The 43176-nt window shown below is 63.2% G+C and carries 33 protein-coding genes; 20 read left to right on the top strand and 13 right to left on the bottom strand.

Annotation, left to right across the window (positions count from 1 at the left end; genetic code table 11):
- Window positions 1–182: hypothetical protein (locus RMO51_RS03605; RefSeq protein WP_310392074.1), on the top strand; the 182-nt coding region annotated here is incomplete at its 5' end.
- On the opposite strand, the gene RMO51_RS03600 is transcribed toward RMO51_RS03605, so the two are convergent.
- From RMO51_RS03600 to RMO51_RS03580, 5 genes are all read right to left on the bottom strand, one after another.
- On the bottom strand, window positions 179–847 hold the full coding sequence (locus tag RMO51_RS03600; RefSeq protein ID WP_310392072.1) for a hypothetical protein: 669 nt from the start codon (window positions 845–847) through the stop codon (window positions 179–181). The genes RMO51_RS03605 and RMO51_RS03600 overlap by 4 nt on opposite strands.
- 307 nt (window positions 848–1154) lie before the next feature.
- Complete coding sequence (locus tag RMO51_RS03595) at window positions 1155–1469, bottom strand: OmpA family protein (protein ID WP_310392076.1); 315 nt, start codon at window positions 1467–1469, stop codon at window positions 1155–1157.
- A gap of 19 nt (window positions 1470–1488) precedes the next feature.
- A complete protein-coding gene (locus RMO51_RS03590; RefSeq protein WP_310392070.1) occupies window positions 1489–2211 on the bottom strand; it encodes a hypothetical protein in 723 nt (240 codons plus the stop codon).
- 215 nt (window positions 2212–2426) lie between these two features.
- Window positions 2427–2765 (bottom strand): OmpA family protein, encoded by a 339-nt coding sequence (locus RMO51_RS03585; protein ID WP_310392068.1) that lies wholly within the window; start codon window positions 2763–2765, stop codon window positions 2427–2429.
- 2 nt (window positions 2766–2767) lie between these two features.
- The gene (locus RMO51_RS03580) at window positions 2768–3481 is read right to left on the bottom strand and encodes a hypothetical protein (RefSeq protein ID WP_310392066.1); all 714 of its coding nucleotides are present in this window, start codon (window positions 3479–3481) and stop codon (window positions 2768–2770) included.
- Window positions 3482–3624: 143 nt separating this feature from the next.
- On the opposite strand from RMO51_RS03580, the gene prmA reads away from it, so the two are divergent.
- From prmA to RMO51_RS03520, 12 genes are all read left to right on the top strand, one after another.
- Window positions 3625–4455: a 50S ribosomal protein L11 methyltransferase gene (gene prmA, locus RMO51_RS03575; RefSeq protein ID WP_310392064.1), complete on the top strand. Its 831-nt coding sequence runs from the start codon at window positions 3625–3627 to the stop codon at window positions 4453–4455.
- A 346-nt stretch (window positions 4456–4801) separates the two neighbouring features.
- On the top strand, window positions 4802–5656 hold the full coding sequence (locus RMO51_RS03570; protein ID WP_310392062.1) for an N-acetylglucosamine kinase: 855 nt from the start codon (window positions 4802–4804) through the stop codon (window positions 5654–5656).
- Between the two features lie 83 nt (window positions 5657–5739).
- Window positions 5740–6321: a sigma-70 family RNA polymerase sigma factor gene (locus RMO51_RS03565; RefSeq protein ID WP_310392060.1), complete on the top strand. Its 582-nt coding sequence runs from the start codon at window positions 5740–5742 to the stop codon at window positions 6319–6321.
- Between the two features lie 220 nt (window positions 6322–6541).
- A complete protein-coding gene (locus tag RMO51_RS03560; RefSeq protein ID WP_310392058.1) occupies window positions 6542–7609 on the top strand; it encodes a FecR domain-containing protein in 1068 nt (355 codons plus the stop codon).
- A 48-nt stretch (window positions 7610–7657) separates the two neighbouring features.
- Entirely contained in the window at window positions 7658–11113 is a 3456-nt protein-coding gene (locus RMO51_RS03555; RefSeq protein WP_310392056.1) for a TonB-dependent receptor, read from the top strand.
- Between the two features lie 114 nt (window positions 11114–11227).
- The gene (locus RMO51_RS03550) at window positions 11228–12724 is read left to right on the top strand and encodes a RagB/SusD family nutrient uptake outer membrane protein (protein WP_310392054.1); all 1497 of its coding nucleotides are present in this window, start codon (window positions 11228–11230) and stop codon (window positions 12722–12724) included.
- 55 nt (window positions 12725–12779) lie between these two features.
- Window positions 12780–13859: a LamG domain-containing protein gene (locus tag RMO51_RS03545; protein ID WP_310392051.1), complete on the top strand. Its 1080-nt coding sequence runs from the start codon at window positions 12780–12782 to the stop codon at window positions 13857–13859.
- A gap of 103 nt (window positions 13860–13962) precedes the next feature.
- Window positions 13963–15171, top strand: coding sequence for a glycoside hydrolase family 130 protein (locus RMO51_RS03540; RefSeq protein ID WP_310392048.1), 1209 nt, complete (start codon window positions 13963–13965; stop codon window positions 15169–15171).
- Window positions 15172–15397: 226 nt separating this feature from the next.
- The gene (fucP, locus tag RMO51_RS03535; protein ID WP_310392047.1) at window positions 15398–16663 is read left to right on the top strand and encodes an L-fucose:H+ symporter permease; all 1266 of its coding nucleotides are present in this window, start codon (window positions 15398–15400) and stop codon (window positions 16661–16663) included.
- A 143-nt stretch (window positions 16664–16806) separates the two neighbouring features.
- Window positions 16807–19314: a TonB-dependent receptor plug domain-containing protein gene (locus RMO51_RS03530; RefSeq protein ID WP_310392045.1), complete on the top strand. Its 2508-nt coding sequence runs from the start codon at window positions 16807–16809 to the stop codon at window positions 19312–19314.
- A 159-nt stretch (window positions 19315–19473) separates the two neighbouring features.
- The gene (locus tag RMO51_RS03525; protein ID WP_310392043.1) at window positions 19474–21156 is read left to right on the top strand and encodes a sodium/sugar symporter; all 1683 of its coding nucleotides are present in this window, start codon (window positions 19474–19476) and stop codon (window positions 21154–21156) included.
- A gap of 197 nt (window positions 21157–21353) precedes the next feature.
- Window positions 21354–22208, top strand: coding sequence for a fumarylacetoacetate hydrolase family protein (locus tag RMO51_RS03520; RefSeq protein WP_310392041.1), 855 nt, complete (start codon window positions 21354–21356; stop codon window positions 22206–22208).
- Between the two features lie 195 nt (window positions 22209–22403).
- Here RMO51_RS03520 and RMO51_RS03515 read toward each other — a convergent pair whose 3' ends face one another.
- Window positions 22404–23432 (bottom strand): Gfo/Idh/MocA family oxidoreductase, encoded by a 1029-nt coding sequence (locus RMO51_RS03515; protein WP_310392040.1) that lies wholly within the window; start codon window positions 23430–23432, stop codon window positions 22404–22406.
- 414 nt (window positions 23433–23846) lie between these two features.
- On the opposite strand from RMO51_RS03515, the gene RMO51_RS03510 reads away from it, so the two are divergent.
- From RMO51_RS03510 to RMO51_RS03490, 5 genes are all read left to right on the top strand, one after another.
- A complete protein-coding gene (locus RMO51_RS03510) occupies window positions 23847–29399 on the top strand; it encodes a hypothetical protein (protein ID WP_310392038.1) in 5553 nt (1850 codons plus the stop codon).
- Between the two features lie 165 nt (window positions 29400–29564).
- Window positions 29565–30209, top strand: coding sequence for a glycerol-3-phosphate 1-O-acyltransferase PlsY (plsY, locus tag RMO51_RS03505; protein WP_310392036.1), 645 nt, complete (start codon window positions 29565–29567; stop codon window positions 30207–30209).
- A gap of 213 nt (window positions 30210–30422) precedes the next feature.
- On the top strand, window positions 30423–30989 hold the full coding sequence (locus RMO51_RS03500) for a hypothetical protein (protein ID WP_310392034.1): 567 nt from the start codon (window positions 30423–30425) through the stop codon (window positions 30987–30989).
- A 668-nt stretch (window positions 30990–31657) separates the two neighbouring features.
- Entirely contained in the window at window positions 31658–33709 is a 2052-nt protein-coding gene (locus tag RMO51_RS03495) for a T9SS type A sorting domain-containing protein (RefSeq protein ID WP_310392033.1), read from the top strand.
- 407 nt (window positions 33710–34116) lie between these two features.
- Window positions 34117–35481 carry a dipeptidase gene (locus RMO51_RS03490; protein WP_310392031.1) on the top strand — a complete coding sequence of 455 codons (1365 nt, stop codon included), beginning with the start codon at window positions 34117–34119 and terminating at the stop codon, window positions 35479–35481.
- A gap of 83 nt (window positions 35482–35564) precedes the next feature.
- On the opposite strand, the gene RMO51_RS03485 is transcribed toward RMO51_RS03490, so the two are convergent.
- Together RMO51_RS03485 and RMO51_RS03480 are read right to left on the bottom strand one after the other, a co-directional pair.
- Window positions 35565–36188: a porin family protein gene (locus tag RMO51_RS03485; RefSeq protein ID WP_310392029.1), complete on the bottom strand. Its 624-nt coding sequence runs from the start codon at window positions 36186–36188 to the stop codon at window positions 35565–35567.
- 123 nt (window positions 36189–36311) lie between these two features.
- Entirely contained in the window at window positions 36312–36905 is a 594-nt protein-coding gene (locus RMO51_RS03480; RefSeq protein WP_310392027.1) for a porin family protein, read from the bottom strand.
- A gap of 244 nt (window positions 36906–37149) precedes the next feature.
- Here RMO51_RS03480 and RMO51_RS03475 point away from each other — a divergent pair, with 244 nt between their 5' ends.
- A complete protein-coding gene (locus RMO51_RS03475; protein WP_310392025.1) occupies window positions 37150–38211 on the top strand; it encodes an acyloxyacyl hydrolase in 1062 nt (353 codons plus the stop codon).
- A 140-nt stretch (window positions 38212–38351) separates the two neighbouring features.
- Complete coding sequence (locus RMO51_RS03470; RefSeq protein WP_310392023.1) at window positions 38352–39008, top strand: hypothetical protein; 657 nt, start codon at window positions 38352–38354, stop codon at window positions 39006–39008.
- A gap of 44 nt (window positions 39009–39052) precedes the next feature.
- On the opposite strand, the gene RMO51_RS03465 is transcribed toward RMO51_RS03470, so the two are convergent.
- The 5 genes from RMO51_RS03465 to lpcA form a co-directional block, all read right to left on the bottom strand.
- Window positions 39053–40117, bottom strand: a complete 1065-nt coding sequence (locus tag RMO51_RS03465; protein ID WP_310392021.1) for a quinone-dependent dihydroorotate dehydrogenase — start codon at window positions 40115–40117, stop codon at window positions 39053–39055.
- Window positions 40110–40487, bottom strand: coding sequence for a HepT-like ribonuclease domain-containing protein (locus RMO51_RS03460; protein ID WP_310392020.1), 378 nt, complete (start codon window positions 40485–40487; stop codon window positions 40110–40112). The genes RMO51_RS03465 and RMO51_RS03460 overlap by 8 nt, the downstream gene beginning before the upstream one ends.
- Window positions 40471–40788 (bottom strand): nucleotidyltransferase domain-containing protein, encoded by a 318-nt coding sequence (locus RMO51_RS03455; RefSeq protein ID WP_310392019.1) that lies wholly within the window; start codon window positions 40786–40788, stop codon window positions 40471–40473. Before RMO51_RS03455 ends, RMO51_RS03460 begins: the two co-directional genes overlap by 17 nt.
- 87 nt (window positions 40789–40875) lie before the next feature.
- On the bottom strand, window positions 40876–42411 hold the full coding sequence (locus RMO51_RS03450; RefSeq protein ID WP_310392018.1) for a YifB family Mg chelatase-like AAA ATPase: 1536 nt from the start codon (window positions 42409–42411) through the stop codon (window positions 40876–40878).
- 118 nt (window positions 42412–42529) lie between these two features.
- Window positions 42530–43120 (bottom strand): D-sedoheptulose 7-phosphate isomerase, encoded by a 591-nt coding sequence (lpcA, locus tag RMO51_RS03445; RefSeq protein WP_310392016.1) that lies wholly within the window; start codon window positions 43118–43120, stop codon window positions 42530–42532.
- Between the last annotated feature and the right edge of the window lie 56 nt (window positions 43121–43176).

Here is a 43176-nt window from a genome sequence, read left to right as displayed (position 1 = left end):
CCAATCACTCCGGCCATCGACGCAGCGAAGCACCTCGCGGGCTGACGACAACAACGGTAGCACGCGAGATGCTTCGCTGCGCGCTGCATGACCGTCTTTTGGGCTTGCTGTCCACACACCCTAAGCCGAGCGGGGCGGTGCTGGTTCCGGTCGCCGCTTTTTTGGGCGACGCGGGTGGTTAGCGCCGGGGCTTGGGGGGTGGCAGGGCTGGCCCCAGCGCATCCGTTAATTTCTTCAGGTCGTTCATTGCTTTGGCCACGTTGTTGATGGGCAAGTTCTTAAAGGTACCCCGCAGCTGGTGGCCCTGAAGTTTCTGAAACACTCGCTCGCGGCCTTTGTAAGGAATCGTTTTGGAAGACAAAACACCGTACACGTACGACTGGAACGAGCCATCGGCGGTGCCATTTGAGACGCGGGTGAACACCATCTGGCCCAGTTTCCGGCCTTGCAGCTCCTGGAGCCCCGCGCCCCAATCGTAGACGCCGGCCAGCGGAGAGCCTTCCTTGTAGCCTATCCGGGAATGGAAGCCGGTCTGCCGGTTCTCAAGCTCCTTATCGAAGCGAGGCGGCAAGCCCGCCGTTACCAGCACGCCGGATTCCATGATGTCGAGGAAGTCGTACTTGCCCACGGCCAGCGGTGCGCTTGGCGTGCCGGTGATGGTGAGTTGAGTCTGCTCCGACTCAATCCCTAACACAAAACCTTGCAAGGGCGGCGGCACGTTGGACAGCACGTACGAATGAGCCGGCACCTTTTCGCCGTCGATACTCAACGTGAAGACCGCCCCGGTGACGGGCGGGGCCTGTCGGGGCTGGGCCGCCGAAGGGCTACTGCTTTGGCCGGTAAGCACAAGGCTCAGGCCAAGCAGGCGGGCCCACCGCGGTTTGCGGCTGGGTGAGCTCGGAGTGGCGGCGACAAGCCGCGCCAACGTGGTGCGGAGCCCACGCAGAAAGCGGAATATTGGCATAAGCATTGGGTAAAAGCGAAATGATTACCAAGTGATTAGCCTGGTTTTGCGCAGGCCCAGCCGAAGTTACAGGGGTTGTTTCTCGCAGCTGGTTTGCTAGGGTTTTCAGCTAGCAACCAGCAACCAGCCGCGAGAAACAAATGGGCGCAGCAGAAACGCAACCGGCCCCTGCCTGGCAGTTGGAACAAGTCTATCGTTTCACCAGCTCCACGCGGCGGTTTTGGGCGCGGCCGGCGTCGGTGGCGTTGTCGGCCAGGGGCTGGCTTTGACCGAAGCCGGCGGCTTGCAGGCGGTCGGCGGCCACGCCCTGGGCCGTGAGAGCGCGCACCACTGCCCGGGCGCGGGCCTCGGAAAGCTGCTGGTTGTGGGCCGGGGTGCTGGTGTTGTCCGTGTGGCCCTGCACGGCTAGGCGCAGGGCCGGGGTGGCTTGCAGCAACTTCCGAACTTCAGCCAGCGTGGGCTCCGATTCGGCTTTAAGGCGGGCCTGGTCGGTGTCGAAATTCAGATACAGCGCGACCCGGCCCTCAGCGTCTAGTTTTTTTTAGCTCGTCGGCCTTGAGCAGGGTGGCCTGCTGGGCCATGGCGGCGCGCTCGGTCACGTTCAGGCGGTACTGGTCTGTGCTCACTTCCAGTTGTAGCCAGATTTCTTTGCCTTTCTGCCGCAGAACGTAGGTGTAAGCGGGCTCATTGCCGCCGCTAATTCCGCCGTTGTATTTGTAGTAATTGTCGCTGCCGATTTTTTCGACTGCTTCTCGTGGCACCTGGGTGTCGGACACTTTCACCGCCCCAATCTGCTTGAACAGCTCCTCGTAGTTGCGCTGCACCATCAGGGCCGAGCTTTTCTTGTCCCGGTCTTTGGGCTGGAACAGGCGGCGCGACACTTTGCCTTCCACGGCGATGATGTTTTTCCCGTCGTAGATGTAGGAGCGCTCGAAATCGAAGCTGGAGCTATTGGAGGTATTGACCTCGTAATTCGGCAAGCTCGCCAAGTACGGGAACGGCCCCAGGTCGGCGGTGGACTCGGGCACGGTGCTCATGTCGAACGTGGCCGTGGGCTCGGCCGGGGCCGTTGGGGCCGCGGGGCTGCTGGCTGCTGGCGCGGTTTCGGTGGGGGCCGGGGCGACTGGGGCGGTGGTTGCAGCGCTCGTTTCAGCGGTTTGCTCGGCCGCTTTGTCTTTGCTGCCGCAGGCGCTGAGGCCGCTGGCGAGGGCCAGCGCAACGAAAAGGTGACGGGAAATTCGGGTCATGAGCATGGGTTTGGTGGGGTAATCTGGTAAATGAAGCGGTGCTTTGGCGCGGGCTTTCAACCGAGCCGGCGAAACAGTCTTGGGAGTGGCAGCAGGCAGGCAACTGCGCTGCCGTGAAGCACGGCCTTGCCCAGCGCGCGGATGTTGCCAGGAGAGGTGCAGGTGAGGGGGCTTGATTGTGCCAAAAAATTCGCAAATAAAGGTCTTTGGTTGCCCTACTGCTTCACCAGCTCCACGCGGCGGTTCCGGGCGCGGCCGGCGTCGGTGGCGTTGTCGGCCAGGGGCTGGCTTTGGCCGAAGCCAGCGGCTTGCAGGCGCTCGGCGGCCACGCCCCGGGCCGTGAGGGCGCGCACCACTTCTTGGGCGCGGGCCTCGGAAAGCTGCTGGTTGTGGGCGGGGGTGCTGGTGTTGTCGGTGTGGCCCTGCACGCCCAGGCGCAGGGCTGGGTTGGTTTGCAGCAGCTTCCGAACTTCGGCCAGCGTGGGCTCGGCATCGGGCCGCAGGGTGGCCTTATCCGGGTCGAAGTTCAGGTAGAGGGCGACGTGGCCCTCCATCGTTAGTTTTTTTTTAACTCGTCGGCCTTCACCAGGCCGGCCTGCTGGGGCATGGCGGCGCGCTCGGTTACGTTCAGCTGGTAGTATTTTCCTTCGATGTAAGGCATCACCTGCACCCACACTTCTTTGTCTTTTTGGCGAATGACGTAGGTGTCGATATCGTCGTCCGACCTGTCGAGCTGACCATCGTGTTTCTCGTATTCTTCCCGGCCAACTTTTTCCACGGCCTCGCCGGGTACCCGGCCCGTCGATACCTTGACGCCCCCCAGGCCCTTCACCAAATCTTCGTAATTACGGCTAATCATCAAATTCGAAGCTTTTGCCTTCTCATCCGCTGCCAGGTATGCCCGCCGGACCACCTTGCCTTCTACGGCAACTAGGTTCTTGCCATCGTAGATGTAAGAGCGCTCGAAATCGTAGCCAATGCTGTCGGAAGGAACATTAAACCCGTACCCTTTCAACGCCCCCAGGTACGGAAACCGGCCAAGATTGGCGCTGGAAACCGGTATCGCGCTGAGGTCGAACGCAGCGCCCGGAGCGGCTGCGGCCGGCGGGGTTTCGGAACCGGCGGCGGGCGGCGGAGCCGCTTCGGTGGCAACTGGGGCAGCGGCCGTGGCCTGGGCGGTTTGCTCAGGGGTTTTGTCTTGGCCGCCGCAGGCGCTGAGGCCGCCGGCCAAGGCTAAAGCGCCGAACAGCGAACGGGAAATTTGCGACATAGTGAAGGAGGGTGATAAAGGTGTTTGGGTCCACAAATAAAGCTGTGGTTCATTATTCGCCGGTTGTGCGAATCCATTACAGGCGTTTACAGCCGTTTGTTGCGACTTTTGTGCACTGTTAACTCACTGCTCCGCTACGCCGCATGGATTTTATTGAACTGACCGTCGAAGCCCCGCGCGAGCTGGCCGACATGCTGGTGGCCGAGCTGGCCGAAGTCGGCTTCGACACCTTCGAGGACAACGACGCCGGCTTTTGCGCCTACACCACCGAGGAAGCCTTCAACCCCGACGCGGTGGCCGAAATCATGGCCCGCTACGCGGGCATCGGCGACCTGAACCACTCCCACCGCACCATCACCCGCCAAAACTGGAACGCCGAGTGGGAGAAGAATTTCCAGCCCCTCATCATCGCCGGGCGGGTGTCGGTGCGGGCCCCGTTCCACCCCGCGCCGGCCGGGGTGGACTACGACATCGTTATCATGCCGCGCATGTCCTTCGGCACCGGCCACCACGAAACCACGGCCCTGATGCTGGAAAACCAGCTCGACGTGGACCACCGGGGCCTGCGCGTGCTCGACATGGGCACCGGCACCGGCATCCTGGCCATCCTGGCCGAGCTGCTGGGCGCCCGCCAAATCCTGGCCGTCGACACCGAGCCCTGGACCGTGGAAAACGCCCGCGACAACGCCGCCGAAAACCAGTGCCGCAGCATCGAGTGCCGCCTGGGCGGCGTCGAAACCCTGGCCGGCGAAGCGCCCTTCGACCTCATCCTGGCCAACATCAACCGCAACGTGCTGCTGGAGGACATGCCCGAGTACGCCCGCCTGCTGCCCCGCGGCCGGCCCATTTTGTTCAGCGGCTTCTACGAAGAGGACCTGGCCCAAATCACGGCCCAGGCCGCCCGGCACGGCCTGCGCTACCAGCGCCACCGCACGCTGCGCAACTGGGTGTCGGCGCTGTTTGAGAAGGAGTAGGGCCGGCGGGCTGTTCGAGGCGCCGCCGGGAAAACGGCCCGCGAAGGTGCCCGCCCGGCGGCAGTGCGCGGCGACTGGTTGGTGGCACGCTCGGGGCGGCAAACCGCGCAAGAGTGGGTGCCCCATCATTGGCAGTTCGTAGTTGCCGCGAGCTCTTGGCTGCTCCGACGCCGGAGTGAGCAGAAACCTGCAAATGCGCCGGGCAACCGCAAAAATATTTCAGCCGGCCGCAGGGGGGTAAAATTTGCGTGCAATTGGCGCCGGATGACCCAAATCCCATACATTAGCATAATGTCTTCTGGGCGTTAGTTTAATAAGTCACCGCCTGCGCACTTTACTCCAGCCAATGATTCTAATTGCCGACGGCGGTTCCACCAAGACCAACTGGTGCCTGGTTACGGCCGATGGTAACCGGTCTTTTTTCAACACGGAAGGCTACAATCCAGAATTTATCGGCACGGCTGGCATCGTCGCCTCTTTGCGAAAAAGCCTCCCCGACACGTTGGCGGGCAATCAGGTAACGGAGCTGTACTACTACGGGGCCAGCATTTCGTCGCCGTCCAAAGTAGCCGTCGTGGCCGACGCCATGCGGACGGTGTTTACGCGGGCCCGCATCTACGTCGACCACGATTTGTTGGCCGCCGCTCGGGCCTTGCTCGGCCGTGGGGCGGGGTTTGCGGCCATTCTGGGCACCGGTACCAACAGCTGCGTGTACGACGGCAAAAAAATCACCTACAACGTCGATTCGTTGGGCTACTTTTTGGGCGATGAAGGCAGCGGCTCGTTCATCGGCAAGCGGTTACTGCGCGACTACCTGCGGCAGCTTTTGCCGGGAAATCTACAGCAGGAATTTCGCGCGGCTTACGGCTTGGAGCGCGATGAAATCCTGGACCGGCTCTACAACCAGCCGCTGCCCAACCGCTTTCTGGCCAGCTTTGCCAAGTTTGCCTACGACCACAACAACGTGAGCTACTGCCGGCAAATCGTGCTCGACGGCTTCGGGGCGTTTTTCCAGAACATCATCCGGCACTACCCGGACTACCAGCGCCACACCTTCAACTGCATCGGGTCGGTGGGCTACAACTTTCGCGATGTGCTGACGGAGGTGGCTACGTCCCACGGCATGGCGGTGGGAAAAATCATCCGCTCGCCCATCGACGACCTGGTGACCTACCACTTGGAACTCGCCCAAGATTCTTAACCCTTAGGCCGCTGGCGGAGCTTTTCGGGCCCTTGGCTCGGGCGCTCCACGCCGGGCCTTTCGTTGCCGTTGCCTTGCCCACCATGACCGAAGAGAACAGCGCACAGCTCTGGGAAGCTTTTCGCCTGGGCGATGCCCCAGCCCTGGCCACGCTCTTCGAGGTGTATTACGACGCGCTGTACAGTTATGGCCTGAAGCTGACCGGCGACGAGGAGCTGGTGAAGGACTGCATCCAGAACCTGTTTCAGAAGCTATGGCGGCGGCGCGAGGGCCTGCGGGCCGTGCTGGTGGTGAAGGCCTATCTGTTCAAGGCCCTGCGCCGGCACCTGGGCGACGAGACCAAGCTGCTGCGCCAGCACCGTTACCTGCTGCCGGCTTACTCCGACTCGTTCGAAGTCACCTACTCGCACGAGGAATTCCTCATCACCCAGCAGCGCGACGCTGAGCAAAGCGCCCGGCTGCTCACCGCGCTCAACCAGCTATCCAAGCGCCAGCGCGAAGCCATTTACCTCAAGTTTTTCGACGGCTTTTCCTACGAGCGCATCGCCGAGGTGATGTCGCTCAACGTGCAGTCGGTTCGCAACCTGGTTTTCAATGCGCTGAAGGCCGTCCGGAAAGTGCTGGTGGTGTCGTTGGCGCTGCTGTGCCTGCTCTGCGGGTGCTGAAGCTCAGCAGGACAGTTTGAGGGAGTTTTTATTTGTAAATAAGGACTATTTCTAAGTCACCAGGGGCATTTTACCAAATTATCTCAAAAAAATAGACCGCGGAGTGAGTATGAATCGCCGCTAGCGCCGTGATGGAAGTGAACAGGGTTGCAGCGGCCGCTAACGCGGGCTGCGCGGCCGGGGCCAACTGCTGGCCTGCTGTTCGCCCAGCCGTCCGCTTATGAACTACGCCGCCTATTCTGCTGAAGACTTCTTAGTCGATGAATCCTTTCAAGCTTTCGTGTTTGAAAGCGACCCCGCGGCCGTGGCATTTTGGCGGGGCTGGATAATTCAGCACCCCGCCAAAGAAGCCGAGTTTTACGAAGCCGCCGCGGTGCTGCAGCAGTTGGTGGGCCGGTCCCAGCCAGCGCCCGAAGCCCTGAAACGCGAGGAACTGGCCAAGCTCTGGCACAGCATGCAGCAGCCGGCACCGCCCCGGGCCCAACCGGCGTTGCGGACCGGACGGCGCGCAATACGCACCCGCAACTGGGCCGTGGCCGCGGTGGCCGCCCTGGTGCTCACCCTAACGGGGCTGGGCCTGTGGCAACGCCCCGAACCAGCCGCCGCCTTCACGCGCTACGCCACCCGCAGCGGCGAGCGCCGGCAAGTGGTGCTGCCCGACGGTTCGCGCGTGACCCTGAACAGCAACTCGGCCCTCCGGCTGGCCGCGGCCTGGGCACCGGGCCAGCCCCGCGAAGTGTGGCTCACGGGCGAGGCATATTTCAACGTGCAGCACACGGCGCCCGCGGAGTTGAAAGCCGTGGCCGCTGCGCCGCATAACGTCAAGTTCACCGTGCACGCCAGGGCCTTGGACGTGGCGGTGCTGGGCACGCAGTTCACCGTGCTGCAGGTAGCGGGCAAAACCAAAGTGGTGCTGAATGAGGGCCAGATACAGCTAAGCCGTCGGGTGGCCGGCAACCCCGCGCCCCTGCTGATGAAGCCCGGTGAGCTGGTGGAATACAACGAAGCCGCTCCGCAAACGCCGCTGGTGAAGCGCGTAGTACGCCCCGAATTTTACTCGGCCTGGACCAGCGGGCACCTGGACTTCGACAACACGCCGGTGGCCGAAATCATCACCTTGCTGGAGGACACCTACGGCCTGCGCATCACGCTGGCCAACCCGGCCCTGCGCCAGCAAAAGCTCACCGGCTCCATTCCCAATCATGACCTGGACGTGCTGCTGAATGCTGTGGGCAAGTCCCTGGACGTAACGGTGCGCCGCGAAGGCAACCGGGTTTGGCTCGACTAGCCGAGTGCTGCTGCCGCTTACTGCTTGATTCTCTTAAAAATCCCACCCATGGCCCTTTATACGCATTACGGTAGGCTGCTGAAGCTGCTGCCCTTGTTAGCCGTTGGCAACCTGCCCCTGGCCGCCCACGCCCAGAGCTCGATGGTGGCCATGCTCAAGCCGGCGCCGCAGGCCGAGCCCGCCCGCCAGGCGGCGCAGGGCACGTCCCTGGAGAGTATTTTGCAGGAATTCAAAACCACGCACCACGCCTTTTTCCTGTGCCGCAGCGAGCTTTTGAGGGACAAGTACGTCAACGTGGAGGCCCTGACCTTTCGCACCTGGGAGGAAAAGCTGACCTATGTGGTAACCGTGAGCGGCCTGCGCCTGGAGAAAACCGGCCGCAACGTCTACATCATCTCGGCGCCCAAAAACCCTGGTTCATCGCTGCAAACGATTGGGGCCGGGGCGAGCCCGGTGGCTAGCCGGGAAACCACGGCAGCCGCCGCCGTTACGGTGCAGGGCCAAGTGGTGGGGCCCGACAATGCGCCCATTCCCGGCGTGACCGTGCTGGTGAAGGGCACCACCAACGGCACGACCACCGACGTGGGCGGCAACTTCAGCCTGAGCCTGCCCGATGCCACGGCCACGCTGGTCATTTCCGCCATTGGCTTCGTGACCCAGGAAATCAACCTGGAAGGGCGCACCAAGCTGAGCGTGGCGCTGCAAACCGATGTGAAGGCCCTTGAGGAAGTGGTGGTGCTGGGCTACACGACCCAGAAAAAGTCGGACCTGACCGGCGCGGTCGCGCAGATTAACCAGAACGACATTGCCAGCATTCCGGTGGGCGGCGTGGCCCAGATAATGCAGGGCAAGGCCGCCGGCGTGGCCATCACGCAGGCCACCGGTGCGCCGGGCGAGAACATCGCCGTGCGCATTCGCGGGGTGGGCACCATCAACGACAACAACCCGCTCTACATCATCGACGGGGTGCCGACCAAGGACGGCATCAACCAGATTTCGCCCAACGACATCGAGAGCATCAACATACTCAAGGACGCTTCTTCGGCCGCTATTTATGGCGCGCGGGCGTCCAACGGGGTGGTGGTGGTGACCACCAAGCGCGGCAAGTCGGGCAAGCCCCGGTTGAGCGTGAGCGCCTACACCGGGGTGCAAACACCGGCCAACCTGATTCAGATGGCCAACACCAGCCAGTACGTGGCGGCCTACAACGTGGCGGCGCAGAACGACGGCCGCGACCAGATTCCGGCCGCGCTGGCCAGCGCCCTGCCCGACGTGAACTGGCTGAAGGAAGTGCTCAAACCCGCCCAGCAGTACAATGTGCAGGCCGACGTGAGCGGCGGCGGCGAGAACTCGCAGTACATCGTGTCGGGTAGCTACCTGAAACAGGACGGCCTGATTCAGAACTCGTCGTACGACCGCTACAACCTGCGCACGGCCGTGAACAGCACCTTGTCGAAGTACTTCCGGGTGGGCACCAACGCCAACCTGTCGTACGCCAAAACCCGGGAAGTGGGCACTTCGGGCGACGGCTTTGGCGACGGTAACCCGGGGGCCAGCATCGTGCGCTACGCCCTGTTCCGCACCCCGGCCACGCCGGTGTATAACGAACAGGGCCAGTTCGTGGACCTGCCCATGGCGGACGGCAAAATTGCCTCGGCCTTTTTTGGCGATGGCATCAACCCCGTGGCCCTGGCCGACGCGGCCGACCGCAACTTCAACCGCTACTCGCTGCTGGGCAACGCCTACGTGGAATTCAGCCCGATTGAGCGCCTGCGCATCCGGTCGGACTACGGCGTAACCTTCCTCATCACCGACTACAAGCAGTTTTTCAAGACGTTCGGCATTGACCGGTCCTTCAACTCGCCGCCGCAGCTGGGGCAGTCGAACACCAACGAGTTCAACTACAACTGGACCAATACCGCCATTTACGACTTGCCGCTGGGCCGCAATACATTCAATATCCTGGTCGGCACCGAGGCCATTAAGAACAACGTGCGGGGTATTTCGGCCTCGCGCCGGGGCTACGTCGACCAGTCGCCCACGTTCCAGTACCTCGACAGCGGCATCGGCATTCAGCAGAACGGGGGCGGGGAGGCGCATTCCTCGCTGCTCTCGGCCTTTGGCCGGCTGGCTTACGATTTTGACGGAAAGTATCTGGCCAGCTTCAACTTCCGGCGCGACGGCTCCTCTCAGCTCTCGCCCGGCCTGCGGGCCCAGAACTTCTACTCGGGCTCGGTGGGCTGGAACCTTGCCCAGGAGGAGTTCATGCGCGGCATCGCGGCCATCACGCTGCTCAAGCTGCGGGCCAGCGTGGGCCAGCTCGGCAATTCGGCCATCGGCAACTACCCTTACGCCTCGCTCATTGGTGGCAACTTCTACTACCCCTTCGGCGGGGCTTCGACCCAGGGCCTGAGCATCGTGACCAAGGGCAACCCCAACGTGCGCTGGGAGACCAGCACCCAGAGTAACGCGGGCCTCGACGTGGGCCTGTTGAAAGGTGCCCTGCAGCTCACGCTGGACTATTTCATCAAGAATACGTCGGATGTGCTGCTGTTTCTGCCGCAGCCCAGCAGCGCCGGCGGCGGCGGCAACCCGGCCGTGAATGCCGGCAAAATCCGCAACAACGGCCTGGAGGTAGAGCTGGCCTACCGCAACACCGTGGGCAAGGACTGGAGCTACGGCCTGAGCGGCAATTTCGCCACCCTCAACAACGAAGTGGTGTCGCTGGGCAACGCCGCGCCCATCGTGGGCGGGCGCATCGACAACAACTACTTCGCCACGCTCACCGACGTGGGCCAGCCTATCGGCTCGTTCTACCTGCTGCAAAAAGAGGGCATTTTTCAGAATGCGCAGGAGGTGTTCACCCACGCGTTTCAGGGGCCGGGCATCAAGCCCGGCGACGTGAAGTACAAGGACATCAGCGGCCCGGACGGGGTGCCGGACGGCGTCATCGACGGGCTGGACCGCGCGTTTGTGGGCAGCCCCATCCCGAAATTCACCTACGGCTTCACGGGCAACGTGCGCTACAAAAACGTGGACCTGAGTGCGTTTTTTCAGGGCGTGCAGGGCAACAAGCTCTACAACCAAGTGAACACCGACATCGAGGGCTTTTACCGAGCCTTCAACGTCACGGAGCGGGTGGCCACCAACTACTGGACGGCCGAGGGCAGCACCAACGAATTTCCCCGCCTGTCCTGGACCGGCGCCTCCAACAACAAGCAGCCGTCCGACCGCTTCCTGGAGGACGGCTCCTACCTGCGCCTGAAGAACCTGCAGCTGGGCTACACCTTCGGCGAGAAGCTGCTGACGCCCGTGAAAATCTCCTCGGTGCGCCTCTACGCCAGCGTGCAGAACCTGCTCACGTTCACGAACTACACCGGCCTCGACCCCGAGCAGGGCACCAACAGCAACTCCCTCGGCGACGGGGTCCGGGCCACGGGCATCGACTTCGGGACCTATCCGTCGGCCCGCACCTTCACAGTGGGCATCAACGCCGGCTTCTAATTAGTTGTCAGTTTTTAGTTGTTGGTTGTCAGATATTTAATGAGGATATGCTGCCGCCAACCAACACTTAATGACTAGCAACCAGCAACGAACAACTAGCAACCGACAACTAACATGAAACTTCAACCTTTTGCCATTGGCTTGTTGGGCGTCCTGGCGTTGGCCACGGCCGGGTGCAAAGACTTCCTGGAGCAGCCCGTGCTGGGCCAGTACGAAGCCGGCCAGTTCTTCACCTCCGACGCCAACGCCCAGCTTGCCGTGAACAGCGCCTACGTGCCGCTCTCGTTCCGCGACGCGGGCTCCAACACCCTGTGGGTGCTGGGCGACGTGGCCTCCGACGACGCCGTGAAGGGCAGCAACCCCGGCGACCAGGCCGACTTTGAGAACATCGACAACTTCACCATTACGCCCATCAACGCGGCCGTGGAGGCCCAGTGGAAGCGCTACTACGACGGCGTGTTCAAGGCCAACGTCGTCATCGACGGCCTGCCCGAGTCCAACGTCCGCGTGAGTGCCGACGTGCGCAAGCAGGCCGTGGGCCAGGCCAAGTTCCTGCGCGCCTACTATTATTTCCAGCTCACGACGCTGTACGGCAACATTCCGCTGCGCGTGAAGGTGGAAACGCCCGAGGAACTGCAGAGCCCCGCCCTGCCCCAAGCGGCCATCTACGCCCAGATTGAGGCCGACTGCCAGGCCGCCGCGGCGGACCTGCCCGCCACCTGGCCCGCCGCCGACGCCGGCCGGGCCACCCAGGGTGCGGCCCTGGCCCTGCTGGCCAAAACCTACCTATATGAGAAGAAATGGGCCCTGGCCGCCAGCACCGCCCAAGCCGTGGGCGCGCTGGGCTACGTGCTGCAACCGGTGTTTGCCGACAACTTCCGGGCCGCCACCAAGAACAACCGGGAAACCATTTTTTCGGTGCAGCACACCAGCAGCCTCAGCCCCGCGCAGGGCAACAACCTGAACCAGTGGTTTGCCCCGCGCCCCCAGAACGGCTACGGATTTTTCTTCCCCACCAAAAGCTTGGTCGACAACTTCGAGCGGACCAGCGCCGGCGTCGTCGACCCCCGCCTGGACTACTCGGTGGGCCGGGCCGGCCAGTCCTTTTTCGGCGTGCCGTTCGACACGACCTGGACGACCACGGGCTTCGTGTCGAAGAAGCACTTGCAGCCCCTCGCGGAAGTGCCCAGCACCACCAAGGGCGACGGCGGGCTGAACTACCAGGCCATCCGCTACGGCGAGGTGCTGCTGATTGAGGCGGAGGCCGCCAACGAAGCCGGCAACAGCGCCGCCGCCCTGCTGGCCCTGAACCAGGTGCGCAAGCGGGCCCGCGAAAGCTACCTGTTCGACCTCACGCTGCCCGGCGCGGGCGCGGTGCCGGCCGGCCTGCTGCCCAACGTCACGACCACCGACCAGAACCTGCTGCGTGACCTCATCCGGCGCGAGCGGCGCTCGGAGCTGGCGCTGGAATTCCACCGGTTTTTCGACGTCATCCGCTACGGCGAGGCCTATGCGCGTCAGGCGCTGAGCAACCAGCCCAACTTCAACTACGCCCGCCACCAGTTTTACCCCATCCCGCAGAGCGAGCGGGACACCAACAAGAAGCTGTAGCGGCCCTTCGCCTTTTATTTTTTGATTCTCACCTTTTTTCTAATCCCACCACAACATGAAAAAGTCAAGTTTTTACCTGTTCCTGCTGTTCTGCCTGCTGTTTGGCGGCATGGCGGCCGTCTCTTCCTGTTCGGATAACGACGACGACAAAGCGCCCCAGGTCAACGCCGACAAGGCCCAACTAACCGCCCTCATCGACTCGGTGAACGTGGGCTACAGCGCGGCCGTGGAAGGCACCAAGCCCGGCTCGTACGCCGCGGGCTCAAAGGCCACCCTGAAAACGTCTATCGACTTGGCCACCACCACCAAGAACGACGCGGCGGCCACGCAGGCGGCCGTCAACACGGCCGTGGCCAATTTGCGGCGGGCCGTTACAGCGTTCAAGAACAGCCTCATCCAGGAGGTTTCGGCGGCCAATTTGCTGGCCCAGTACAAATTCACCGGCAACGCCAACGACGCCACCCCCAATGCCAACAACGGCGTGCTGAAGGTGGGCAAAATCGGGCCCGCTACCGCACCCGTCGACGGCACCACCCTGCCCGTACTGGTGGCCGACCGGTTCGGCCGGGCCGGCCAGGCCTACGAATTTGCCGGCGGCGGCTACATCGAGGTGCCGTACAAAGCAGCCCTGAACCCCCAGGCCCTCACCCTGAGCGTGTGGTGCAAGCGCAACGACACCAACGCCGACAACTACCTGCTGTCGCTGAACCGTTGGACGGGCTACAAATTTCAGTTGCAGGGCGACAACAAGCCTTTTCTCACCGTGACCACCACCTCGACCACGGCCGACCGCGACGCCGATTCAGGCATCGTGCCGGTGAACGTGTGGACCCACGTGGCCTCGTCCTACGTCGACGGCACCATGAAATTCTACATCAACGGGGCCTTGGTGAAAACCTGGACCAACGTGGCCGGCGCCATCAAGGCCGTGCCCGAGCCCGTGGCCCTGAGCATTGGCCAGCAACTGCCCAGCAACATTTACAACAAGGTCCCCGCCGCGGGTCAGCCTGCCGACTACTTCCAGTACTACGGCCCCGCCTTTTTCAAAGGCCAGATGGACGACATCCGCATCTACAACCGCGCCCTGACCGACGCCGAAGTGCAGTCCATCTTCACCATCGAGAGCACGCTGTAATTTGAGCAGTTCTCGCGTCTTATGCCTTGTCACCTCCCACTGTTCTGCTTTTAGAATGGTGGGAGATAGATGACATGGTCCAATATTTCACTTCCGAAATCGAATGAGAATTTTTAATCAAAAGGTCCGCTGGCTTGCTGGCAGTTTTGCCACGCTAACCCTGGCCGGGCTGCTGGGCTGCACCACCCTCAACCCCGCCAAATCCACGGCTGCCGCGTCTTCGGCCGCGCCGATTGGCGACAGCTGGGCCTTGCTGAACTTCACCAAAGTAGACAGCGTGAACCCCATCATGGGCCCGAGCACGGCCGGGAAGTTCACGGACCCCATTCTGAAGCAGGAAGTGCTCTGGGAAGAAAAAGACGTGTTCAACCCCGCCGTGGTGGTGAAGGATGGCGTGGTATACATGCTGTACCGGGCCGAAAACAAGGTTGGTAAGTTCAGCAAGACCTCGCGCATCGGGTTGGCTACCAGCACCGACGGCCTGCATTTCACCCGGCGCAAGGAACCCGTGCTGCACCCCGACAACGACGTGCATAAGAAGTACGAATGGTCGGGTGGTACCGAGGACCCGCGCGTGGTAGAAAGCGAGGACGGCACCTACTACATGACCTACACCGCCTACGACGGCGACAAGGCCCGCCTGCACATCGCCTCCTCGCGCGACCTGCTGAAGTGGACCAAGTACGGCAACGTATTCACCCGGGCGGCCGGCGGCAAATACGTGGACAAGTGGACCAAGTCTGGCGCCATCGTGTCGCGCTACGAGGCCGACGGGCGCATTGTGGCCACCAAAATCAAGGGCAAGTACTGGATGTATTGGGGCGACGCCCAGGTGTGGCTGGCCACTTCGGACGACCTCATTCACTGGACGCCCATTGAAATGGCGGCCGGCGAAAAGCCGCCGGTGCCCCTGCGCGCCCAGGCCATCACCATGCCCGACCTGAAAATCGTGCTGCCGACCCGTGAGGGCAAGTTCGACAGCGACCTAGTAGAATCGGGCCCGCCGGCCATGATTACGGACCAGGGCATCCGCCTGATTTACAACAGCCGCAACGAGCCTTCTTTTGGCGACAAAAACCTGCCCGTGGGCACCTACACCGCCGCCCAGGCCCTGTTCGACATCAACGACCCGACCAGGCTGCTCCAGCGCCTGGATAATTACTTCATGCGCCCGGAGCTGCCTTACGAAACCACCGGCCAAATCAACCAGGTGGTATTTTTGGAAGGGCTGGCCCGGTTCAAGAACAACTGGTTCATTTACTACGGTACGGCCGACTCGAAAATCGCCGTGGCCACCCGCCCGGTCAACTAAAGGCGTATTCGGCAAGCGGACGCTAGATGAGCATGACGGGAGCGAGGTGTTTAGCATGTCGCAAATACCCGCCAAGTGTTTGCCTGGAGCAGGGGCCACGCACCCAATTGTGTCCGCTGGTTGCGAAACGACTCAGCTTCCCTGGCAAAAAAACCATTCTTCACGCCCAAGCCTGCTGTCGCACGATGGGCCGCTGGGCTCCGAATATTCGTTAGAATTTCTGCTTATGCAATCAGTAGCTGCCGCCATCAACTCCGCTAAGCCCACCTTCACCGAGCGGAAGTACATTCCGACACTGATTTTCGTCTCGTCGCTGTTCATGCTCTGGGCCATTGCCATCACGATGGGCGACGTGCTCAACAAGCACTTTCAGAACGTGCTGAACGTGAGCAAAGCGCAGTCGGGACTGGTGCAATTTTCCATCTTCGGGGCCTACGCCGTGATGGGCATCCCGGCGGGCTTGTTCATGAAGCGGTTCGGCTACAAAAACGGGGTGCTGCTGGGGCTGGGGCTGTATGCGCTGGGCGCGTTCCTGTTTGTGCCGGCGGCCAACGGGGGCTCGTTTGACTTTTTTCGGGGGGCGCTGTTCGTGCTGGCCTGCGGGCTGGCCACGCTCGAAGCCGTGGCCCATCCGTTCATGGCCGCCCTGGGCGACCAGCGCACCAGCGACCAGCGGCTAAATTTTGCCCAGTCGTTCAACGGCCTGGGCGCCGTGGTGGGCCCGCTGCTGGGCAGCTACTTTATCCTGAACGGCGCGCACGTTCAGGGCGACTTGTCGTCGGTAAAAACGCTGTACGTGGCCATTGGTAGCGTCATTCTGGCCATTGCCGTGGCGTTCACGTTCGTGAAGGTGCCGGCCCTGCAGGACGCCCACGCCGCCCCGGCGTCCGCCGAAACCGAAGCTGGCTTCTACAGCGGCACGGCCGGGGAAGTGCCCCGCGCCAAAAAGCTGCTGCAGCACCGTCATTTCGTGTGGGCCTGGGTGGCGCAGTTTCTCAACGCGGCGGCGCAGGGGGGCACCTGGGCCTACTTCATCAACTACGGGGTAGAAGAAATGCGCTTCACCGACCAGGCGGCAGCGGGCTACTTCTCCCTGTTCATGGTGCTGATGATGACCGGGCGCTTCGTGGGCACGTTCCTGATGCGCTACGTAGCCCCCAACAAGCTGCTGGCCGCCTTCGCGCTGGCCAACGTGCTCATGTGCCTCATCGTGGCCCAAAGCTGGGGCTGGCCGTCGTTCGTGGCCCTGCTGCTGATAAACTTCTTTTTCAGCATCATGTTCCCCACCATTTTCAGCTTGGGTATCAAGGACCTGGGGCCGCAGACCCAGCAGGCTTCTTCCATTTTGGTGATGGCTGTGGCGGGTGGCGCCGTGTTTCCCTACTTCATGGGCAAAATAGCCAACCACGACATTGCCGCCGCTTATTACCTGCCCATCGTTTGCTACGTCGGTATTTTCCTGTTCGGGGCGCGCTTGTACCGGCTGCGTTGAGTGCGGCCCGGGTGGCGCCCCTTGCCGAGTCCGACCAGGGCGCGCCCTGCGCGGCGTCGCCATCTTTGCGCCGAAACTTGATGGCTGATTCACCAACGTGACTCGGCCGTTTTCGACGGCGCGCAAACATGGAAGTAGCAAGAATGCAAAAACGAATACTGGCCGCCCTTCTGGTCGGCGGCCTGGCCCTGAGCCTGGCGCTGACGGCCTTTCGCCCTGCGCCCGCCGAAGACGGCTTGGTGCAGCGCATCGCGCGCCAGCTGGGCGACTACTACGCGGCGGCTAAGGGCGAGAAGGCCTACCTCCACCTCGACCGCCCGGTGTACGCCACCGGCGAAACCATCTGGTTCAGCGCCTACGTGGTGGACGCCACCCAGCACCAGCTCGACTCGCTCAGCCAGGTGCTGTACGTCGATTTGGTGTCGCCCCAGCAGCGGGTGGTGGCCCGCCGCACCCTGCGCCTGCGCGGCGGCCGGGCCAGCGGCGACCTCGACCTGGCCGACTCGCTGGCCGCCGGCACCTATGTGCTGCGCGCCTACACCAGCTGGATGCGCAACGCCGGCGATGACTTTGTCTACAGCCGTCGGCTGAGTGTCTGGCCCGCCTCGCCCCTGGGCCCGCAGGAAAGCTCCGCCGCGGCTGTTGCCCCCGGCAGCCGCCCCAAAGGCAGCCCCGCCGCCAAACCCGACATCCAGTTTTTCCCCGAGGGCGGCTATTTGGTGGAAGGCCTGCCCGCCGTGGTGGCCTGCAAAGCCACCGACGCCAGCGGCCGGGGCCTGGCCGTGCGCGGCCAGGTGCTGAATGCCCAGAACGCCGTGGTGGTGGCCGCTTTTAGCAGCCGGCACGCGGGCATGGGGCGCTTCGCCTTCGTGCCCGGCGCCGGCCAGCGCTACCGCGCCCGCCTCACCCTGCCCGACGGCAGCACCGCCGACTACCCGCTGCCGGCCGTCCGGCCCGGCGGCTACACCCTGCACGTGGTCGAGAACAGCGAAGCCTTCGTGGTGGAGGCGCGCTACCGCGGCGCGGCCGGGGCGCCCGCGCCCGGCCCCGTGCAGTTGCTCACGGAAGTGCGCGGCGTGGTGGCCTACCCGCCCGCCCGCCCGCTGACGGCCGACGCGCCGGTGGTGTGGCGCATGCCCAAGAAAAACTACCCGAACGGCATCGTGCATTTCACCTTGTTCGACGGGGAAGGAACGCCGCAGTGCGAGCGGCTGGCCTTCGCGCAGAACGGCCCCGCCGGCCTGCGCATCACCGTCACGCCCGACCAGGCCAGCTACGGGCCCCACGCGCCGGTGCAGCTCACCGTGCGCGTGGCCGATGCGGCCGGCCAGCCCGTGGCCGCCACCCTCTCCCTGGCCGTGAGCGACGCCGGCCTCGGCGCCCTCGACCCCGCCGCCGAAACCATTGCCTCCAACCTGCTGCTGACTTCCGACCTGGCCGGCTACGTGGAAAACCCCGGCTACTACTTCCGCGAGCCGACGGCCGCCACCGCCCTGGCCCTCGACGACCTGCTGCTGACCCAGGGCTGGCGGCGTTTCGTGTGGAAGGAGGTGCTGGCCGGGCAGGCCCCGCCGCAGCGCTTCAACCCCGAGCAGGACATCACCCTGGCCGGGCAGGTGGTGAGCGAAAACGGCAACCGCCCCATCGCCAATAGCCAGCTGACCTTCCTGCAAACGCGGCCTTCTAAGAATGTGGTGACGGCCACTACCGACGCGCAGGGCCGCTTCAGCTTCGCGGGCATTCCCGTGCTCGACACGGCCATCATCACGCTCCAGGCCCGGCGGGCCCAGGGCGGCGCCAACGTTTTTATCCGGCCGGATGTCGGCCCGGTGCCGGGCCGGGGGCCGCTGCCCGCCCTGCCGCCGCTGGCCGCCGCCCCGCCCGGCGTGGCCGCCTTCGTGCGCCGCAGCCGCCAGGCCCAGGCCGCCGACCTCGACCTGCACCCCGAAAAAGCCGTGCGCAACATCAACCTCGGCAACGTGTCGGTGACGGCCAAGCGGGTGGCCGTGCCGCGCGACGACCCGCGCCGCCTCTACGGCGCCACCGGGGGCACGGTGGTGGACTTTGCCAACAACCCGGCCGCGCAGTCGGCCCAGTCGGTGCTGCAGGTGCTGCAAGGGCGGGTGGCCGGCCTGACCATCAGCGGCAGCCCGCCCAACCAGACGGCCCAGATTCGGGGCGGTGGCACGCCGCTGTTCATCGTGGACGGCGTGCGGACGGACGTGAGTTTCGTCAGTAGTCTGGCCGCCACCGACATCGAGTCGGTGGAAATCTTTAAGGGGCCCGAGGCGGCCATTTTTGGGGGCAGCGGCGGGGCCATTGCCATCTACACCAAACGGGCCGACCCCAACTACAAGGGCGCCGACCGGCCCGCGCCCCCCGGCATTGCCACCGTGCGGCTGCCGGGCTTCTACCCGGCCCGCGAGTTTTACCAGCCCCGCTACAACGCCCTGCTCACCAACCCGCCCGCCGACCCGCGCACCAGCACCCTGTACTGGAACCCCGCCGTGCGCACCAACGCCGCCGGCCAGGCCGAGCTGCACTTTTTCACGGCCGACGGCAGCGGCACGTTTCAGGCCGCGGCCGAAGGCCTCGGCGTGGGTGGCCTGCCCGCCCAGGGCGCGGGCACGGTGGTGGTGCGCGGCAAATAAGGAGGTGCTTGGGCAACGTTGCCTGGCCAAATAGCGGGCGCCGGGAAAAAAAGTCCTTTCAGAAGCGGTTTTTTTACCGGAACATTACCCTTTCAACCCGCGGCCCACCCCAGGGCGGCGGCCTAGTACATCTCGCATTCTCGCCTCGCCACCCGCTCAATGAACAAGCTCGCCACGGTTGACTACATCGTCTTTTTCGTCTATTTCATCATCGTCTCGGGCTACGGCGTCTGGATTTACCGGCGCAAAACCGGGCACGACGGCACCCTGGAGGGCGACTCCAAAGACTATTTCCTGGCCGAGGGCTCGCTCACGTGGTGGGCCATCGGCTCCTCGCTCATCGCCTCCAACATCTCGGCCGAGCAGTTCGTGGGCATGTCGGGCTCGGGCTTTAAGATGGGTCTGGCCATCGCCACCTACGAGTGGATGGCCGCCCTCACGCTCATCGTGGTGGCCGTGTTTTTCATTCCGGTGTACCTGAAGAACCGCATTTTCACCATGCCGCAGTTCCTCAGCCAGCGCTACAACGGCACGGTGGCCATGATTATGGCCGTGTTCTGGCTGGCCCTCTACATCGTGGTCAACCTCACCGCCATCCTCTACCTCGGGGCCATTGCCGTGAGCAGCATCTCGGGCCTGAACCTGACTTTCTGCCTCTACGCGCTGGCCGGGTTCGCCGTGCTCATCACCCTGGGCGGCATGAAGGTGATTGGCTTCACCGACGTCATCCAGGTGTTCTTCCTCATCCTGGGCGGCCTGGCCACCACCTACCTGGCCCTGAACCTGGTGGCCGAGCAAAGCGGCACCACCGGCGTGCTCAACGGCTTCAACCTGATGACGGCCCAGGCCGGCGACCATTTTCAAATGATTTTCCGGCGCGACAACCCCAACTACATGGACTTGCCGGGCCTCACCGTGCTCATCGGCGGCATGTGGATAGTGAACCTGAACTACTGGGGCTGCAACCAGTACATCACCCAGCGCGCGCTGGGGGCCGACCTGCCCACCGCCCGCGCCGGCATCCTGTTCGCCGCCTTCCTCAAGCTGCTCATGCCCGTGATTGTGGTGCTGCCCGGCATCGCCGCCTACGTGCTCTACAAGCAGGACGTGTTCAGCGGCGAGATGATGCAGAACGGCGAGCTGAACCCCGACCGCGCCTACCCGGTGCTGCTCAACATCCTGCCCGTGGGCCTCAAGGGCCTCTCGTTCGCCGCCCTCACGGCCGCCGTGGTGGCCTCGCTGGCCGGCAAGGCCAACAGCATCGCCACCATCTTCACGCTCGACGTTTACCAGAAGGTGCTGGCCCCCGGCGCGTCAGAAAAGCAGCTGGTGGCCGTGGGCAAAGCCGCCGTCGTGGTGGCCATGATTCTGGGCGTCATCATCGCCCCGCACCTGGGCATCGACAAGAAAGGCGGTTTCCAGTACATCCAGGAGTACACGGGTTTCGTGTCGCCGGGCATCTTCGCCATGTTCATCCTGGGCTTTTTCTGGAAGAAAACGACTTCCAACGCGGCCCTGTTCGCCACCATCGGCGGCTTTCTGCTGTCGGTAGCCTTCAAGTTTTTGCCCAATTACGTCGACCTGTCCTTCCTGGCCCCGCTGGGCTTCGCGGTGCCCAACGCGGCCGGCGTGTACGAAATCCCCTTCATCGACCGCATGGGCTTCGTGTTCGCCATCTGCGTGGCCGTGATGGTCGTCATCAGCCTCTACGAAACCAACCGCGGCGTCGTCACCCACGGCCTGGAAATCGACCGCAGCATGTTCAAAACCAGCCGCGGCTTCGCCATCGGCACCATGGTGGTGATGGTCATCGTCACCACGCTCTACACCGTGTACTGGTAAGGGGAGTAAAGCTCCGTCCAGACCAATTCATCAGCCCGTCATGCTCATCTGGCGTCCACGCAGCCGAAGCATCTCGCGGGTAGTAGTAAATCTTTTCTTGCGATTGGATTACTGCTGCCCGCGAGATGCTTCGACTCTGCGGACGCTAGATGAGCATGACGTTCTTTTTTTACTCGTTCTACGCATTCTCTTTCGCCATGAAACTACTCCGCTACGGCCCGCCCGGCCAGGAAAAGCCCGGCATCCTGCAAGGCGAGCAGCGCTTCGACGTCGCCGCGTTCGGCGAGGATTACAACGAGGCATTTTTTGCGGGCGACGGCCTGCGGCGCTTGGCCGAATTCGTGCGGGCGAATACCGGCCGGCTGCCCGAAGTGGCGGCCACCGAGCGCCTGGGCCCGCCCGTGGCCCGGCCCTCCAAAATTGTGTGCGTCGGCCTGAACTACTCCGACCACGCCCATGAAATGGGCCTGCCGACGCCCGCCGAGCCGGTGGTTTTTCTGAAAGCCACCTCCGCGCTGGCCGGCCCGTTCGATGAAATTGTATTGCCCAAAAACTCGCTGAAAACCGACTGGGAGGTGGAGCTGGCCGTGGTCGTCGGCCGGCGCGCGGCTTACGTGGCCGAAGCGGAGGCCCTGGCCTACGTTGCCGGCTACTTGCTGCACAACGACGTGTCGGAGCGCGCGTTCCAGCTGGAGCGCGGCGGCACCTGGGACAAGGGCAAGGGCTGCGACACCTTCGCGCCCATGGGCCCGGTTCTGGCCACGCCCGACGAAATCGGGGACGTGCACAACCTGCGCCTGTGGCTCACCGTCAACGGCCAGCCCAAGCAGGACGGCTGCACCGCCAACCTCATTTTCAACGTTCCCTTCATCGTCGCCTACGTCAGCCAGTTCATGACCCTGCTACCCGGCGACGTGATTTCGACCGGCACCCCGGCCGGCGTGGGCATGGGGCTCAGGCCGCCGCAGTACCTGCGGCCCGGCGACGTGGTGGAGCTGGGCATCGACGGGCTGGGCGCGGCGCGCCAGGTGGTGCGGGCCCACGCGGGGTAAGGGCAGAGGGCTTGCCCTGCCGTTGCACGGTGACTGCCCCGGCGGCGCGCCCATAAGCGCCAGCTCCGCTTTGAAAAAAGTTAAAAGTTGAAAACCTAACAACCCTGGTTTTTAACTTTTAACTCTCAACTTTTAACTTAAAAGACCTTCAGGAAGTCCTGAACGGCTGTTCTTTGCACGGAAAGTAACTGCCCGCTACTCCTCGGCGGGTTGCTCCAGCACCTCATTCTGCCACAGCAGCTGCTCCCGGCGAACGGGGTAGGGCACCCCGTTGCGGATGGTTTGCAGCACGGCTTCGAACAAGTCCAGGTAGTTGCCGGAAGCGGCGGCGTCGGGCTTGGTGACCAGGGCGCCGTCGGGCGCGGCCAGGGTGAGGCGCCCGGCTTGGCCGGCCTGCTCGTGGCCGTAGTCGTGGGCCAGGGGCGAGAGACCCCGCAACAATTGCGCTTCCTGGGGGTCGGTGCGGCCTTTTTGGTAGCTGCCCAGGGTGCCGTGCAGCACGTAGGCGGGGCCGGGCGCGGCCACCAGCAGGCTGGAGCTCACCCACACGTGGAGCCCGGCGGGGTAGCGGAGGTGCAGCGAAAAAAAGTCGTCGACCCGGGTGCCGGGCCGGTGGTGGCCCACGGTTTTGCGGCAGCTGAGCGGGCGGCCAAACAGGCTGATGGCCTGGTCGAGCAGGTGCGGGCCCAGGTCGTAGAGCAGGCCGCTGCCGGGGCCCGGCTCTTCCTTGAATTTCTTGGCGTTCAGGGCGGGTTTGTAGCGGTCGAAGCGCAGGTGCGCTTCGACGAGCTGCCCAAGCTGCCCGCCCTCAACCACGCGGGCGACGGCGCCGAAGTCGCTGTCCCAGCGGCGGTTCTGGTAGGCCAGCAAGTGGCGGCCGGTTTGCCGGGCCAGGGCAAACAGCTCCCGCAACTGGGCCACCGAAGTAGCCACGGGCTTTTCCAGCAGCACGTGCTTGCCGGCGCGCAGGGCCTGGCCGGCCAGGTCGAAGTGCGTGCCGCTGGGCGTGTTCACCACCACCAGCTCCAGGGCGGGGTCGGCCAGCAGCTCGGCCACGCCGGGGTAGCTGCGAACGCCGGGGTAGTCGACGCACATGCGCTGCTCGGTGCGCTCGGCCACGGCACGCAGGTCGAACCCGGGGTGCGCCGCCAGAAAAGGCGCGTGAAACAGCTTGCCCGACATGCCATAAGCCAGCAGGGCAGTGCGAATGGGAGCAGGAGGCATGGGTTGGGTTAAAACGGGTCAGCGCTAAGTTCGGCCAGAATTTGGCCAGATGAAAATTTTAAATCAAGCCCGGCACCCGCCCCTGATTTCTTGCCGAAAGTGGGACAATACAAGGGTGCTAAAAAGAACGTTATTTAGAAAAATATTGACAATCAAGAGGTAATGCGGTTTAAGCCCGCTGTTTCGCGAATTGCTTTTTTGATTCTGCCTAACTTGTACCGGGTTTTTCTGCGTGGGCCCGGGCACTATACTTCGAGCCTGGCGTTTGCGTTGAAAAAGCAGCCTGCCGCACCGTGGCCGCGTCGTTCTGCGCGACGCCCAAAGCGCGGCGGGGCCAAGCGAAACGAGACCTATAAAAACCGGGCCCGCCCGGCGCCTGCCGGGCAGGCCGCAATTACCGTCCAACTAGTTTATATGAAGCAATTTGTTATTCTTGCCGCGTGGTTGGGCCTTTGGGCGGGGGCCTGTTCGCCGGCCCGGGCCCAGACGAAAGCCCCGGCCCCCGGCGGCGCGGCCCCCGCGGCGGGGCCCGTCCTGCCGCGCTACCAGCCCGGCAAGCTCTCAACTGACCCCGCCCAGTACATCGCCGACGTGCAAGCCATGATGGTCAGCACCAACAACGCGGGCGCCCGCGTCGTGGGCGCCCGCCTGCAGGAGCTGTGGGCCTCGAACCAGCTCACGGCCTCGCAGCAGCGCCGCATCGTGGCGCTGTCGCAGGTCATGCTGGCCAAGAAATTCCGGCCCCGCCCGCATTTCGAGGCGCTGTTTGTGGCCATTGAGAACGGGGTCATCCGGGCCAAGCTCAACGACCAGCAGATGGACCAGTACCTCGACGTGCTGGGGCAGACCCTGGAGAAGGAAGCGTCCCAGGAAACGGAGAAATTCATTGCCAGCACCAGCCGCTTCTTCACCAGCGGCTACCTCTACCGCTCGGGCTTCAGCTCGCTGCGGGCCGTGGGCGGCACGGTTTCGTTTGCCTACTCGCCCGTGGCCGCGCCCGTGTCGAACCTGGAGTTTGGCGCCCCGGCCCCCGCGCCGAAAGACGACCTGCCCGCCGCCCCGCCCGCGGCAAAAACGCCCGCCGCCAAGGCCCCGGTGAAAGCGGCGGCCAAGCCCGCGCCCAAAAAGAAAGCCAGCAGCAGCGGCTGGGACACCGCCGATTTGTGGTCGTCGCCTTCGAGCGGCGGCTGGGGCGATGCCGACGACGGCTGGGGGGGGCCCGTGAAGAAAAAAGCCCCGGCCAAGAAGCCCGTGGCCAAAACACCGGCCAATGCCGCGCCCGCCAAAGCCGCCGCGCCCGCGGTCAAGCTGGCGGGTTTTGATGAGCCCACGGCGGCGTTCACGCCCTCGGCCCTGCCCTACGACGAGTACCTGGCCCCGCCCACCCGCGGCGCCGTGATAGTGGTAAAAGACGCCGACCTGTCCTTCTTTTCGGCCGGCGACTCGGTGGTGCTGAAGAAGGTGAGCGGCACGGCCGTGCCCAGCACCAACCGCTTCGTCGCGACCAGTGCCCAGTTCGGGTGGACCGTTAAAACCAACCCGGTGACGGCGGAGCTGGCGGGCTTTGACTTCGACATGCGCCGGCCCGAGTTCACGGCCCAACCCGTGACGCTGACCCACCCGGCCCTGCTGGAGGCGCCCATCAAAGGGGCCTTCAGCTACAAGAGCGTGCGGCGCAAGCCCGGGACCACCGACACCGGCCAGCCGCGCTTCATCTCGCTCACCAATGACGCCCGCATCAAGAACCTGGGCGACAACATCAAGTACCGCGGCGGCTTGTCGATGGCCGGCGGCAAGGTGCTCAGCGCGGCCCTAGACGGCTCGATGAGCAACCTCACGGTGAGCCTCGACGGCAAGCCCAAGTTCAAGGCCGCCTCGCGGGCTTACGTGCTCGGCGACTCTATTATCACGGCCGGCCGGGCCGCGGTTACCATTTACGAAGGCGCCAAGGACTCGGTGACGCACCCCGGCACCCAGCTCAAGTACTCCAAGGGCAAGCAGGAGCTCATGCTGGCCCGCGAGGAAGGCCTCTACAAGAACACGCCCTACAGCGACTCCTACCACCAGCTCGAAATCCGCACCGAGGCCCTGACCTGGAACCTGCGCAGCCCCACCATCGACTTCGCGGTGCTGTCTTCAAAAAACCAGTCGACGGCCAATTTTGAGAGCAAGGAGTTCTTCACCAACACCCGCTACCAGCAGCTCAAGAGCATCAACCGGCTGCACCCGCTGCAGATGCTGGTGGGCTACAGCCAGACCCACGACGACATCAAAACCGTAAACGTGCTGGACCTGGCCACCCAGCTGAAAACGTCGGTGCCCAACATGCGCAGCGCCATGGCCGGCCTGGCCCGCGACGGCTACGTGCAGTGGAACCCCCAGACCGGGGACGTCACCATCTTGCCCAAGGGCGCGCACTACGTGGCCTCCGCCCGCGACAAAAAGGACTACGACCACTTGGCCATCAAGTCCTTGTCGGGCACGGGCCGCAACGCTACCCTCAACCTGAATACCAACGAGCTGCTGGTGCGCGGCGTGAAGCGTTTCAACTTCTCCGACGACTCGGCCACGGTGTTCGTGCGGCCGGACAGCGCCATCATTCGCATCCGGCAGAACCGCAACATCCAGTTCAGCGGCACGGTGGTGGCCTCGGCCATGCGCTTCCGGGGCCGCCAGTTCATGTTCGACTACGACGGCTTCTTCATCGACATGGCCAAGATTGACTCCATCGTGGTGCGCAGCCAGGCCAAGAGTGCCAAGGGCCAGCCGCCGGGCAAAATTGCCGACTTCGCCCTGACCAACAAGGGCAACGTCTCGACCGGCCGCCTCTACCTCAACGACCCCAAAAACAAGTCGGGCCGCAAGAAGAAGGGCCAGTACCCGGCGTTCGAATCCCAGAGCGGGGCCAACGTCTACTTCGGCCAGCAGAGCGTGCTGGGCGGGGTGTACGACTCGACGCTGGTGTTCGACATTCCGCCGTTCCGGCTCGACTCGCTCAACGGCATCGGCCGGTCCACGTCGGGATTTGAGGGCACGTTCCGCAGCGGGGGCATCCTGCCCGACATCAAAACCAAGCTCACCGTGCAGCCCGACGGCTCGCTGGGCTTCGTCTACGACGTGCCCAAGGACGGCTTTCCGCTTTACAAGGGCCGCGGCCGGGTGTTCAACAAGGTGAAGATGAACGGCCGGGGCCTGCAGGCCGATGGCACCGTGAACTACCAGACGGGCACGTTCACCTCCGACGCCTTCGTGTTCTACCGCGACTCGGTGGTGACCATTGGCAAGACCGGCGCCATTGCCGGCAAGAAGGCCGAGGGCGTCGACATTGCCAAAATGGGCCTGCCGCCCGGCTACCTCATGCACTGGAACGTGCCGCAGGACTCGATGTACCTGAGCACGCCGCGCTCCGACGAGCCCATCCGCCTCTATTCCACCACCGACCGCAAAACCAAAACCGTGTCGGCGTACAGCTTCCGGGGCACGGCGCTGCTCACGCCCCGGGGCACGGGCGGCGACGGCCGCCTCGACGGGCCGCAGTCGTTCATCAAGTCGCCCGAATTTGTCTTTAAAACCGATAGCTACTCGGGCAAGCGCGCGGCCCTGAGCATCAAGTCGGATGAGGCCAACAAGCCGGCCCTGACGGCCAACGAAGTGGCCTTCGACTACAACATCCAGAAGGGCTACGCCGACTTCAAGCGCGAGGAAGGCAGCAAGGCCAGCACCGACCTGCCCTACTCAAAGTTCAAAACCACGCTCAGCGCCGGGCACTGGGACTTCAAGAAAAAGCAGGTGCAGCTGCGCGTGGCCGCCACCGCCGACTCTACCAAGTCGTACTTCTACTCTACCAACCCCGACCAGGTGGGCCTGAAGTTCAAGGCCTCGTCCGGCGTGTACGACCTGGCCAAGTACCGCATGCAGGTGAGCGGCGTGCCCTACATCGCCGCCGCCGACGCCTGGATTGTGCCCGACTCGGGCCGGGCCAACATTCTGGTCAACGGCCGCATTCAGCGTTTCAAAAACGCGACCATCCTGCTCGACTCGCTCGAAAAAATCCACACGCTCAACCAGGGCAGCGTGGAAGTGCTGTCCCGGATTGCCTTTGCCGGCACGGCCAACTACGTCTTCAAGTCGGCCGCCGACTCCATGGCGTTGAGCTTCACCAACTTCGAGCCCGACCCGGCCGGCATTCTGGCGGGCAAGGGCCGGGGCGCCAAGGGCCTGCTGCGCTTGAGCAAGGACAAGGACGACCCCGCGGCCGCGGCCGCGGCCGCGGCCCCGGAAGGGTACGACTTTAAGGACTCCACCGGCCCGCCCACCGTGGCCACGGCCACCATCAACCCCACCAACAAGTTTCAGATTGCGCCCCGCATCCGCTACCGCGGCAAGGTGCAGCTGTTCTCGCGCCGCCGCGGCTTCGTGTACAGCGGCGAGGTGCAGCTGCAGTTTGGCAAGGAGCGCGACGCCGGCTCGTGGGTGGCCATCAAGGACTCCATCGACCCGAAAAACGTGGTGGTGAACCTGGAGAACGTCAAGGACAAGGACGGCTTGCCGCTCGTGACCGGCCTGTTTATGTCGGAGCAAACCAACAAAATCTACCCGCTCTACGCCGCCCCCGTGCTGAGCCCCACCGACGTGGCCCTGTTCACGGTGGACGGCAAGCTGCGCTACGACAACAAGAAGAACGTCTACACCATTTCGCGCAACGACCCGGCCGACGTCAACGCCTACGAGGGCGCGGCCCTGACCTACATCGACTCGACCAACCGGCTCACCTTCCGCGGGCCCATGCAGTTCATCGCCTCGAACAAGGACTACAAGATAGTGGCCAGCGGCGTGGGCACGGGCACCCCCGACAGCGCCCGCTACGCCGTGGACGCCCTGCTGGGCATCGACATCAACATGCCGCCCAAGTCCATCGAGGTGATGGGCGCCGAGCTGCTGCGGGCCACCAAGTACTCGCCCGAAGCCCAGAACGGCTCCACCGACGAGCTCTACAAAATCGCCCAGTTCATCGGCAACAAGGGCGCGGAGGCCTACGCCGTGCGCAAAGGCGCCGCCGACCCGCTGCTGAAGCTCTCGCCCAAATTCCTGCACACCCTGCTGCTGAGCAAGGTGAACCTGCGCTGGAACGAGAAGCAGCGCGCCTGGTATTCGGTGGGCCTGATTGGGCTGGCCGGCGTGGGCAAGCAGGCGCTGAACGCGCTGGTGAGCGGCTACGTGGAAATCAAGCGCGAAGACGCCATCGACGTGGTGGAAATCTACCTCGAAGCCGACCCCTCGACCTGGTACTACCTCAAGTATGCCAACAACCTGCTCCTGGCCAAGTCGAGCAGCGAAAACTACGACTACGAAATCAGCAGCAAGGCCAAGTACGCCTACGAGACGGCCACCACCTACGGGGCCTTCCTGGGCGGCATCGACGACGTGGACGGCTTCCGGGCGCGCTTCCAGAAGACCTACCTGGGCAAGACCGGCAAGCTGGCCGCCCGCGCCGCCGCCCCGGGCACCGATACGTTCGACACGGTGGACGACAAGAAGGGCCGCAAGAAAAAAGGTAAGGCCGACTACGCCGAAGACCCCGCCGCCACGGCCGACGTCGCGCCCGCGTCCGAGCCCGCCAAGAAGAAGAAGAAAGCCAAAGCCAACGACCCCTTCGGCGACGGCGTAATCGACGACCCCAACGCGCCGGCCGTGCCCGCGCCCGCCAAGAAGAAGGAACCGGCCCCGGCCAAAGCCGCCGACGCCCCGGCCGCCGACCCCGCGCCAGCCAAAGGCAAGGCCAAAGCCCCCGGCGCCGACCCGGCCCCCGCCCCCGACGCCGCCGAAGCCGACCCCGCGCCCACCAAAAAAGAAGCCGACCGGCTGGCCAAGGAAGCCGAAAAGCTGAAAAAGGAGGAAGAGAAAAAGAAGAAGGAAGAGGATAAGAAGAAAAAGAAAGGCACCGACGACCCCTTCGGCGACAGCTAAGCCCCCGGCCGGCGCCGCCTGACTACCCCGACTACCCCAGAACGTCATGCTGAGCTTGTCGAAGCATATCGCCCGCGCTGGTAATTATTTACGTTCGTGGACAAGATGCTTCGACAAGCTCAGCATGACGTTCTGTTATTTTGTGCTTCCGCTTCAGCCTTGTTAATGAACTTCCCCTACGTCTTCCTGGCCCTGCTCGCGGCCTACCTGCTCGGCTCCATTCCCACGGCCCTGTGGGTGGGCCGCCGCTTTTTTGGGCTGCCCGACATCCGCGAGCACGGCTCCGGCAACGTCGGTGCCACCAACACCTTCCGGGTGCTGGGCCCCAAGGCCGGCTCCGTGGTGCTGCTGATTGATGCGCTGAAAGGCTTCGTGGCCGCTTATTTCCTGCCCAATTTCCTGCTGGCCCAGGGCGCCATTCCGGCCGAGCACCTGCTGTACTACCGCCTGGGGTGCGGCGTGCTGGCCATCGTGGGCCACATCTACCCGGTGTTCGCGCAGTTCCGGGGCGGCAAGGGCGTGGCCACCGTGCTGGGCATGATGCTGGGCGTGGCCCCGGCCACGGTGGGCGTGTGCCTGCTGGTCTTCCTCGTGATGCTGGGGCTGTTTCGCTACGTGTCGCTGGCGTCCATGACGGCCGGCGTGGCCTTCGCCCTGCTGCAACTGTTGCCGCAGTTCCGGCCGGCCCAGCCGTTCCTGGTGGGCGTGGGCTTCGTGCTGGCCGCGCTGCTCATTTACACCCACCGGGCCAACATTGGGCGGTTACGGGCCGGGACGGAGAGCCGCGTGCCGCTGTTCGGGCGGAAGTAGCCTTGCCTCGCTCATTCCGCTAGCTGTTCGTTTGAAGCGGTTTCGGGGCTGGGGCACCGGTCTTGCGCGGGCGTCTGGCGCCCCCCTCTTTGGGCTTCGCGCTTCAAGCGAACCGGGGCCCGCCCCGCAGGGGTCTCGTGAGGTCAGCCCAGCCGGCGCATATCCCCTAATTCCGAAACCGCTCCAGTACCTCCAGCATCCTTGCCTGCCTTTATGCTACGCTTCCTGTTTTTGCTGCTGCTCCCGTGGCCCGCCGCCGCGCAGAAGTTCAACACGCCGCTTGGCTCGCCTCCCGCCGGCTTCAACTGGCAGGCGCTGCCCGACATCAAAGCGGCGATGCTGCTGCCCGAGGGGTGGCACTACCGGGCGGAAGGGCAAAAAAGCGGCGCAACTTACTACCTGACCCAGGACGAGATGGGGGAAAGCGGCGAGTTTCAAACCGGAGTGGCGCTCCACGTGGTGCGCAAAGTAAAGGCCCAAACCCGGCGCTCCGCCCCGGAATACGCCGAGTTCCTAATGCTGCGGACCGGCTTTGGAAAGGGGCAGCGGCAACTGGAAAAAGCTTCGTCTGTCGATGGCTCCGTGCACAAGCGCTTTGTGCGCTACCGTGAAGCTCCGCCCGAGGCCGAAGCCCGAATGGTGTACCAGCTGGCCCTCGCCAATGCCAAAACCGACACCGTTTACCTGCTCACCTTCGAAAGCCCCGAGAAAGACTGGGCCGAAGCCTGGAAGCTGGGTGAGGTGATGGCGAAGGAGCTGGTGCTGGATTTGCGGCAGTAACCGCGAAAGGGAACGGCCCGCGCATCGGCACACCAAACCGGCAATCTGTTTAGATGGCCAATGGCCATTTATTTTGAGCAGCTGTTCACTGGGCCTGGCAGTAGCGTTGGATAACCCGCTTACTGGTGGTCTCATTGGTAAAAGGCCCGCCCGGAACCAGAGAGCCAATCGGTACCTGGAATTGCTGCACGAGAAATAGCAATAGCTTGAGCGAAGAGAAAGCAGCGCGGGAAAAAAGATGCGACTTCCGGCGTGGGCATTCACGCTTTTATAGCCAAAAATCACTGACTACCAGCATAAAATCAATTTGCACTGATTGGCTAATAATGTTATGTAACATCGTAACCCTTGCATCCAAATAATCGTCTATTCTATCAAAATCTTGGCTCAGATTGGGTAAAAGTCAGCACCTGGCCGTCCGCTCGAAAAAAAATACGGAGGTAGCTCCAAATAGACACTAAGAACCTATCCGAAAAATACTTCGGCTGCGCAGACGCCCGTCATGCTGAGCTTGCCGAAGCATCTCGCTCGCTTCGCTAGACGGTTTTGACGAAGCGGGCGAGATGCTTCGGCAAGCTCAGCATGACGTTCAATTTATTTTTCGGATAGGCTCTAAACCATCATTCGCTTTCTTTTTCCTTTCAACCAACCCTCACCCACAAGCTACTATGAGAAAAAAGTATCTACCCCCCGCCGCCGGCCTGCTGGTTCTCGCCGCTCTACTGGCGCCCCCGGCCACCGGCCAAATCCTCCCCAACAAGGGCAAGGTGTCGGCCAGCTTGCTGAGCCTCGCGGCCCAACCCACAACCAACGCGCGCGGCACGGTGCCGCAATCGCGCGCGGCAGCCGGTTCCTCTCCGTTCAAAACCGCCGACAGGATTCAGGTCTACGACGGCTACGTGGTGATTGAGGCCGTGGCTACAACGGCCGATGCTCAGCAACTACTGGCTGACCTGACTGCCCGAGGCCTACGCCGCGGCACCGCCTACGGCGCCATGGTGTCGGGCCTGTTCCCGGTGAGCCAGCTCGCGGCGCTCGAAGGCGTGGCCTCGCTGCGGCACGTGCGCCCAGCCTACAAGCCGGTCATGAATGTGGGCCTCACCACCAGCCAGGGCGACCGCGCCCTGCGCGCCGACGTGGCCCGCGCCAGGTACCGCGTGAGCGGGAAGGGGGTGAACGTGGGCATCCTTTCCGATAGCTACAACAACTTGGGCACCGCCAATGCCGGCGTGGCCAGCAACGATTTGCCCGCCAACGTGCAGGTGCTGGAAGACCTGCCTAGCGGCGGTTCCGACGAAGGCCGCGGCATGGCCGAAATTGTGCACGACGTAGCCCCCGACGCGGGCATTGCTTTCCACACGGCTTTTCTTGGACAAGCCAATTTCGCCCAGGGCATCATCGACCTGCAGGCTGCCGGCAACCGGGTGATAGTGGATGATATAATCTATTTTGCTGAGCCGTTCTTTCAGAATGGCATCATAGCTCAGGCCGCCGAGACGGTGGTGCGCAGGGGGTCGAGTTATTTTTCGTCGGCTGGCAACTCGGGCGAAAAATCGTACGAAGCGCGGTTTCGCAACTCCGGTACCACGCTCCCCGGCATTGAGGGCGAAGCCCACAGCTTTGCCGACGGCGACGTGACGCAGAGCATCACCATTGCCCCGGGCCGCGGCGTATCACTGGCCCTGCAGTGGGACGACCCGTTCTTTTCAGCCAGCGGCGTGCGCGGCGCCGAAACCGACCTCGACCTGTATGTGCTCTTCGGAGGCGAACCCATCTTCGCCTCGGCTGATAACAACCTGGGCGGCGACCCCTTTGAGTTTTTGGGCCTGACCAACAACGGGACGACGCCGGCTACGATAGAACTGGTAATTGTGAAAGTGGCCGGGCCCGACCCCACGCGCATCAAGTACGTTAATTTCGGCGATGCGCCGGCGGCGCTGGAGTACGACACGCGCAGCTCGACGCTGGTGGGCCACGCCAATGCGCCGCTCGTTACGGCCGTGGCGGCGGCACCGTACTTCCAAACGCCCGTTTTTAACCCTGCAACCCCCGTGCCGGTGGTGGAGGCGTTCTCGTCGTTGGGCGGCACCCCGCTGCTTTTCGACAACAACGGCAATCGGCGCCGCCCGCTGGTGCTGCCCAAGCCCGAAATCACCGGGCCTGACGGCACCAACACCTCCTTCTTTCCCGACTTTCCCGGCGCTGACTTCGACCGCGACGGCTTTCCCAACTTCTTCGGCACCAGCGCCTCGGCTCCGCACGTAGCGGCCGTGGCGGCGCTGATGCAGGAAGCCTCGACCGGCCTCCTGCCCCCGTTGGCTATTCGGGGCCTGCTGCAAGTCACGGCCCAGGACATGGACAACCCGCTCACGCCCAATTTTGACCGCGGGTTCGATTTCAAGACCGGAACCGGGTTTGTGCGGGCCGACGCTGCTCTGAGGCTGCTGGCGCCCATCCGGCCGGTGCAGGACGCCCTGGCCCTGCTCTTCTCGCTTTTCCCCAATCCCTCGAACGGCCAGGTTACGTTCCAGATTACGGCCCCGGACCAGCAGGACATCAAGCTCAGTGTGGTCGACGGCATGGGCAAGGAAGTGTTCCACGAAGAGGGCAAATCGGTGCTGAAGCTAACCCACGACTTCAGCAATCTGCCCAAGGGCTTGTACGTGGCCAAGGTGCAGACCAACACCGAAGTGAAGTCTCAAATACTGCAAATTCAATAAACAGCTAGGCTCGTAGCGAGGTGGCCCGCCCAAAAGACCGAGGCGCTCATACTGGCGCCTTGGTCCTACCCTCGCGCTTTCGCACGCTATTCCTCTCAAAATAGTAAACGACCGCGGCGGCACTTTCCGGGTTCAATCAGTTGGACCCGGAAAGTGCCGCCGCGGTCGTTTTTGTGGAAAATAGTGGTGACTCAGGCTAGCTTAACTGTGGTGACCTGCTTGGCGCCCAGCCTCCGGCTTAGCCGAAAACAACCTTTCAGTGCTGGGTGTAGTCGAGAAGAACGTAGCTGCAACTGGGAGTTTCTACTGGCGCAAGCCCCTGTTTCTGGGCCTTGGTGCATTCTGGTTACGCCCCGCTACTTTTGTTTCCCTGTTTCCATCTCGTCAGTACTTATTCTTCACCGCACATGGCCAATTACCTCGCCGATAACCAAACCCGCTTCCTCGACGAGCTGCTCGACTGGCTCCGCATCCCCTCGGTTTCGGCCGACCCTAAGTTCCACGCCGACGTGCTGCGGGCTGCCGACTACCTCAAAACCCGCCTCGAAGAAGCCGGGGTGCAGAACGTCGAAATCTGCCCCACGGCCGGCAACCCCATCGTGTACGGCGACTACCTCACCGACCCCGCCCGGCCCACCGTGCTGGTCTACGGCCACTACGACGTGCAGCCCGCCGACCCTTACGAGCTGTGGACCTCACCGCCTTTTGAGCCGGTGATTAAGGACGGCAACATCTACGCCCGCGGCGCCTGCGACGACAAAGGCCAGGTGTACATGCACGTCAAGGCCTTCGAATTGATGATGCGCGACGGCCAGGGCGGCGTACCCTGCAACATCAAGTTCATGTTCGAGGGCGAGGAGGAAATTGGCTCCAACAACCTCGAAATCTTCGTGCGGGCCCACAAGGAAAAGCTCAAGGCCGACGTGATTCTGATTTCCGACACCGGCATGCTGGCCAACGACGTGCCCAGCATCGAGGTGGGCCTGCGCGGCCTGAGCTACCACGAAGTGACCGTGACCGGCCCCAACCGCGACCTGCACTCCGGCCTCTACGGCGGCGCCGTGGCCAACCCCATCAATGTGCTCTGCCAGATGATTGCCAGCCTGCACGACGCCGACGGCCGCATCACCATCCCCGGCTTCTACGATAATGTAGACGAGCTTTCGGCCGCCGAGCGCGCCGAAATGGCCAAAGCCCCGTTTTCCGAAGAGGACTTTAAGGCCAGTATTGGCCTACCCGCCACGGCCGGCGAGGCGGGCTACTCCAGCATGGAGCGCACCAGCATCCGTCCCACGCTCGACGTGAACGGCATCTGGGGCGGCTACACCGGCGAGGGTGCCAAGACCGTCATTGCCTCGCAGGCCCACGCCAAAATCTCCATGCGCCTGGTGCCCCACCAAACCTCGGCCGAAATCTCGGCGCTGTTTCAGCAGCACTTCCGTAGCATTGCCCCGGCCGGCGTCACCGTCGACGTGCAGCCCCACCACGGCGGCGAGCCCGTGGTCACGCCCACCGACTCGGCGGCCTACCGCGCCGCGGCCGACGCCATGACCACCACCTTCGGCCAGCGCCCGGTGCCCACCCGCGGCGGCGGCTCCATCCCCATCGTGGCCATGTTCAAGTCGGAGCTGGGCCTGGATACCGTCCTGCTCGGCTTCGGACTGGACTCTGACGCCATTCACTCGCCCAACGAGCATTTCGGCGTCTTCAATTTTTTGAAAGGTATCGAAACCATCCCGCATTTCTACCGCAACTACGCGGCGGCGCGGTAGGTGGCAGGAATTGGGCAGATTCTGCCTGAATAAAAAGCCCGGCTTCTGCAGTGGAGGTCGGGCTTTTAAATGAGAAACAGGGGCTATCGTCCGTTGAAGGAATACGTGAGGTAAAGCTGAAAAACGCCGTTGCGAACATTGTTCTGCACCGTGACGCTGCCAATGGTAGAGGGTTTTTCAAGATTTGTGAATCCACCATTATAGCGCAGGCCAATACCAGGACCGGTTTTGCGCTGGTAGCCCAAGCCAGCTAGGTAGCCTAAATCGAACGTGTTGTATCGATTTTTTCGGTCCACGCTCACATTGCCAGCTTTGTCTTGCGCTGCTAGGAGGAGGCCTACCTGCGGGCCGGCCTCAAAGAAGAGTCCATTGGCGTTGACGTGGAAGGCCAATGGCAAATCCACGTAATTCAGGCGAGTCTTAAAATCGACTAGGTTGGGATTCGACCCTTTTTGCGAATACAGGATTTCGGGTTGAAAGGCAAACAGGTCGCTGAGTCCAATATTGGCGAAGGCGCCAATGTGGAAGCCAAAAATATATTCTGGGTTATAGGCTTGCTTGCCTGTGAATGCCGAGTACGACGCGCCGGCTTTCAGGCCCAGTGAAACGTCGCTGCGCTGGGCGCGGGCCGCGCCGGTGAGGCCGGCTAAAAGGGCCAGGGTCAGACTGATTTTTTTCATAAAAGATGGGTTGAAATAGACGGGCAAAGCTACGGCTGGGTGTTAGCTGGGCCAGAAGCAATGGAAGAGAACAGTAGTTCTGGCGCAAAACAACAAAGCCGGCTTCCGAGAGGGAAGCCGGCTTTCTGCCGTAACGCGCAATAAAAGAGACTACTTCCCGCCGAACTCGTAGCCGACTACGAAGTTGAACGATTGGTTGCGCTGCTGGTCGTAGCGGTCGTCGTCTTTGCCCACGCTGCTGATACCGCCATTGAAGCGCACGCCCAAGCTCAAGCCGCTGGTGAGCTGGTAGCCGACACCGGCCACGTAGCCGAGGGAAAGACCTTGCAGGTCCTTGGTCTCAATGCGGGTTTTGGTTTCGCCGCCGAGTTTGGCCGAAATCAGATAGCCCACCTGCGGGCCGGCTTCAAAATAGGGCCCGTCAGCGTTTACTTTGAGCAAGATAGGTAAGTCGACGTAGTGCAGGTCCAGCCGGTCTTTGCCGTCGGCAATCTGCGTGCCTTTGAGGTTGTAGAGCAATTCGGGCTGGAGGGAGATGAGGTCGGAAAAAGCGAATTGAGCCGTCACACCACCCAGGCCACCCAGGCCGTAGGAATAGTTGTCGATTACGTTGCCAAACTTGTCATCGTCCCCGCTGAGCGTGTTGGCGGAGATGCCGCCGCGGATACCAAACTTAGCACCTTGGGCCTGTGCGGCAGCGGACAAGCCGGCCAACAAACCGAGGGAGAGCAGAATCTTTTTCATGAGAAGGAGATAAGAAAAACGAATAAATGAGTAGCTAGAGCAGCTAAATTTTTTCCTTATACTACTCGGCCCGGCGGGGGGTTGCGGATGGGGTTTTAAGTTTGTGTAACCCCAGGCCGAACTGGCCCGGCCGCTTGGCACCGGTAGCGGGCCGGCGCGGGGCCTGTTTTTGCTATTGCTGATGCGCGCACGGTTGTTTGTTTTGGGGAGTGGGCTTTTGGCGGGGCCGGCCTGGGGACAGCTCGTGCCGCAACAGGCGGCCGGCTCCGTGGGCCCGGTGGCCGCGCCCCGCGCCCCGCTGGTGGTGGGCCTCTACGCGCAAGGCAGCATCATCATAGCGCACACCGACGCCATCCGGCACTTGGTGGCCTCGCACCCCACGGGCTTCGAGCTGAACCTGCAGCGGCAGACCACCGGGGCCGCGCCCTGGCACGGCTGGTACAAGTTCCCCAAGATGGGCCTGGCCCTGACCTACTATGACTTCCACAACCCCGTGCTCGGGCACGTAGTAGCGGCCAGCCCCTACATCAGCAAGTCTTTCTCGCGGGGAGCCAAGCACGATTTCAGCTTCCGCCTGGGCGCCGGCCTGGCCTACCTCACCAATCCCTACAACCAGGACACCAACCACAAAAACACCATCGCCAGCTCGGCCCTGAACGCCACCATCCAGGCCCGGTTCGAGTACGATTACGCCCTCACCCCACACCTGGGCCTGCTGGCCGGCTTTGGCCTGAACCACTACTCCAACGGCTCCACCACCAAGCCCAACTTCGGCGTCAACCTGCCCTCGGTGGTGCTGGGGCTGAACTACCACGAGCAGCGCCCGGCCCCCCAAACCAACGCCGCTTCCGACCCGGCCGAGGTGGGGCGTACTTTCTACAACGCGAGCACCAGCCTGGGCTACAAGCAGCGCAGCGAGGGCGACCTGCAGAAATACTTGGTCAACTCCGTGACGGCGGCCGTGGGCCGGCGCGTCAACCGCAAGTCCAACCTGCTGGCGGGCGTGGAGGGCTTCCTCGACCGCAGCCTGAAAGCTCAGTTGGAAGACACCACCCGCGCCGGCCTGCGGCAGCCCGACGTGAAGAAGGCAGGCGTATTCGTGGGCCACGAGCTGCTGTTCGGGCGGCTGGCCTTCGTGTCGCACCTGGGCTTCTACGTGTACGCGCCCTACAAGTCGAGCACCGCTTACTACGAGCGGCTGGGCCTGAAATACCACTTCACCCGCGTGCTGTTTGGGGCCATTGATTTAAAGATTCACCGCGGCGCGGCCGACGTGATAGAGTTCAAGGTGGGGGCCAGGCTTTGACCCCGGCAGGCAGCAAACGCTGCATCCGTCGAATGTGAGGCTTCAGCGGTTTGACGCGCCGCTTGGGTTAAAATTCCGGTTTTCCCGCTGGCAATGCCTGCATCTTTCGGTCGCGGTTCAATCAAACCCGCGCTACCGACATGGAAACCTTTTTGTTGTTCAACCGCTACCTGCACATCACGGCCGGCTTCATCGGGTTTTTTATGGCGCCGGCGGCCCTGTTCGTGCGCAAGGGCGGGGCCTGGCACCGGCGCTGGGGCCAGATTTTCTTCGGCGCCATGGTGGTGGCGGGCAGCACGGCCATCCTGGCCGCCGGCTACTACGGCGCCACGTTCCTGCTGCTGACGGGCATCTTCAGCCTGTATCTGGCCGGTTTCGGCTACCGCTCGTTGTACCTCAAGTCGCTAGCCCGGGGCGGCAAGGCGCCGCTGTTCGACTGGGCAACCGCCGGGCTGGGCCTCGTGGTGTTCCTTGGCACCCTGGCCTACGGCCTGCGGGTGGGCAACGTGCCGGCGGCCGTGTTCGGCGGAATTGGCGTGATGACGGCCGGCCGCCAGCTGCGGGGCTTTGCGCGGGCCGGCACCTGGGCCCGCGAGCAGTGGCTGCTCAACCACATTTCGGGGTTTTTGGGCTCGTACGTCGCGGCGGTGTCGGCGTTCTCGGCCACCAGCCTGAAGTTTATCCCATTTCCCTACAACTTTCTGTGGCCTTCCGTGCTGGGCTTTCCCCTCATCGTGTGGTGGCAGCGCCGGGTGCGCGGCAAGTCAATGAGCAATAGAATGAGCAGTTGGCAGTGAGCAATGGGCGAGCAGGTTCGTTCCTTTTGCTCATTGCTCATTGCTCATTGCTCACTGCTCGCTGCTCGCTGCTCGCTGCTCATTGCCAACTGCTCGTTGATTCTCCGCACCAGCGCCGGGCCTTCGTAGATGAAGCCGGTGTACAGCTGCACGAGCGAAGCACCCGCCGCCAGCTTTTCCAGGGCGTCGGCGGCTGAATGCACGCCGCCCGAGCCGATGATGGGCAGGGCGCCGTCCGATTTTTGGTGCAGGTAACGGATGACCTCGGTGGCCCGCGCCCGCAGCGGCCGGCCACTGAGGCCGCCCGCGCCCAGGCCGGCCACGTAGGCGGCGTCGCTGGTCAGGTTGGCGCGGCTGATGGTGGTGTTGGTGGCCACGAGGCCGCTCAATTGCGTTTCGCGGGCTATTTCCAGAATGTCGTCGAGTTGCGCATCGGTGAGGTCGGGCGCAATTTTGAGGAGCAGCGGCCGGGGCGCGGGGCGGCTCAGGTTGCGGGCCTGCACTTGCTGGAGCAGCTCAATCAGCGGCTTCTTTTCCTGGAGCTGGCGCAGGTTGGGCGTGTTCGGCGACGAGACGTTGACCACGAAGTAGTCCACCACCTCGGCCAGCGTCTCGAAGCCGGCCACGTAGTCGGCGGCGGCGTGCTCGTTGGGCGTGTCCTTGTTCTTGCCGATGTTGCCGCCAATGATGAGCTGCCGGTTGCGGCGCCGGGCCAGGCGCGCCGCCACGGCCGCCGCCCCGTCGTTGTTGAAGCCCATGCGGTTCACCAGCGCCTCGTCCTGCGGCAGCCGAAACAGGCGCGGCGCCGGGTTGCCGGGCTGGGGCCGGGGCGTCACGGTGCCAATTTCCACGAAGCCGAAGCCCAGCGTGGCCAGCTCGTCGGTGAGCACGGCGTTCTTGTCGAACCCCGCCGCCAGGCCCACCGGATTGGGAAATTTCAGCCCAAACACTTCGCGCGCCAGTCCCGGATGCTGGTAGTCGTAGAGCTGCCGCAGCAGCGCCTTGGTGCCCGGCAGCCGGGCCGCCCGGCGCAGGTTGTCGAACACGAAGTGGTGGGCGCGCTCGGCGTCGAGGGAGAAAAGGGCGGGCTTGACGAAGGACTTATACACTGCTGGATGTGTTAGTCTTTTCGGCTGCCAATACCTGCATCAGCACTGCCGGCAATTCCGACACTAGTCCCGGTAGCTCTTGGGTGATGGTGCTCCAAATCAAAGCAAAATCTACTTTGGCGTACTCGTGCACGATGAAATTCCGCAATCCCGCTGCTCGCCGCCAGTCGATTTGAGGATGGCGTTGCCGGGTGGCTTCAGATATCTTGGCTGCAGCTTCTCCAATGACAACCAACTGAAGCAAGGCAATGTCTTGTAAATCTTCGTCAGCTAAAAAATCACTTAGGCTGCTATGTTGCAACCGCGTCGTGACCCGTTTGGCGGCGTATTGCAGCTCCTGCAACCGGGTCGAATCAAGCGGCTTGCTCATAAACGGTCAGTAAGTCGGGTTCGATGTAGGGCCGTGCAAATCGGGAAATAACGGTGCCCAGGTCCACCGAAACACCCAGACGATGCTCAAGGTCATCTTTGTAGTCAACCAAGTCAAATAACGTCATGCGACTACCTGGTATCCGGCTCAGCAGCACGTCCAAATCCGATTCCGCTGTGGCCTCGCCCCGCGCATACGAGCCAAAAATTTCCACCCGTAGCACCGGTTTGTCCGCAAAGTATTCGGCCAATACCTGCCGGATGAAGTCGAGCGAAAGTGGAACCTGCATGGCAATCAACAATGAGTAGTAAACAAATGGCAATTTACAATCTGATTCGTTTACGCAATTATTCATTGCTCATTGCTCATTGTCAATTGCTCATTGACTTCACCCCGCCCAGCCTTCGCGGTCGAGGCTGCGGTACTGAATGGCTTCGGCCAGGTGCTGAATCTGAATTTCCTCGGTGCCGGCCAGGTCGGCGATGGTGCGGGCCACTTTCAGGATGCGGTCGTAGGCCCGGGCCGAGAGGCCGAGGCGCTCCATGGCCGTTTTCAGCAGCATCCGGCCGGCCTCGCTGATGGCGCAGATATCCTTCACCATCTGGGGCGGCATCATGGCGTTGGAATGGATGTCGGCGTAGTCCCGGAAGCGCGCTTCCTGCACCTGGCGGGCCCGGTCCACGCGGGGCTGGATGTCGGCGCTGGTTTCGGTCTTGCGCGTTTCCGTCATCTGGTCGAAGGTCACGGGCGTCACTTCCACGTGCAAATCAATCCGGTCGAGCAGCGGGCCGGATACCTTGTTCAGGTACTTTTGCACCACGCCGGGGCCGCACACGCACTCCTTTTCGGGGTGGTTGTAGTAGCCGCAGGGGCAGGGGTTCATGCTGGCGATGAGCATGAAGTTGGCCGGAAACTCGATGCTGAGCTTGGCCCGCGCAATGGTTACGCGGCGCTCTTCCAGCGGCTGGCGCATCACCTCGAGCACCGTGCGCTTGAACTCAGGCAGCTCGTCCAGAAACAGCACGCCGTTGTGGGCCAGCGAGATTTCGCCAGGCTGCGGGTTGCTGCCCCCGCCGACCAGGGCCACGTCCGAGATTGTGTGATGGGGACTTCTAAAGGGACGGGTGCTGAGCAAGCCGCCGCCCGCCAGTTTGCCGGCCACGGAATGAATCTTGGTAGTTTCCAGGGCCTCCTGCATGCTCAGCGGCGGCAGGATGCTGGGCAGACGCTTGGCCAGCATGGTTTTGCCCGCGCCGGGCGGGCCAATCATGATGACGTTGTGGCCGCCGGCCGCCGCGATTTCCAGGGCCCGCTTGATGTTTTCCTGGCCCTGCACGTCGGCAAAGTCGGCGGTGTATTTGTTGACTGAGTGTTGAAACAAGTCGCGGGTGTCCACCACGGTCGGTTTGATTTCCAGCCGGCCCTCAAAGAAGTCAATGGCCTCCTGCATGCTGCCCACCGGAATCACGTCGAGGTTGTTGACGATGGCCGCTTCCTCGGCGTTTTCCTTGGGCAGAATGATGCCCTTGAAGCCTTCCTTGCGGGCCTGAATGGCAATGGGCAACACGCCCCGAATGGGCCGCAGCTCGCCGTCGAGCGACATTTCGCCCATAATCACGTAGTCGCCCAGCCGCTCGGTGGTCAGCTGCTGCGAGGCGTGCAGAATGCCCAGCGCAATGGGCAGGTCGTAGGCCGCGCCTTCTTTGCGAATGTCGGCCGGGGCCATGTTCACCACCACCTTGGTGCGCGGCATCCGGTAGCCCCGGAACTTCAGGGCCGCCTCAATCCGCTGCTGGCTTTCCTTAATGGCGTTGTCGGGCAGGCCCACCACGAAGAAGTTCGTCCCGGCCGTTACCACCACTTCAATGGTGATGGTGTAGGCATTGACGCCCTGCACGGCCGAGCCGAAGGTTTTGGTAAGCATGGTAGAAGGGTGTGGGGCGCGGGGCTTGGCCCCGCCCGGACGTTAAAACGAAATCGTTGGGTTCGTGCGAACGTCCGGGCGGGGCAAGCCCCGCACCCTACATTCACCTGTTTCAAAGCTACAGCACCAGCTTCTCAATTAGCAGTATCAGGATGTGAATCACCTTGATGTGTATTTCCTGAATCCTGTCCGCATAGCCCGCGTGCGGCGCCCGAATCTCCACGTTACAAATCCCCGCCAACTGCCCGCCGCCCTTGCCCGTCAGCGCCACTACCGTCATGCCGGCTGTCCGCGCGGCTTCGGCGGCGCGCAGCACGTTGGGCGAGTTGCCGCTGGTGCTGATGGCCAGCAGCACGTCGCCGGGCCGGCCGAGGGCTTCCACGAAGCGGCTGAACACGAACTCGAAGCCGTAGTCGTTGGCCACGCAGGTCAGGTGTGAGGCGTCGGTGAGGGCGATGGCGGCCAGGGCGCGGCGGTCCTGGCGGTAGCGCCCGCTGAGCTCTTCGGCGAAATGCTGGGCGTCGCAGAGGCTGCCGCCGTTGCCGCAGGTGAGGATTTTGCCGCCCTGGCGCAGGCCGGTGGCCATGAGCTCGGCCGCTTCGGCGATGCGGGCCAGGTTAGCGGGCTCTTCCAGAAACCGGTCGAGCACGGCGCGGGCTTCGGCCAGCTCGGCGCGGACGAGGTCAGAAAGCGGGGTTGCGTCGGGCACTTAAGGGGTAATCGGTAAGGGTAGTCAAATGAGCCGGACAGCCGAACAGACAAGGC

It is taken from the genome of Hymenobacter sp. (genome assembly GCF_031398885.1).
Classification (GTDB): domain Bacteria; phylum Bacteroidota; class Bacteroidia; order Cytophagales; family Hymenobacteraceae; genus Hymenobacter.
This window is presented reverse-complemented; position numbering and strand designations above follow the sequence as displayed.

Bases quoted from the DNA above. Each gene is read 5' to 3' on its own strand.
- RMO51_RS03590 (WP_310392070.1), bottom strand. From the start codon at position 2,211: ATGACCCGAATTTCCCGTCACCTTTTCGTTGCGCTGGCCCTCGCCAGC.
- RMO51_RS03585 (WP_310392068.1), bottom strand. From the start codon at position 2,765: ATGGAGGGCCACGTCGCCCTCTACCTGAACTTCGACCCGGATAAGGCC.
- RMO51_RS03580 (WP_310392066.1), bottom strand. From the start codon at position 3,481: ATGTCGCAAATTTCCCGTTCGCTGTTCGGCGCTTTAGCCTTGGCCGGC.
- prmA (WP_310392064.1), top strand. From the start codon at position 3,625: ATGGATTTTATTGAACTGACCGTCGAAGCCCCGCGCGAGCTGGCCGAC.
- RMO51_RS03570 (WP_310392062.1), top strand. From the start codon at position 4,802: ATGATTCTAATTGCCGACGGCGGTTCCACCAAGACCAACTGGTGCCTG.
- RMO51_RS03565 (WP_310392060.1), top strand. From the start codon at position 5,740: ATGACCGAAGAGAACAGCGCACAGCTCTGGGAAGCTTTTCGCCTGGGC.
- RMO51_RS03560 (WP_310392058.1), top strand. From the start codon at position 6,542: ATGAACTACGCCGCCTATTCTGCTGAAGACTTCTTAGTCGATGAATCC.
- RMO51_RS03555 (WP_310392056.1), top strand. From the start codon at position 7,658: ATGGCCCTTTATACGCATTACGGTAGGCTGCTGAAGCTGCTGCCCTTG.
- RMO51_RS03550 (WP_310392054.1), top strand. From the start codon at position 11,228: ATGAAACTTCAACCTTTTGCCATTGGCTTGTTGGGCGTCCTGGCGTTG.
- RMO51_RS03545 (WP_310392051.1), top strand. From the start codon at position 12,780: ATGAAAAAGTCAAGTTTTTACCTGTTCCTGCTGTTCTGCCTGCTGTTT.
- RMO51_RS03540 (WP_310392048.1), top strand. From the start codon at position 13,963: ATGAGAATTTTTAATCAAAAGGTCCGCTGGCTTGCTGGCAGTTTTGCC.
- fucP (WP_310392047.1), top strand. From the start codon at position 15,398: ATGCAATCAGTAGCTGCCGCCATCAACTCCGCTAAGCCCACCTTCACC.
- RMO51_RS03530 (WP_310392045.1), top strand. From the start codon at position 16,807: ATGCAAAAACGAATACTGGCCGCCCTTCTGGTCGGCGGCCTGGCCCTG.
- RMO51_RS03525 (WP_310392043.1), top strand. From the start codon at position 19,474: ATGAACAAGCTCGCCACGGTTGACTACATCGTCTTTTTCGTCTATTTC.
- RMO51_RS03520 (WP_310392041.1), top strand. From the start codon at position 21,354: ATGAAACTACTCCGCTACGGCCCGCCCGGCCAGGAAAAGCCCGGCATC.
- RMO51_RS03515 (WP_310392040.1), bottom strand. From the start codon at position 23,432: ATGCCTCCTGCTCCCATTCGCACTGCCCTGCTGGCTTATGGCATGTCG.
- RMO51_RS03510 (WP_310392038.1), top strand. From the start codon at position 23,847: ATGAAGCAATTTGTTATTCTTGCCGCGTGGTTGGGCCTTTGGGCGGGG.
- plsY (WP_310392036.1), top strand. From the start codon at position 29,565: ATGAACTTCCCCTACGTCTTCCTGGCCCTGCTCGCGGCCTACCTGCTC.
- RMO51_RS03500 (WP_310392034.1), top strand. From the start codon at position 30,423: ATGCTACGCTTCCTGTTTTTGCTGCTGCTCCCGTGGCCCGCCGCCGCG.
- RMO51_RS03495 (WP_310392033.1), top strand. From the start codon at position 31,658: ATGAGAAAAAAGTATCTACCCCCCGCCGCCGGCCTGCTGGTTCTCGCC.
- RMO51_RS03490 (WP_310392031.1), top strand. From the start codon at position 34,117: ATGGCCAATTACCTCGCCGATAACCAAACCCGCTTCCTCGACGAGCTG.
- RMO51_RS03480 (WP_310392027.1), bottom strand. From the start codon at position 36,905: ATGAAAAAGATTCTGCTCTCCCTCGGTTTGTTGGCCGGCTTGTCCGCT.
- RMO51_RS03470 (WP_310392023.1), top strand. From the start codon at position 38,352: ATGGAAACCTTTTTGTTGTTCAACCGCTACCTGCACATCACGGCCGGC.
- RMO51_RS03460 (WP_310392020.1), bottom strand. From the start codon at position 40,487: ATGAGCAAGCCGCTTGATTCGACCCGGTTGCAGGAGCTGCAATACGCC.
- RMO51_RS03450 (WP_310392018.1), bottom strand. From the start codon at position 42,411: ATGCTTACCAAAACCTTCGGCTCGGCCGTGCAGGGCGTCAATGCCTAC.